At 64.4% G+C, this 55,026-nt stretch carries 58 protein-coding genes (2 of these 58 running past the window's edge); 47 read left to right on the top strand and 11 right to left on the bottom strand.

Going from position 1 to position 55,026, the window contains the following annotated elements:
* Positions 1–510 carry the 5' end (the start) of a glutamate--tRNA ligase gene (gene gltX, locus GL300_RS03405; RefSeq protein WP_155038149.1) on the bottom strand. The gene continues 816 nt to the left of window position 1, outside the view, so only the first 510 of its 1,326 coding nucleotides appear in the window; its start codon is at positions 508–510; its stop codon lies beyond the left edge, outside the window.
* 79 nt (positions 511–589) lie between these two features.
* Here gltX and GL300_RS03400 point away from each other — a divergent pair, with 79 nt between their 5' ends.
* Complete coding sequence (locus GL300_RS03400; protein ID WP_155038148.1) at positions 590–997, top strand: metallopeptidase family protein; 408 nt, start codon at positions 590–592, stop codon at positions 995–997.
* Here GL300_RS03400 and GL300_RS03395 read toward each other — a convergent pair whose 3' ends face one another.
* Entirely contained in the window at positions 998–2,878 is a 1,881-nt protein-coding gene (locus GL300_RS03395) for a bifunctional sugar phosphate isomerase/epimerase/4-hydroxyphenylpyruvate dioxygenase family protein (RefSeq protein ID WP_155038147.1), read from the bottom strand.
* Positions 2,879–3,032: 154 nt separating this feature from the next.
* Here GL300_RS03395 and GL300_RS03390 point away from each other — a divergent pair, with 154 nt between their 5' ends.
* The 4 genes from GL300_RS03390 to GL300_RS03375 all read left to right on the top strand — a co-directional run bounded on the left by GL300_RS03390 (position 3,033) and on the right by GL300_RS03375 (position 6,700).
* Positions 3,033–3,449 (top strand): hypothetical protein, encoded by a 417-nt coding sequence (locus GL300_RS03390; RefSeq protein WP_155038146.1) that lies wholly within the window; start codon positions 3,033–3,035, stop codon positions 3,447–3,449.
* A gap of 64 nt (positions 3,450–3,513) precedes the next feature.
* Entirely contained in the window at positions 3,514–4,509 is a 996-nt protein-coding gene (locus tag GL300_RS03385; protein WP_155038145.1) for a copper chaperone PCu(A)C domain-containing protein, read from the top strand.
* Positions 4,499–5,095 carry an SCO family protein gene (locus GL300_RS03380; RefSeq protein ID WP_155038144.1) on the top strand — a complete coding sequence of 199 codons (597 nt, stop codon included), beginning with the start codon at positions 4,499–4,501 and terminating at the stop codon, positions 5,093–5,095. Before GL300_RS03385 ends, GL300_RS03380 begins: the two co-directional genes overlap by 11 nt.
* A 315-nt stretch (positions 5,096–5,410) precedes the next feature.
* The gene (locus tag GL300_RS03375) at positions 5,411–6,700 is read left to right on the top strand and encodes a PQQ-dependent sugar dehydrogenase (protein ID WP_155038554.1); all 1,290 of its coding nucleotides are present in this window, start codon (positions 5,411–5,413) and stop codon (positions 6,698–6,700) included.
* Here GL300_RS03375 and GL300_RS03370 read toward each other — a convergent pair.
* Entirely contained in the window at positions 6,697–7,170 is a 474-nt protein-coding gene (locus GL300_RS03370) for a pyridoxamine 5'-phosphate oxidase family protein (RefSeq protein WP_246195065.1), read from the bottom strand. The two genes, GL300_RS03375 and GL300_RS03370, sit on opposite strands and share 4 nt — an antisense overlap.
* Before the next feature lie 126 nt (positions 7,171–7,296).
* On the opposite strand from GL300_RS03370, the gene GL300_RS03365 reads away from it, so the two are divergent.
* Positions 7,297–8,040: a DNA alkylation repair protein gene (locus tag GL300_RS03365; protein WP_155038142.1), complete on the top strand. Its 744-nt coding sequence runs from the start codon at positions 7,297–7,299 to the stop codon at positions 8,038–8,040.
* Here GL300_RS03365 and GL300_RS03360 read toward each other — a convergent pair.
* Positions 8,028–8,561 (bottom strand): hypothetical protein, encoded by a 534-nt coding sequence (locus tag GL300_RS03360; RefSeq protein WP_155038141.1) that lies wholly within the window; start codon positions 8,559–8,561, stop codon positions 8,028–8,030. The two genes, GL300_RS03365 and GL300_RS03360, sit on opposite strands and share 13 nt — an antisense overlap.
* A gap of 126 nt (positions 8,562–8,687) precedes the next feature.
* Here GL300_RS03360 and moaA point away from each other — a divergent pair, with 126 nt between their 5' ends.
* Positions 8,688–9,722: a GTP 3',8-cyclase MoaA gene (moaA, locus tag GL300_RS03355; protein WP_170297590.1), complete on the top strand. Its 1,035-nt coding sequence runs from the start codon at positions 8,688–8,690 to the stop codon at positions 9,720–9,722.
* Here moaA and GL300_RS03350 read toward each other — a convergent pair whose 3' ends face one another.
* Positions 9,723–10,157, bottom strand: a complete 435-nt coding sequence (locus tag GL300_RS03350) for a molybdopterin-dependent oxidoreductase (protein ID WP_170297589.1) — start codon at positions 10,155–10,157, stop codon at positions 9,723–9,725.
* A gap of 192 nt (positions 10,158–10,349) precedes the next feature.
* Between GL300_RS03350 and uvrA the strand changes: the two genes are divergently transcribed.
* From uvrA to aroA, 29 genes are all read left to right on the top strand, one after another.
* Positions 10,350–13,214 (top strand): excinuclease ABC subunit UvrA, encoded by a 2,865-nt coding sequence (uvrA, locus tag GL300_RS03345; RefSeq protein ID WP_155038139.1) that lies wholly within the window; start codon positions 10,350–10,352, stop codon positions 13,212–13,214.
* Positions 13,211–13,576: a DUF4260 domain-containing protein gene (locus tag GL300_RS03340; protein WP_155038138.1), complete on the top strand. Its 366-nt coding sequence runs from the start codon at positions 13,211–13,213 to the stop codon at positions 13,574–13,576. Before uvrA ends, GL300_RS03340 begins: the two co-directional genes overlap by 4 nt.
* Positions 13,577–13,771: 195 nt before the next feature.
* Positions 13,772–14,137, top strand: coding sequence for an NADH-quinone oxidoreductase subunit A (locus tag GL300_RS03335; RefSeq protein WP_192335461.1), 366 nt, complete (start codon positions 13,772–13,774; stop codon positions 14,135–14,137).
* Positions 14,137–14,661, top strand: a complete 525-nt coding sequence (locus tag GL300_RS03330; protein ID WP_155038551.1) for a NuoB/complex I 20 kDa subunit family protein — start codon at positions 14,137–14,139, stop codon at positions 14,659–14,661. The genes GL300_RS03335 and GL300_RS03330 overlap by 1 nt, the downstream gene beginning before the upstream one ends.
* Positions 14,662–14,664: 3 nt before the next feature.
* Positions 14,665–15,279, top strand: coding sequence for an NADH-quinone oxidoreductase subunit C (locus tag GL300_RS03325; RefSeq protein ID WP_155038137.1), 615 nt, complete (start codon positions 14,665–14,667; stop codon positions 15,277–15,279).
* Between the two features lie 52 nt (positions 15,280–15,331).
* Positions 15,332–16,570, top strand: coding sequence for an NADH-quinone oxidoreductase subunit D (locus GL300_RS03320; RefSeq protein WP_155038136.1), 1,239 nt, complete (start codon positions 15,332–15,334; stop codon positions 16,568–16,570).
* Positions 16,570–17,274, top strand: coding sequence for an NADH-quinone oxidoreductase subunit NuoE (gene nuoE, locus GL300_RS03315; RefSeq protein ID WP_155038135.1), 705 nt, complete (start codon positions 16,570–16,572; stop codon positions 17,272–17,274). The genes GL300_RS03320 and nuoE overlap by 1 nt, the downstream gene beginning before the upstream one ends.
* 74 nt (positions 17,275–17,348) lie before the next feature.
* The gene (locus tag GL300_RS03310) at positions 17,349–18,044 is read left to right on the top strand and encodes a hypothetical protein (protein WP_155038134.1); all 696 of its coding nucleotides are present in this window, start codon (positions 17,349–17,351) and stop codon (positions 18,042–18,044) included.
* Positions 18,044–18,313 (top strand): DUF5337 domain-containing protein, encoded by a 270-nt coding sequence (locus GL300_RS03305; protein WP_155038133.1) that lies wholly within the window; start codon positions 18,044–18,046, stop codon positions 18,311–18,313. The genes GL300_RS03310 and GL300_RS03305 overlap by 1 nt, the downstream gene beginning before the upstream one ends.
* A 7-nt stretch (positions 18,314–18,320) precedes the next feature.
* Positions 18,321–19,616, top strand: coding sequence for an NADH-quinone oxidoreductase subunit NuoF (gene nuoF, locus GL300_RS03300; RefSeq protein ID WP_155038132.1), 1,296 nt, complete (start codon positions 18,321–18,323; stop codon positions 19,614–19,616).
* Between the two features lie 175 nt (positions 19,617–19,791).
* The gene (locus GL300_RS03295) at positions 19,792–20,196 is read left to right on the top strand and encodes a DUF5333 domain-containing protein (RefSeq protein WP_155038131.1); all 405 of its coding nucleotides are present in this window, start codon (positions 19,792–19,794) and stop codon (positions 20,194–20,196) included.
* An 8-nt stretch (positions 20,197–20,204) separates the two neighbouring features.
* Positions 20,205–20,645, top strand: a complete 441-nt coding sequence (locus GL300_RS03290; RefSeq protein WP_155038130.1) for a hypothetical protein — start codon at positions 20,205–20,207, stop codon at positions 20,643–20,645.
* Positions 20,646–20,647: 2 nt separating this feature from the next.
* Positions 20,648–20,773, top strand: a complete 126-nt coding sequence (locus tag GL300_RS27035; protein ID WP_281353093.1) for a hypothetical protein — start codon at positions 20,648–20,650, stop codon at positions 20,771–20,773.
* A gap of 11 nt (positions 20,774–20,784) precedes the next feature.
* Positions 20,785–22,800 carry an NADH-quinone oxidoreductase subunit NuoG gene (gene nuoG, locus GL300_RS03285; protein WP_155038129.1) on the top strand — a complete coding sequence of 672 codons (2,016 nt, stop codon included), beginning with the start codon at positions 20,785–20,787 and terminating at the stop codon, positions 22,798–22,800.
* A gap of 45 nt (positions 22,801–22,845) precedes the next feature.
* A complete protein-coding gene (locus tag GL300_RS03280; protein WP_225612026.1) occupies positions 22,846–23,583 on the top strand; it encodes a PQQ-dependent sugar dehydrogenase family protein in 738 nt (245 codons plus the stop codon).
* 18 nt (positions 23,584–23,601) lie between these two features.
* On the top strand, positions 23,602–24,639 hold the full coding sequence (nuoH, locus tag GL300_RS03275) for an NADH-quinone oxidoreductase subunit NuoH (protein ID WP_155038127.1): 1,038 nt from the start codon (positions 23,602–23,604) through the stop codon (positions 24,637–24,639).
* 1 nt (position 24,640) lies between these two features.
* A complete protein-coding gene (locus GL300_RS03270; RefSeq protein ID WP_155038126.1) occupies positions 24,641–24,823 on the top strand; it encodes a hypothetical protein in 183 nt (60 codons plus the stop codon).
* Positions 24,823–25,314: an NADH-quinone oxidoreductase subunit NuoI gene (gene nuoI / locus GL300_RS03265; RefSeq protein ID WP_134678826.1), complete on the top strand. Its 492-nt coding sequence runs from the start codon at positions 24,823–24,825 to the stop codon at positions 25,312–25,314. Before GL300_RS03270 ends, nuoI begins: the two co-directional genes overlap by 1 nt.
* Entirely contained in the window at positions 25,311–25,715 is a 405-nt protein-coding gene (locus tag GL300_RS03260) for a carboxymuconolactone decarboxylase family protein (protein WP_155038125.1), read from the top strand. The genes nuoI and GL300_RS03260 overlap by 4 nt, the downstream gene beginning before the upstream one ends.
* Positions 25,712–26,314 (top strand): NADH-quinone oxidoreductase subunit J, encoded by a 603-nt coding sequence (locus tag GL300_RS03255; RefSeq protein ID WP_155038124.1) that lies wholly within the window; start codon positions 25,712–25,714, stop codon positions 26,312–26,314. Before GL300_RS03260 ends, GL300_RS03255 begins: the two co-directional genes overlap by 4 nt.
* A 101-nt stretch (positions 26,315–26,415) precedes the next feature.
* On the top strand, positions 26,416–26,721 hold the full coding sequence (gene nuoK / locus GL300_RS03250; RefSeq protein ID WP_155038123.1) for an NADH-quinone oxidoreductase subunit NuoK: 306 nt from the start codon (positions 26,416–26,418) through the stop codon (positions 26,719–26,721).
* Positions 26,722–26,727: 6 nt separating this feature from the next.
* The gene (nuoL, locus tag GL300_RS03245) at positions 26,728–28,896 is read left to right on the top strand and encodes an NADH-quinone oxidoreductase subunit L (protein ID WP_155038122.1); all 2,169 of its coding nucleotides are present in this window, start codon (positions 26,728–26,730) and stop codon (positions 28,894–28,896) included.
* A gap of 1 nt (position 28,897) precedes the next feature.
* Positions 28,898–30,439, top strand: a complete 1,542-nt coding sequence (locus GL300_RS03240; RefSeq protein WP_155038121.1) for an NADH-quinone oxidoreductase subunit M — start codon at positions 28,898–28,900, stop codon at positions 30,437–30,439.
* 9 nt (positions 30,440–30,448) lie between these two features.
* Positions 30,449–31,954: an NADH-quinone oxidoreductase subunit NuoN gene (gene nuoN, locus GL300_RS03235; protein WP_155038120.1), complete on the top strand. Its 1,506-nt coding sequence runs from the start codon at positions 30,449–30,451 to the stop codon at positions 31,952–31,954.
* Positions 31,947–32,705 carry a biotin--[acetyl-CoA-carboxylase] ligase gene (locus GL300_RS03230; protein WP_211594938.1) on the top strand — a complete coding sequence of 253 codons (759 nt, stop codon included), beginning with the start codon at positions 31,947–31,949 and terminating at the stop codon, positions 32,703–32,705. The genes nuoN and GL300_RS03230 overlap by 8 nt, the downstream gene beginning before the upstream one ends.
* A gap of 3 nt (positions 32,706–32,708) precedes the next feature.
* Positions 32,709–33,488, top strand: a complete 780-nt coding sequence (locus GL300_RS03225; protein ID WP_155038118.1) for a type III pantothenate kinase — start codon at positions 32,709–32,711, stop codon at positions 33,486–33,488.
* Positions 33,481–35,157, top strand: a complete 1,677-nt coding sequence (locus GL300_RS03220; RefSeq protein WP_155038117.1) for a ribonuclease J — start codon at positions 33,481–33,483, stop codon at positions 35,155–35,157. The genes GL300_RS03225 and GL300_RS03220 overlap by 8 nt, the downstream gene beginning before the upstream one ends.
* A 36-nt stretch (positions 35,158–35,193) precedes the next feature.
* Positions 35,194–35,895, top strand: coding sequence for a tRNA (guanine(46)-N(7))-methyltransferase TrmB (gene trmB, locus GL300_RS03215; protein WP_155038116.1), 702 nt, complete (start codon positions 35,194–35,196; stop codon positions 35,893–35,895).
* Positions 35,896–35,982: 87 nt separating this feature from the next.
* On the top strand, positions 35,983–37,314 hold the full coding sequence (aroA, locus tag GL300_RS03210) for a 3-phosphoshikimate 1-carboxyvinyltransferase (RefSeq protein WP_155038115.1): 1,332 nt from the start codon (positions 35,983–35,985) through the stop codon (positions 37,312–37,314).
* A 115-nt stretch (positions 37,315–37,429) separates the two neighbouring features.
* On the opposite strand, the gene GL300_RS03205 is transcribed toward aroA, so the two are convergent.
* Entirely contained in the window at positions 37,430–39,334 is a 1,905-nt protein-coding gene (locus tag GL300_RS03205; RefSeq protein ID WP_155038114.1) for a propionyl-CoA synthetase, read from the bottom strand.
* Between the two features lie 108 nt (positions 39,335–39,442).
* Positions 39,443–41,722: an NADP-dependent malic enzyme gene (locus GL300_RS03200; protein WP_155038113.1), complete on the bottom strand. Its 2,280-nt coding sequence runs from the start codon at positions 41,720–41,722 to the stop codon at positions 39,443–39,445.
* A gap of 148 nt (positions 41,723–41,870) precedes the next feature.
* Between GL300_RS03200 and GL300_RS03195 the strand changes: the two genes are divergently transcribed.
* The 6 genes from GL300_RS03195 (at position 41,871) to GL300_RS03170 (ending at position 47,524) form a co-directional block, all read left to right on the top strand.
* The gene (locus tag GL300_RS03195; RefSeq protein ID WP_192335443.1) at positions 41,871–42,266 is read left to right on the top strand and encodes a cytidine deaminase; all 396 of its coding nucleotides are present in this window, start codon (positions 41,871–41,873) and stop codon (positions 42,264–42,266) included.
* On the top strand, positions 42,263–43,546 hold the full coding sequence (locus GL300_RS03190; RefSeq protein WP_155038112.1) for a thymidine phosphorylase: 1,284 nt from the start codon (positions 42,263–42,265) through the stop codon (positions 43,544–43,546). The genes GL300_RS03195 and GL300_RS03190 overlap by 4 nt, the downstream gene beginning before the upstream one ends.
* Complete coding sequence (locus GL300_RS03185; protein WP_155038111.1) at positions 43,543–44,736, top strand: phosphopentomutase; 1,194 nt, start codon at positions 43,543–43,545, stop codon at positions 44,734–44,736. The genes GL300_RS03190 and GL300_RS03185 overlap by 4 nt, the downstream gene beginning before the upstream one ends.
* Entirely contained in the window at positions 44,733–45,701 is a 969-nt protein-coding gene (locus GL300_RS03180) for an adenosine deaminase (RefSeq protein ID WP_155038110.1), read from the top strand. Before GL300_RS03185 ends, GL300_RS03180 begins: the two co-directional genes overlap by 4 nt.
* Entirely contained in the window at positions 45,698–46,333 is a 636-nt protein-coding gene (gene upp, locus GL300_RS03175; protein ID WP_155038109.1) for a uracil phosphoribosyltransferase, read from the top strand. The genes GL300_RS03180 and upp overlap by 4 nt, the downstream gene beginning before the upstream one ends.
* Positions 46,334–46,405: 72 nt before the next feature.
* On the top strand, positions 46,406–47,524 hold the full coding sequence (locus tag GL300_RS03170; RefSeq protein ID WP_155038108.1) for an SPOR domain-containing protein: 1,119 nt from the start codon (positions 46,406–46,408) through the stop codon (positions 47,522–47,524).
* Between the two features lies 1 nt (position 47,525).
* Here GL300_RS03170 and GL300_RS03165 read toward each other — a convergent pair whose 3' ends face one another.
* The 3 genes from GL300_RS03165 to GL300_RS03155 form a co-directional block, all read right to left on the bottom strand.
* Positions 47,526–48,542 carry a hypothetical protein gene (locus GL300_RS03165; RefSeq protein WP_155038107.1) on the bottom strand — a complete coding sequence of 339 codons (1,017 nt, stop codon included), beginning with the start codon at positions 48,540–48,542 and terminating at the stop codon, positions 47,526–47,528.
* 873 nt (positions 48,543–49,415) lie between these two features.
* Entirely contained in the window at positions 49,416–50,321 is a 906-nt protein-coding gene (gene rpoH, locus GL300_RS03160) for an RNA polymerase sigma factor RpoH (RefSeq protein WP_155038106.1), read from the bottom strand.
* A gap of 46 nt (positions 50,322–50,367) precedes the next feature.
* Positions 50,368–51,426 (bottom strand): RluA family pseudouridine synthase, encoded by a 1,059-nt coding sequence (locus GL300_RS03155; protein WP_155038105.1) that lies wholly within the window; start codon positions 51,424–51,426, stop codon positions 50,368–50,370.
* On the opposite strand from GL300_RS03155, the gene GL300_RS03150 reads away from it, so the two are divergent.
* Positions 51,425–51,745 (top strand): DUF6476 family protein, encoded by a 321-nt coding sequence (locus tag GL300_RS03150; RefSeq protein ID WP_246195064.1) that lies wholly within the window; start codon positions 51,425–51,427, stop codon positions 51,743–51,745. The two genes, GL300_RS03155 and GL300_RS03150, sit on opposite strands and share 2 nt — an antisense overlap.
* Here GL300_RS03150 and GL300_RS03145 read toward each other — a convergent pair.
* The gene (locus GL300_RS03145; protein ID WP_155038104.1) at positions 51,715–51,987 is read right to left on the bottom strand and encodes an accessory factor UbiK family protein; all 273 of its coding nucleotides are present in this window, start codon (positions 51,985–51,987) and stop codon (positions 51,715–51,717) included. The genes GL300_RS03150 and GL300_RS03145 overlap by 31 nt on opposite strands.
* A 122-nt stretch (positions 51,988–52,109) precedes the next feature.
* Between GL300_RS03145 and lgt the strand changes: the two genes are divergently transcribed.
* The 4 genes from lgt to GL300_RS03125 form a co-directional block, all read left to right on the top strand.
* The gene (gene lgt, locus GL300_RS03140; protein ID WP_155038103.1) at positions 52,110–52,997 is read left to right on the top strand and encodes a prolipoprotein diacylglyceryl transferase; all 888 of its coding nucleotides are present in this window, start codon (positions 52,110–52,112) and stop codon (positions 52,995–52,997) included.
* The gene (locus GL300_RS03135) at positions 52,994–54,052 is read left to right on the top strand and encodes a class I SAM-dependent methyltransferase (protein ID WP_155038102.1); all 1,059 of its coding nucleotides are present in this window, start codon (positions 52,994–52,996) and stop codon (positions 54,050–54,052) included. Before lgt ends, GL300_RS03135 begins: the two co-directional genes overlap by 4 nt.
* Entirely contained in the window at positions 54,036–54,800 is a 765-nt protein-coding gene (gene pgeF / locus GL300_RS03130; RefSeq protein ID WP_155038101.1) for a peptidoglycan editing factor PgeF, read from the top strand. The genes GL300_RS03135 and pgeF overlap by 17 nt, the downstream gene beginning before the upstream one ends.
* A gap of 112 nt (positions 54,801–54,912) precedes the next feature.
* Positions 54,913–55,026 carry the beginning of a hypothetical protein gene (locus GL300_RS03125; protein ID WP_155038100.1) on the top strand. Its footprint extends 645 nt past the window's final position, so only the first 114 of its 759 coding nucleotides appear in the window; it begins with the start codon at positions 54,913–54,915; its stop codon lies beyond the right edge, outside the window.

Here is a 55,026-nt window from a genome sequence, read left to right as displayed (position 1 = left end):
CGACACGGAAGCCGCGTCGATAGAGATATCGCCCAGAATACCGTCGGGCCATTCGATGCGTTCCTGATCCAGCATGAAGCGCCAGTAGCCGTCACGGCCCTCGGCACGCAGCTTGGCGATCTCATCAGCCGTCAGCTTCAGCCCGGCGCGGTCATAGACCGGCGGCTTGCCCATGTTCAGCTGCTTCTTGCGCTTCAGATCCAGCTCGACCGGGGTCTCGAAGACCTCGTAAAGGCGGCCGGACTGGCGCAGCCCGTCGGCGGCCTCGGCATAGCGGTCAAGGCGGTCGGACTGGCGTTCGATCCGGTCCCAGGTCAGCCCCAGCCATTCCAGATCGCGCTGGATGCCGTCGGCATATTCCTGCTTCGACCGCTCGCGGTCGGTATCGTCAAGCCGCAGGATGAAGGTACCGCCCGACTTGCGCGCGATCAGGTAGTTCATCAGCGCGGTGCGGAGGTTGCCGACATGGATGTGGCCGGTGGGGGAGGGAGCGAAACGTGTGATGGTCATCGAGGGGTCTCCTGTCGGCTTCGCTCTTTCACAAAACCCGGTTTTTGTCCATATCGGGGGGGCAAAGCCGAGGATTGACATGCCCGAATGGAAAGACGCCGTCGCCCCTGATGCGGGGCTGATCGAGGAACTGGCGCGACAGGCCGTCACCAGCCTGCCCGCCGCGTTCGCCGGAGCTGCCGCGCAGGTGGTGCTGCGGGTCGAGGATTTCGCCAGCGAGGATTTTCTGGATGAGCTGGAGATTGACGATCCGCTGGAGCTGACCGGTCTTTATGACGGCGTGCCGATGACTGAAAAAACGAGCAGCGCGCCGCAGCATTTCCCCGATACGGTCTGGCTGTTCCGCCGCGCCATTCTGGACGAATGGGCCAGCCGGGGCGACGTGACGCTGGCGGCGCTGGTCGGCCATGTCGTCGTTCATGAGTTTGCCCATCACTTCGGCTGGTCGGACGAGGACATCGCCAAGATCGACCGCTGGTGGGAATGATCAGCTGCGCGGCATGCCCGCCGGGCGTGCCGTGCGCTTCTGCGCTGCGATGCGGAAAGGCGCGTTCGGGGCGCCATAGCCTTGGTAATTGCCCTGCCGCTGCACGATTTCCAGAAAGAACCCGTCCTTGCGCGGCATCGAATACAGCTGAAAGAACTGCCCGCCCGCGTCTTCGTCATACATGATGTTGGCGGCGCGCAGACGCTTGGTCAGGCTTGGGTCCAGCCCGAAGCGCGCGGCCAGATCGTCGTAGTAATTCGCCCCGATCCGCAGCGCCGGGAAGCCCAGCCCGGCCAAAGCCGCCGCCGAAGCAAAGATGTCGGCGCTGGAAAAGGCGATATGCTGGACGGATGAGCCCAAGCTTTCCTCGATGAAGCGACCGGCAAGGGTGCGACGCGCCTCGGCCCCGTTCAGCGTCACCCGCATCCGGCCGGAACGGATCGCTTGGCTGCGGACCAGCCCGTCGGGGTCGATCACATCCACCATCGGCGATTTCTCGGCCTGAAAGATCTCGGTGTAGAACAGGGATGAGCTGAGCATCTCATCATAGGGCATGGTCTGGGCGATGTGGTCGATGCCCGTTAGGCCCGCGCCGGGCAGGGGCTGGGGGTCGGTCTGGAAATCGACCTGCCAGATCCGCGACAGGTCGGCGCCGCCGTCAAGGAAACGGATCACGCTGCCGCTGACGCCGCGAATGGCGGGGATGGTCAATTCGCCGGGACCGGCGGCCTCGGTATGGGGTTGCGCCAGCAGGGCAAGGGCGCGGGCATGGCTGGCCGTGGCGTCCGGCACCTTCAGCCCGATTTCCGAAACCGTGGTGCCATGGGCGACGAAGCTGGTGCGAGCGAATCCCCGCGCGTCGGTATTGACCAGCAGGTTGACGCCGCCCTGCCGCCACAGCGTCACAGGTTTCGACACATGCCGACCGGCCGGGGTAAAGCCGGTCGCGGTCAGAAGCGTGGTCAGTTCGGACGCATCATCGTCGCTGGTGGCGAATTCGATGAACTCGACCTGCTCGACCGGTGCGGGCGGCGGAAAATCGGGCAGGTCCACGACCAAGGCAGGCTCGGCCCGACGTGCGCGGTCCTGCAGCGCGATCAGACTGCGACGCCCGTCCAGCGCCACCAGACGGGGCAGGCCCGCGCGGAACTGGTCGTTGAAGATCTCAAGGCTCAGCCAGCCGTCATAGCCGGTGGCCAGCACCGCGCGCATGAAGCCGGTGACGTCCAGATCGCCCTCGCCCGGCATGTTGCGGAAATGGCGCGACCAGTACAGCAGGTCCATCTCGATCGCCGGGGCATCGGCCATCTGGACGAAGAAGATCCTGTCGGCGGGGATCGAGCGGATCGAAGCGGGATCGATGCGGCGGCCCAGCGTGTGGAAGCTGTCGAGGATCAGCCCGATATTCGGATGATCGGCGCGGCGGACCACCTCCCATGCATCGCGGTGATCGTTGACGAAGCGGCCCCAGCACAGCGCCTCATAGCCGACGCGGACGCCGAATTGCTGGGCCAGATCGCCGAGTTCGTGGAAATCACTGGCCATGCGGTCGATGCCGCCCATCGCAGCCGGGTGCAGCGATGAGCAGAACAGCACCAGATCGGTGCCCAGTTGGTTCATCAGCTCGAACTTGCGGGCGGCGCGGGCGAAGGCACGGGAACGGTGCGGTTCGGGCAGGCCCTCGAAATCGCGGAAGGGCTGGAACAGGGTGATTTCCAGCCCGTGGTCGCGGACCATGCGGCCGACCTCAAGGGGACTGAAATCCGAAGCGATGAAATCCTGCTCGAATATCTCGATCCCGTCGAAACCGGCGGATTGGATGGCGGCCAGTTTCTGGGTCAGGTTCCCTGAAAGCGAGACGGTGGCGATCGAGGTCTTCATGCTGGCTCCTGTCCCCTATCCCCGGCACATGGATTTGATGCCGGAAATCCGTGAAAAAACAAGCGTCCGCTGCGATGGGACAGGCTGGGACAAGATGCGGGCTTTCGCGACGCGCGTTTTTCTGGCAGCACATGGGCGCAATCGGATGAGGGCGATGGCAGGCAGAACCGGAACATTCAGGGAAAGCGGTGCGTGGGGCGAAACCCTGCGTTTTCTTGCGCTTGCCCTGCTGATTCCCTTCCTGTGCAATGCGCTGGTCATGCCGGGGACCATGCCCGCGCTGAACGGGCAGGGGCAGGTCACGGTCATCCTGTGCGGCGAGGATGCGCCGGTGCAGATGGCGCTGGCCGATGATGGCAGCCTTGCGCCGCTTCCCGCTGGCGATGACGAGCGGGGCGCGAAACCCTGTATCTGGAGCCTGCACGCCCAATCCCTGCTGGTCCCGGACGGGACGGCGGTTCCGGCTGACCGGACCCCTGATCGGCAGGATTTCCTGCGGTCCATCGCTGCGGCCCCGGTTCTGGCCGAGGCGGTTCCACCACAGGCGCGGGGGCCACCGGTCATCCTGTGAACGATCCTGATCGCGGGGCGGATGGATGCCCTGCCTGACCGACTGTTTGACCGGATGACCTAGAATGAACAAACGCATTTCTTTTGCCGCGCTGGGCGCTTCGATGCTGCTTTCCGCTGGCCCCGTCCTTGCCCATGCCTCGTTGGAACAGACCGAGGCTGCGGCTGGCTCGACCTACAAAGCGGTGATCCGCATCGGCCATGGCTGCGACGGCAAGCCGACCAAGACGCTGCGCGTCCAGATCCCCGAAGGCTTCTACAATGCCAAGCCCATGCCGAAGGCCGGCTGGCAGCTGAAGGTCGTGACCGGCGATTACGCCCGTCCCTTCGACAATCACGGCACGGCCATGACCAAGGGCGCGCGCGAAATCATCTGGACCGGTGGCGAATTGCCCGACGAATTCTACGATGAATTCGTCCTGCGCGGCTCGGTCGGGCCGGATCTGGCGCCGGGCAGCACGATCTATTTCCCGACCATTCAGGAATGCCAGAACGCCAAGGAAGCGTGGATCGACGTGACCGGGGCCGAGGATGTCGCCTATCCCGCCCCCGCGCTGAAGATCACCGAGAAGAAGGCGGGCGGCCATGGCCATCACGCCGCCGCAGCCCCGGCCCATGCCGGTCACGCCGAGGCAGGCCATGCCGAAGCGGCAGGCGATGCGGTGATCGGCGATCTGACCATCACGCAGGGCTATAGCCGCGCGACGCCTCCGGGCGCGCCGGTGGGCGGCGGCTTTCTGACCGTCGCCAATGGCGGGGCCGAGGCCGACCGGCTGGTCGCGGCGACAAGCCCGGCGGCCAAGAAGGTCGAGATCCATGAAATGGCGATGGAGGGCGACGTGATGAAAATGCGTCAGCTGCCCGAAGGCGTGGAAATCCCCGCCGGCACCAGCGTCGAGCTGAAACCGGGCGGGCTGCACCTGATGCTGATGGGTCTGGAACATCCGCTGGTCGAGGGCGACAGCCTGCCGCTGACCCTGACCTTTGAAAAGGCAGGCAAGGTCGATCTGTCGCTGAAGGTCGGGCCGATAAATGCCAAGGGGGATGCCCATGCCCACTGATCCCTTGCGCAAGATCCGCTGGCTGCTTTGGGCGTTGGTCGGCATCGCCGCGCTGGCGGCGGCGTGGTTCACGGTGATCTCGCCCCGGCTGACGACGCTGTCGGAGGCCGGGACCGACAATCTGGGTCGCGGCGACTACAAGCTGGTCGCCACCGACGGGACGGAATTCACGCAGGACAGCCTGAAGGGGCAGCCCTCGGCGGTGTTCTTTGGCTTTACCCATTGTCCCGATGTCTGCCCGACCACGCTGGGCGAGGTCGGCGGCTGGCAAGAGGCGGTGGGCGGCAAGCTGCGCGTGTTCTTTGTCACCGTCGATCCCGAACGCGACACCGCCGAGAAGCTCAAGGAATATGTCTCTTGGGTGGATGGCGTGACCGGCGTGACGGGCTCGCCCGAGGAGATCGCCAAGGCCACGCGTGCTTTCCGCGTCTATGCGCGCAAGGTTCCGGCCGAGGACGGCTACACCATGGACCATTCCGCGATGACGCTGCTGTTCGACGCCGAGGGCCGTTATTCCGGCCTGATCGGCTATCAAGAGGACCCCGCCCGGACCAAGGCGAGCCTGCAGAAGCTGCTGGGAAGCTGAAAATGGAAATGCCGGGCCTGAGCGCCCGGCATTTCCATTTGCCTGCATGCGTGGCTGTGGGTGGGCTGATGCCTGCCTGTCGCTGCGGATGTAGGGGATCTGGGATGCTGGCTGGCGATGTGCTGGCTTGCTTTCCTGAAGTCTATGTAGGGGCTATCTGCGGGAGTGTCAAGAAACTCAATTAAATCAAATACTTGAGTGTTTTGATTGGGTTTTTGCTGCCCGGCAAGCCACTGGAATTGCTGCGGCTTTTTCGCAGCCTCTTGACCGCGTGACCGCAGGGGTTAGCCTTGCGCGAGATTTTCGGAGGGCATGATGGATCTGATGGGCAAGGCGACCGAGCTGGTCGGCGCGGCAATGGTGGCACTGCGTCGCAAGGATTCGCCGGAAAAGCAGGCCGTGGGTACCAGCCCCGCGATTCCCAAGGCGCGCGAACAGGGCATCATGACCCTGAAGATGCCGACTGCCGCAGGCTGGGCCGCAGGGCAAAAGCCGGTCGCGGCAGCGGGATTGCAGGTCAATGCCTTTGCCAGCGGCTTGCAGCATCCGCGCTGGATCGAGGTCCTGCCCAATGGCGACGTGCTGGTGGCCGAGGCGCTGCAATCGGACCGCAAGCCGCGCTCGCTGATGGATCATGCGATGATCGCCACCATGCGCCGCGCGAAAGCCGTGGGCATCAGCGCCAACCGCGTCAGCCTGTGGCGCGACAAGGATGGCGATGGCGTCGCCGAACATCGCGAGGTTTTCGTCGAAAAGCAGAACCAGCCCTTTGGCATGGCGCTGGTCGGCGACACTTTCTATCTGGGAAATACCGACGGGATTGTGGCTTTCGGCTATGATCACGCCACCGGCAAGCTGGTCGGCAATGGCAAGAAACTGGTCGATTTCAAGCCCGGCGGGCACTGGACGCGCAGCCTGATCGCCTCGAGCGATGGCAAGCGGATCTATGCGGGCGTCGGCTCGCAAAGCAATATCGGCGATGAGGGGCTGGAGGCCGAAGAGGGCCGCGCCGCGATCTGGGAACTGGATATTGAAACCGGCAAGGCCCGGGTCTTTGCCGGGGGGCTGCGCAACCCCGTCGGCCTTGCATGGGAGCCGGTCACCAATGCGCTGTGGACCGTGGTCAATGAACGCGACGGTCTGGGCGATGAGACGCCGCCGGATTACCTGACCTCGGTCAAGGATGGCGGCTTCTATGGCTGGCCCTATTGCTATTGGGGGCAGACGGTCGATGACCGCGTGCCGCAGAATGCCGGGCTGGTCGCCAGCGCGGTGCAGCCGGATTACGCGCTGGGTGGGCATACCGCCTCGCTGGGGTTGTGCTGGATGCCTGAGGGCACGCTGCCCGGTTTCGGCGCGGGGATGGTGATTGGCCAGCACGGGTCGTGGAACCGCTCGATCCTTAGCGGTTACCGGCTGATCTTTGTGCCCTTCGCGAATGGCAAGCCTTCGGGGCCGCCGCGCGACATCCTGTCGGGCTTCCTGTCGCCGGATGAAAAGCAGTCCTATGGCCGGCCGGTCGGCGTGGCGGTCGGTCCGGATGGCAAATCGCTGCTGATGGCCGACGATGTGGGCGATGTGATCTGGCGGGTCAGCGCGGCCTAAAACCTCAGCAGGAAATGGTTGGCAATGTCGGGCTTGGTCCCGGTCAGGTTGGCCTTGGCGATCTGGTAGAGAAAGCCGAGGCCGCCGGTGCTGTTCCAGATCTCGGCCTCGGTGATGCTGAATTTCAGCAGCCGCAGGTCGGGATCCTCTTGCCCGCCCTCGAACCAGGCCGAGGCGGTGCTGTTCCAGATCTCGTCCAGCTTTTCGCGGTCGTCGGACAGTTCCAGCTGCCCTTCGATCCGCGCCCATAGCCCCTCGGAATCCTCGCCGACGATGTGGATGGCGGGCTTGGGGCCGTCTGCCAGCTCTGCGACCAGCTCGGTGCCTTGCGCGGTGATGAACCACAGGGCAAGGCCATGGGCATCGGTGTAATGCGACATCGGCACCAGCTTCAGCCGGTCCCTTGTGCCAAGCATGCCGGCATTGACCTCATCCATGCGACGCCAGAACAGCTGCTGTTCCTGTGACATCATCATCCCCTTCTGCCGCTGGGGAAACGTCCGGGGCAGGGCGGGGTTCCTGCGGGGGCGTTTGACAAACTGCCCTCGCGCGGGTTCAAGCGGCGAAAGGCCGCGTGGTCGGCGAAGGAGTGTGTGATGGTTGAGATTCCGCAAGTGGCAGAGCTGCGAGCCTTGGGCGATGAGGCGAAGGCGGTCGAGGCGGCTGCCTATCACAAGGCGAAACGGGTATATCTGGGCGTAAGCGTCCCCGAGATCGATGAGCTGGCCAAGGGCTGGCGTGCCGATCTGGATGTCGAAGGCCGCCTGGAACTGGCGCAGGCGCTGTGGGCAACCGATATCCACGAAGCTCGGGTGGCGGCGGCGAAACTGCTGACGCAGGCGCGGATCCGGCCCGATGACGGGGCGTGGCGGCTGATCGCCTCATGGGTGCCGGATTTCAACGGCTGGGCGATTGCCGATCAGGTGATGAAGGCGGGTGAGAAACGGCTGGTCGCCGATCCCTCACGTCTGGATGAGGTCGAGACATGGTTGGTGCATCCCAGCTTCTGGGTGCGTCGCGCGGCCTTGGTCGGCACGCTGCCTTGGACCCATCTGCGCAACCCCAAGCCCGATGAACTGGCGCAGCGCGAGCGGATACTAGGTTGGCTGGAGCGTCTGGCCGATGACCGCGATGGTTTCGTCCAGAAGGCCATCGGCTGGTGGCTGCGCGACCTGTCCAAGCACGAACCGCAGCGGGTGCGCGACTGGCTGGAAGCGCATGGTGCGCGGCTGAAGCCTTTTGCCCGACGCGAGGCCCTGCGCCGGATCGGATACTTGCCCGGGATGGACGATCAGCCGGGGACCGAAGATCTGCCCCCGGTTGACGATCAGCCCTCGTAAACCTCAATCGTGGGCAGGTCGGTCAGGCTGACCCCCAGCATCTGCAGTGCTGGCAGCGACACCTGGCTGCCTGCGCTGGCCGGGCCACCCAGCGGGATCAGCCGGACATTGGCGGATTTGCCGGTGGCCGGGTTGACGATGCGACCATTCCCCTCGGATTTCACCAGCGGCGTCTTGATCCAGAAGCCCGATTGCGACGGATCACCCAGCGAGGCGATGGTGACGCCCAGCTTGCGCCCCGCGGTCGTGGGGGCTGCGGCCTGCGCCTTTTCGGCACCGGTGGTGGTATCAAGCTGTGCCGCCGATTGCGCGCCAGCGACGCCGATGGACGAGGTGCCCACGGTCTTGCCCGAGCTGCGCGGCGCGGTCGCGCCCGCAATCGCGGCAGATTCGGTGGTAACCCCCACGTCATCGGCGGCAGTGCCCTTGGCGGGCGGCTTGGCGCTGTCGCCGGCCTGAGTGCAGGCGGCAAGGGCAAGGATGGTCACAAGGCCGCAAAGGCGCAGGAATGGCTTGGTCATGGTCATGTCCCCGTCATTCTTTTCAATTGAATGTCGCGGAAAGGCTAACCCCGGCCTCGGCGTACTGTCCACCCGAACCCTCGATTTAGGTTGCGACAATCTTAACCAGTCGGCACGCTTGTGCCGATGCCGCGCCGCTCTTATCTTGAGCGTATGGACGCGCAGGCCCCTCTGATCGACCCGTTTGCCCGACCGATCACCTACCTTCGGGTGTCGGTGACGGATCGTTGCGATTTTCGCTGCACCTATTGCATGGCCGAGCACATGCAGTTCCTGCCCAAAAAGGATCTGCTGACGCTTGAGGAACTGGACCGGCTGTGTTCGGTCTTTGTCGGCATGGGCGTGCGCAAGCTGCGTGTGACCGGGGGCGAGCCCTTGGTCCGGCGCAATATCATGGAATTCTTCCGCGCGATGTCGCGGCATCTGGGGCAGGGGCTGGATGAGCTGACCCTGACCACGAATGGCAGCCAGCTGGCGCGTTTCGCGGATGAGCTGGCCTCATGCGGCGTGCGGCGGGTCAATGTGTCATTGGACACCCTGGACCCGGAGCGTTTCGGCAAGATCACCCGTTGGGGCCGGTTGCCGCAGGTGCTGGAGGGGATCGAGGCCGCCAAAGCCGCCGGTATCCGCGTCAAGATCAACACCGTCGCGCTGAAGGGCTTCAACGAGGATGAGCTATTCCCGCTGCTGGACTGGTGCGCGAAAAACGACCACGATCTGACCTTCATCGAGGTCATGCCGATGGGCGACATGTCCGAGCAGGAGCGTCTGGGCCAATACTGGCCAATCTCGGACCTGAGCAGCCGCTTGGAAGATCGCTTCACCCTGACGCCGCTGTCGGAACGCACCGGCGGTCCCGCGCGCTATGTGCGGATCAATGAGACCGGGCAGAAGGTCGGCTTCATCACGCCGCTGACCCATAACTTCTGCGAAAGCTGCAATCGGGTGCGGATGACCTGCACCGGTGAGCTGTTCATGTGTCTGGGGCAGGAAGACCGCGCCGATCTGCGCGCGCCGCTACGGGCCAGTGAAAGCGACACCGCCCTGCGCGACGCCATCCGCGAGGCGATCCGCCACAAGCCCAAGGGCCATGATTTCGACTATTCGCGCCAACATGTCGCCGGTCAGATGACCCGCTACATGAGCCATACCGGCGGCTGATCAGCGATAGTCCAGCGTGACGATATCCTTGATGTGACGCGCGCCGCGCAGATCGCCGGGCACGACCATGCGCAAGCCATCGGGGATCGGCGCGCCATTCATCTCATAGGCCAGCAGCACCGGGCGATTGCCGAATTCGGGCGCGATTTCCCCGATGGAGAAGGCGACCTGATGCCCGTCCCCCGCCGTGACCAGCAGCGTATGGCGCAGGGCGGCCTTGTGATCCTCGGTCACGACGCCCTGCGCGACCAGCAGATCCCACAGCAGCACGCCCTTATACAGACCCGATTCGATGCCCTTGGAGCTGCGATAGACGGTGGTGGTTTCCGTCACCGGCAATTGCGCCAGGCTGGACGCGTCCAGCGTCACCGGCGGGTGGTCCGGCGCGTTCAGCCGGGCGCTTTCCCCGGCCACGGCGCTGCCCGTCCAAAGCATGGCAAGGACGAGCAGGCCGGGGAGGGAAGCGATTCGATGTGTTTTTATGTGCATATCGGAATGCTGGCAGATGCCGACGGCTCGAGCAAACGGAATCTGGGCGGGTCAAGAATGTTCGCGAGATGTTCTTTCAAGGTTGCCATTTTCCATCCGATGCCTATCTGATGCGTTTGGCGGAATCAGGACGTGACGATGGAACAGAAGTTCATCGAGGTTCGCGGCGCGCGCGAGCACAATCTGAAGAACGTGGACATGGATATTCCGCGCGACAAGCTGGTGGTGATCACCGGCCTGTCTGGCAGTGGGAAATCCAGTCTCGCCTTCGACACGATCTATGCCGAGGGACAGCGGCGCTATGTCGAAAGCCTGTCGGCCTATGCGCGGCAGTTCCTCGACATGATGGGCAAGCCGGATGTGGACCATATCAGCGGTCTTTCCCCGGCGATTTCCATCGAGCAGAAGACCACCTCCAAGAACCCGCGCTCGACCGTCGGCACGGTGACCGAGATTTACGACTATATGCGGCTGCTGTTCGCCCGCGCGGGCACGCCCTATAGCCCCGCTACCGGCCTGCCGATCGAGGCGCAGCAGGTGCAGGACATGGTCGACCGGGTGATGGAGATGCCCGAGGGCACCCGCGCCTATCTGCTGGCCCCCATCGTCCGCGACCGCAAGGGCGAGTACAAGAAAGAGTTCCTTGAGCTGCGGAAGCAGGGCTTCCAGCGCGTCAAGGTGAATGGCGAATTCCACGATCTGGACGAGCCGCCGACCCTCGACAAGAAATTCCGCCACAATATCGACGTTGTCGTCGACCGCATCGTCGTGCGCGAGGGGATGGAGACGCGGCTGGCCGACAGTTTCCGCACCGCGCTGGATCTGGCCGATGGCATCGCGCTGCTGGAAACCGCGCCCGCCGAGGGCGAGGGCGATCCGGAACGCATCACCTTCAGCGAAAACTTCGCCTGTCCTGTCAGCGGCTTCACCATCCCGGAAATCGAGCCGCGGCTGTTTTCCTTCAACGCGCCTTACGGGGCCTGCCCGGTCTGCGACGGGTTGGGGATGGAATTGTTCTTTGACGACCGGCTGATTGTGCCGGATCAGGCGCTGTCGGTGGCGCAGGGCGCGTTGGTGCCTTGGGCCAAGTCGAAATCGGCCTATCTGACCCAGACCATCAATGCGCTGGCCAAGTTCTATGGCTTCGACAAGAAGACCGCGTGGAAGGACCTGCCGCATTCGGTGCAGGAAATGTTCCTGCGCGGCTCGGGCGCGGATGAGATCCCCTTCCGCTTCGACGATGCCGGTCGTGTCTATGAGGTCACCCGCCAGTTCGAGGGCATCATCCCGAACATGGAGCGGCGCCTGCGCGAAAGCGACAGCGCCTGGGTGCGCGAGGAATTCGAGAAATACCAGAACAACCGCCCCTGCGGCGCCTGTGAAGGGTTCCGCCTGAAGCCCGAGGCGCTGGCGGTGAAAATCGCCGGCAGCCATATCGGCAATGTCACCCAGCTTTCGATCCGCGAGGCGCTGGCCTGGGTGACCGATGCGCCGAACCATCTGACCAAGCAGAAGAACGAGATCGCTCATGCGATCCTGAAGGAAATCCGCGAGCGTCTGGGGTTTTTGGTCAATGTCGGTCTGGATTACCTGACGCTGTCTCGCGCGGCGGGCACGCTCTCGGGGGGTGAAAGCCAGCGGATCCGGTTGGCAAGCCAGATCGGCTCGGGGTTGACCGGGGTGCTTTACGTGCTGGACGAGCCCTCGATCGGGCTGCATCAGCGCGACAATGACCGGTTGCTGGCGACGCTGAAGGGGCTGCGCGATCAGGGCAATTCGGTGCTTGTGGTCGAGCATGATGAGGACGCGATCCGCCATGCCGATTACGTCTTCGACATGGGGCCGGGCGCGGGGGTGCATGGCGGTCAGGTGGTGTCCAAGGGCACGCCTGCGGAAATCGCCTCGGACCCGAGCAGCCTGACCGGGCAATACCTGTCCGGTCTGCGCGAGATCCACATCCCCGATGAGCGCCGCAAGGGCAATGGCAAGGCGGTCAAGGTCGTCGGCGCAACCGGCAACAACCTGAAAAACGTCACTGCCGAATTCCCCTTGGGCAAGTTCGTTTGCGTTACCGGGGTGTCCGGCGGCGGCAAGTCCACTCTGACCATCGAGACGCTGTTCAAGACCGCCAGCCTGCGCCTGAACGGCGCGCGCCAGACCCCCGCGCCTTGCGAGACGATCAAGGGGCTGGAACTGCTGGACAAGGTCATCGACATAGACCAGCGCCCGATCGGTCGGACGCCGCGCAGCAACCCCGCGACTTATACCGGCGCCTATACCCATATCCGCGACTGGTATGCGGGCCTGCCCGAGTCGAAAGCGCGCGGCTACAAGCCGGGCCGGTTCAGCTTCAACGTCAAGGGCGGCCGCTGCGAGGCCTGTCAGGGCGACGGTGTCATCAAGATCGAGATGCACTTCCTGCCCGACGTCTACGTCACCTGCGAGACCTGCAAGGGCAAGCGCTACAACCGCGAGACGCTGGAGGTTCAGTTCAAGGGCAAGTCCATCGCCGACGTGCTGGACATGACCGTCGAGGACGCGCAGGAGTTCTTCAAGGCCGTGCCGACCATCCGCGAAAAGATGGACGCGCTGGTCGAGGTGGGTCTGGGCTACGTCAAGGTTGGCCAGCAGGCTACGACGCTGTCGGGCGGCGAGGCGCAGCGGGTGAAGCTGTCCAAGGAACTCAGCCGTCGCGCTACCGGCAAGACGCTGTATATTCTTGATGAACCGACCACTGGCCTGCATTTCGAGGATGTGCGGAAACTGCTGGAAGTGCTGCACAGCCTTGTCGATCAGGGCAACACGGTGGTGGTGATCGAGCATAACCTTGATGTCATCAAGACCGCCGACTGGATCATCGACATCGGCCCCGAGGGCGGGGATGGCGGCGGGCGCATCGTCGCCACCGGCACGCCCGAACAAGTGGCCGAGAACCCCGAAAGCCATACCGGCCGCTATCTGGGTCCGATGCTGGAAGCCGCGCGGCAGCGCGCCGCCGAATGAACGCAAAGCTTTGGCAGCAGGCCGAGGGGGCGGGCATGGCGCTTGGCGGCGTCATGGTCGCGGGCTTTTCCTCGGTTGGCTGGCCGTGGTGGGTCTGGTTGCTGGCGCTGGCCGCGCCGGATCTGGGCATGCTGGGCTATCTGGCCGGGCGCCGGGTCGGGGCTGCAGTCTATAACGCCGCGCATCTTTATGCCGTACCCTTCCTGCTGATGATGCTGGGCGTGGCTGCGGGTCATGTCGGCCTGATTGCCGCGGGTGGGTTGTGGCTGGCGCATATCGGGGCTGACCGGGCGCTGGGATATGGGCTGAAACTGCCGTCCGGGTTCCGTGACACCCATCTGGGACGCATCGGTTCCGACTGAATTGCTTGGTTTTTGACGTGACCTCGCCTTGCCACGCGGCAAATCGTTGGCGGCGGCAGGTCCATGTGGTTACAATCCCGAACATTGCAGCCGCCACCGTTGACCCTGCCCGCAGGCAGAGCTAAAGGGGCGCTTAGCCAAACCCATCGCGGGCCGCCAACCGGGTTCCTGCGAGCGAAAGGGAGCCCAAATCCAGTGGAATACCTGCTGCAAGAATATCTGCCGATCCTGGTTTTTCTGGGAATGGCCTCCGCGCTGGCGATCGTGCTGATTCTGGCCGCCGCCATCGTTGCCATCCGTAACCCGGACCCGGAAAAGGTCAGCGCCTATGAATGCGGCTTCAACGCCTTCGACGATGCGCGGATGAAGTTCGACGTCCGGTTTTATCTGGTGTCGATCCTGTTCATCATTTTCGACCTTGAAGTCGCCTTCCTGTTCCCCTGGGCTGTTGCCTTTGCGGGTCTGACCGAAGTGGCCTTCTGGTCGATGATGGTCTTCTTGGGCGTCCTGACGGTTGGCTTTGCCTATGAATGGAAGAAAGGGGCGCTGGAATGGGCGTGATGACCGGTGCCAATACGGCCGGCGCAGATCGTGAATTCGCCACGGCCGAACTGAATCGCGAGCTGCAGGACAAGGGTTTCCTGCTGACCACGACCGAAGACATCATCAACTGGGCGCGCAACGGCTCGCTGCACTGGATGACCTTTGGTCTGGCCTGCTGCGCGGTCGAGATGATGCATACCTCGATGCCGCGCTACGACCTTGAGCGCTTCGGGACCGCGCCGCGCGCTTCCCCGCGCCAGTCGGACCTGATGATCGTCGCGGGCACGCTGACCAACAAGATGGCCCCGGCCTTGCGCAAGGTCTATGACCAGATGCCCGAGCCGCGCTACGTCATCTCGATGGGCAGCTGCGCCAATGGCGGCGGCTATTACCACTATTCCTATTCCGTGGTGCGTGGCTGCGACCGCATCGTGCCGGTGGACATCTATGTCCCGGGCTGCCCTCCGACTGCCGAGGCGCTGCTTTACGGCATCCTGCAACTTCAGCGCCGCATCCGGCGCACCGGCACTCTGGTGAGGTAAGCCATGTCTGACGAGGCCCTGCTGGAACTGGCCGAGCATATTTCGCTGCGCCGTCCGAACGACGTCGTTTCGACCGAGGTGGCCTATGGCGAGCTGACGGTAAACGTCACGCCGTCCGGGCTGATCGGTCTGATCGAGTTCCTGCGCAACGACGCGAACTGCCGTTTCTCGACGCTTATCGACATTACGGCGGTCGACAACCCGGCGCGTCCGGTGCGCTTCGATCTGGTCTATCACCTGCTGTCGATGTACCAGAACCACCGCATCCGCGTGAAAGCGCAGGTGCGCGAAGACGAGATCGCCCCCAGCCTGACCGGGGTCTTCCCCGGTGCTGATTGGTATGAGCGCGAGGTCTTCGACATGTTCGGGATCCTGTTCTCGGGGCACCCGGACCTGCGCCGCATCATCACCGATTACGGCTTCCGCGGCCATCCGCTGCGCAAGGACTTCCCGACCACGGGTTATGTCGAGGTGCGCTGGAACGACGAAGAGAAGCGCGTGGTCTATGAACCCGTGAGTCTCGTTCAGGAATATCGCCAGTTCGACTTCCTGTCCCCGTGGGAGGGCGCGAAATACGTGCTTCCGGGTGACGAGAAGGCGCCCGAGGCGAAGAAGTGACCGCAGCGGCGCAGCTCAACTGCGCGCCACGCATCGCATGTAAGGGATGACCATGGACGGCGACATCCACAAGAACAACTATGACGACGGATCGATCGACGCCCTGACCGGCGAACAGAGCATCCGCAACTTCAACATCAACTTCGGTCCGCAGCACCCTGCGGCCCACGGCGTGCTGCGCATGGTTCTGGAACTCGACGGCGAGATCGTCGAGCGTGCCGACCCGCATATCGGCCTGCTGCATCGCGGCACCGAGAAGCTGATGGAAAGCCGCACCTATCTGCAGAACCTGCCTTATCTGGACCGCCTCGATTACGTGGCCCCGATGAACCAGGAACATGCCTGGTGTCTGGCCATCGAGAAACTGACCGGCACGGTCATTCCGCGCCGCGCCAGCCTGATCCGGGTGCTTTTCTCGGAAATCGGGCGGATTCTGAACCACCTGATGGGCCTGACCACCGGCGCATTGGATATCGGCGCGCTGACCCCGCCGCTTTGGGGCTTTGAAGCTCGCGAAGAACTGATGATCTTCTATGAGCGCGCCAGCGGTGCCCGTCTGCACGCAGCGTATTTCCGTCCCGGCGGCGTCCATCAGGACCTGACCCCGGACCTGCTCGATGACATCGAGGAATGGTGCGAGCGCTTCCCGCGTCTGGTCGATGACCTTGACACGCTGCTGACCGAGAACCGGATCTTCAAGCAGCGTCTGGTCGATATCGGCATCGTGACCGAGGAAGACGCGCTGAAATGGGGCTATACCGGCGTCATGGTGCGCGGCTCGGGCATGGCATGGGATCTGCGTCGCAGCCAGCCCTATGAATGCTACGACGAGTTCGATTTCCAGATCCCGGTCGGCAAGACCGGCGACTGCTATGACCGCTTTCTGTGCCGCATGGCCGAGATGCGCGAATCGACCAAGATCATGAAGCAGGCGATCCAGAAGCTGCGCGCGGAACCCGCGGGCGACGTTCTGGCGCGCGGCAAGCTGACGCCGCCGAAGCGCTCGGACATGAAGCGCGACATGGAAAGCCTGATCCACCACTTCAAGCTTTACACCGAGGGCTTCAAGGTTCCGGCAGGCGAGGTCTATGCCGCCGTCGAGGCGCCCAAGGGCGAATTCGGCGTCTACATGGTCTCGGACGGCACCAACAAGCCGTGGCGTGCCAAGCTGCGGGCTCCGGGCTTTGCCCACCTCCAGTCCATCGACTGGATGTCCAAGGGTCACATGCTGGCCGATATACCGGCGATCATCGCCACTCTTGATATCGTTTTCGGAGAGGTTGACCGCTGATGCTGCGCCGTCTTTCCCCTGTTCAGCCGGACTCGTTCGAGTTCAGCCCCGCCAACCTTGAATGGGCGAATGCCCAGATCACCAAATATCCGGAAGGTCGCCAGCAATCGGCGATCATCCCGGTCCTGTGGCGTGCGCAGGAACAGGAAGGCTGGTTGTCCCGCCCGGCGATCGAATATTGCGCGACCCTGCTGGGGATGCCCTATATCCGCGCGCTGGAAGTGGCGACCTTCTACTTCATGTTCCAGCTGTACCCGGTCGGCACCGTCGCCCATATCCAGATCTGCGGGACCACGACCTGCATGATCTGCGGCGCCGAGGACCTGATCCGCGTCTGCAAGGAAAAGATCGCCCCGACCTCGCACACGCTGTCGGCCGATGGCCGCTTCAGCTGGGAAGAGGTTGAATGCCTTGGTGCCTGTACCAACGCGCCCATGGCCCAGATCGGCAAGGACTTCTACGAAGACCTGACCGTCGAGAAACTGGCCGCGCTGATCGACAGCTTCGCCGCTGGCGAAGTGCCGCAGCCCGGTCCGCAGAACGGCCGCTTCTCGGTCGAGCCGCTGGGCGGGCCGACGGTCCTGAAGGATCTGTCGGGCGAGGCGCATAACGGCAGCGTCGCCATCGCAGTGGGTCTGGGCGACACGATCAAGCGCATCGACGGCACCGAGGTTCCGGTCACAACGCCTTGGCTGGCAAAGTGACCACTTCGGAAAAGGGTGTTATCAACGACTGACGGATAGGGCGCGCGCCTCGGACAGACAGGAGACTGGCGACGATGGAACGTAAGGTTTGCAACAGGAATTGCTGGATCTTGGGTGCGATTGCCGGGGTCGTTGTCTTGTTGTTCACCTCGGGCATCGGGGATCGGGGCTTCTTTACCGGACTTTTCCTTGGGTTGCTGACCTTTGGCATGTTCGGCGCGACTCTGGTCTGGTTGCTTTGCGCCGACCGCCCCGAACTGTCGCAGTCCGATGACATCGTGTCGGCGCAGGATTGGCGGCGCGAGGCGCTGGACAGCGAGCCCGAGACGATGCTGGTTCCCGCCAGCCTGTCCGAGCCGGTGACCGGGGCCAGCCAGATGCCGATCATGGCAGGGGCGATGCCCGTGGCCAAGCCTGCAGCCGCGACCGCGCCGGCGGTCGAGGCTGCTCCGGTGGTGGCGAAGCCCGCGCCGACGCCAAAGCCCGCGCCCGTCAAGGCGGCTGCGGCCAAGGCCGAGGAATCCGCAGACGATCTGCGGCGGATCAAGGGGGTCGGGCCGAAGCTGTCGGACTGGCTGCGCGAAAACGGCGTGACGCGCTTTGCGCAGATCGCGGCCTGGGATGCGGCGACTGTTGCCGATTTCGCCCACCGGTTGGGCCGGATGGGTGGCCGGATCGAGACGGATGACTGGGTGGGCCAGGCCCGTTTGCTGGCCGAAGGACATCAGACCGAGCATTCCCGCGCGGTCGACCGCGGCGAGGCCACTTGATGCCCCGCCCGGCAAAGGATAGCTCGTCGCGCGCGGCAGGGGCCGGTGCGACGGTCGTGGATTCGGGCCAGATGCGGCTGGTGGCGGTGGTGATCACCGTGACCATGCTGGGCTGGCTGGGTCTGCAATGGATGGGGGGCCAGATGGGCTGGCCCGCGAAATACGCCTTTCTCGCCGATCTGGTGGCGATGGGGGCCTTGATCTGGTCGCTTCTGGTGACCTGGCGGATCTGGCGGCGGCGCAATGCGCCCTCGCAGGGACAAGGATGAATTTGGGATGCTGAACGATCAGGACCGGATCTTTACGAACATCTACGGCATGGGCGATCGCAGCCTGGCCGGGGCGCGTAAGCGCGGCCACTGGGACGGCACTGCCGGAATCATCCAGCGCGGTCGCGACTCGATCATCAACGAAATGAAGGCTTCGGGACTGCGTGGCCGTGGCGGCGCAGGCTTCCCGACCGGCATGAAATGGTCCTTCATGCCCAAGGAATCGGATGGCCGTCCGTCCTATCTGGTCATCAATGCCGACGAATCCGAGCCCGCGACCTGCAAGGACCGCGAGATCATGCGCCATGATCCGCATACCCTGATCGAGGGTGCGCTGATCGCCAGCTTCGCCATGGGCGCACATGCCGCCTATATCTATATCCGTGGCGAGTTCATCCGCGAGCGCGAGGCCCTGCAGTTGGCCATCGACGAATGCTATGACGCGGGTCTGCTGGGCAAGAACGCCTGCGGCTCGGGCTGGGATTTCGACCTGTACCTGCATCACGGCGCCGGCGCCTATATCTGCGGTGAGGAAACCGCGCTGATCGAATCGCTCGAAGGCAAGAAGGGCATGCCCCGGATGAAGCCTCCGTTCCCGGCGGGTGCGGGGCTTTACGGCTGCCCGACCACGGTGAACAACGTCGAATCGATCGCGGTGGTCCCGACCATCCTGCGTCGCGGCGGCGAGTGGTTCGCGGGCTTCGGCCGTCCGAACAATGCGGGCGTCAAGCTGTTCGGCATGACCGGCCACGTCAACACGCCCTGCGTCGTCGAAGAAGCCATGTCGATCCCGATGCGCGAGCTGATCGAGAAGCATGGCGGCGGCGTGCGCGGCGGCTGGAAGAACCTGAAAGCCGTGATCCCCGGCGGCGCGTCCTGCCCGGTGCTGACCGCCGAGCAATGCGAAAACGCCATCATGGACTATGACGGCATGCGCGAACTGCGCTCGAGCTTCGGCACCGCCTGCATGATCGTGATGGATCAGGACACCGACATCATCAAGGCGATCTGGCGTCTGTCGAAGTTCTTCAAGCACGAGAGCTGCGGCCAATGCACGCCCTGCCGCGAAGGCACCGGCTGGATGATGCGCGTCATGGAACGTCTGGTCCGCGGCGAGGCCGAGGTCGAGGAAATCGACATGCTGTTCGACGTGACCAAGCAGGTTGAAGGCCACACCATCTGCGCCCTTGGCGACGCAGCCGCCTGGCCGATCCAGGGCCTGATCCGCAATTTCCGCGAGGAGATCGAGGATCGCATCAAGGCGAAACGCACCGGGCGCATGGGCGCCATGGCTGCGGAGTAATCAGGGCATGGTCGCCATCCCCCAACATGATCCGGCACGGCGGTCCCCCTCGGGGGACCCTGCGCGTTTGCGCGCCGAGGTTATCGGGGGGATCACGACCGGCTCGCGCCTTGGTGTGCGGAATGGGCAAGGCCCCGATGTTATGACGAAGCGCCATGACAAGGAGGCATTTGCCATGAAACCCATTGCCGCCGCACTGATCGCGGCCACGCTTCTTGCTGCCGGTCCCGCCGCCGCGCTGGAACCGCTGGCGCAGGAAAAGCACATCAACGACCGTCTGGTCTCGGCCCGGATCGCCGACCGCATCCGCCGTGAATGCCCGACCATCGACGCGCGCATCCTTTACGCCTATGGCGAGGCCCGCAAGCTGAAGCGCTATGCCGAGCAGAAGGGCTATTCCGGCAAGCAGATCGACGCCTTTCTGGACGACAAGGCCGAGAAGAAACGCATCTATGCCACCGCCGAGGATTACCTGACCCGCCATGGTGCGAAAAAGGGTGACGCGCAAAGCTTCTGCGCGATCGGCAAGCAGGCGATCGCCGACAAGAACCTGATCGGCAGCTTCCTGGTGGCGAAATGAAAAAGTGGATGAACCGCATCGGGCTGGCCCTCATGGCCGCGTCCGCCGCCGCCATGATTGCGGCGGATGCCTTTGCCGGTGAGCCCTCGGATCCGTTCGCGCCGACGGCGCAGAAATTCTACCTTGAATTCGACATGCTCGCGCCGACCGACATCAATTGCGATGCCGATGGGCCGGGCGTGCGCACATGGGTCACGCGCAATATCGCCGGCAAGCCGATCCTGCGCGTCACCGGCAATGCGCGGGACGCCCATATCGAGTGCTGGCGCTCGGATGGCAGCCGCTACACCACGACCGCCAATCGCGAGCTGTTCTACAATACCGGCGAAGCGATCCATGGCACCGTCACCTTCAATCGCGGCAGCGACGCGATGACCGTCGTCCTGCGGCGCGGCGAACGTGAGCGGATCGCCAAGGTCGTTCACCGTTCTTTCGTCAGGGTGAAGTGATAATGACCCTGCGCGCAGACATGACTGCTGAAATGAAAACCGGGCCAGCCTTCGGCCAGCATTTGAATCGTGCGGAAACCGCCGGAGCTTGTTCCGGCAAGGCGACGCTTCGCCACCGCGACGGATAAGGAAAGACAAGATGGCAGATCTTCGCAAGCTCAAGATCGACGACAAGATTATCGAGGTCGATCCGAACATGACCCTGATCCAGGCCTGCGAATTGGCCGGGGTCGAGGTGCCGCGCTTCTGCTATCACGAGCGGCTGTCCATCGCCGGCAACTGCCGCATGTGCCTTGTCGAGGTTGTCGGCGGCCCGCCGAAGCCTGCCGCCTCCTGCGCGATGCAGGTCAAGGATCTGCGTCCCGGCCCGGATGGCGCGCCCTCCGAAGTCCGCACCAACTCGCCGATGGTCAAGAAGGCCCGCGAAGGCGTGATGGAATTCCTGCTGATCAACCACCCGCTGGATTGCCCGATCTGCGACCAGGGCGGCGAATGCGACCTGCAGGATCAGGCCATGGCCTATGGCGTCGATTTTAGCCGCTTCCGCGAGCCGAAGCGTGCGTCTGAGGACCTGAACCTTGGGCCGCTGGTCGAAACCCATATGACCCGCTGCATCAGCTGCACCCGCTGCGTGCGCTTCACCACCGAGGTCGCGGGCATCACCCAGATGGGCCAGACCGGTCGCGGCGAAGACAGCGAGATCACCAGCTACCTGAATGAGACGCTGGTCTCGAACATGCAGGGCAACATCATCGACCTGTGCCCGGTTGGCGCGCTGGTTTCCAAGCCCTATGCCTTCACCGCCCGTCCGTGGGAACTGACCAAGACCGAGTCGATCGACGTGATGGACGCGCTTGGCGCCAGCATCCGTGTCGACACCAAGGGTCGCGAAGTCATGCGCATCCTGCCGCGCAACCATGACGGCGTGAACGAGGAATGGATCAGCGACAAGACCCGTTTCGTCTGGGACGGTCTGCGCCGCCAGCGTCTGGACAAGCCCTATATCCGTGAAAACGGCCGCCTGCGCGCCGCCACCTGGCCCGAGGCGCTGGAAACTGCCGCCCGCGCGATGAAGGGCAAAAAGGTTACCGGCCTGATCGGTGATCTGGTCCCGGTCGAGGCCGCCTTCAGCCTGAAGCAACTGGTCGAGGGTCTGGGCGGCAAGGTCGAAAGCCGTACCGATAGCGCGCGTCTGCCCGCAGGCAACCGCTCGGCCTATGTCGGTAATGCCAGCATCGCGGATATAGACAGCGCCAAGCGCATCCTGCTGATCGGCACCAACCCGCGCGAGGAAGCGCCGGTCCTGAACTCGCGCCTGCGCCGGGCTTGGGCGAATGGTGCACAGGTCGCGCTGATCGGCGAGGCCGTGGACCTGACCTTCGACTACGCCCATCTGGGCACCGACCGCGCCGCTTTGGCCGATCTGCTGACACAGGATCTGGCCAGCGACGGCACGCCGGGTCTGGTCATCGTGGGGCAGGGCGCGCTGAGCGAAGCCGATGGCGAGGCCGTTCTGGCCCATGCCATGCGCATCTGCGAACTGGGCGGTTGCAAGCTGCTGGTCCTGCATACCGCCGCTGGCCGCGTCGGCGCGCTGGATGTGGGTGCCGTGACCGAAGGTGGCCTGACCGCCGCCATCGAGGGCGCCGAGGTCATCTACAATCTGGGCGCGGATGAGGTCGACATCGCCGCCGGTCCCTTCGTGATCTATCAGGGCAGCCACGGTGATCGCGGTGCGCATCGCGCCGACCTGATCCTGCCGGGTGCCTGCTACACCGAGGAAAGCGGGCTGTTCGTCAATACCGAAGGCCGTCCGCAACTGGCCATGCGCGCAAACTTCGCGCCGGGCGAGGGCAAGGAAAACTGGGCGATCCTGCGCGCGCTGTCGGCCGAACTGGGCAAGACCCAGCCTTGGGACAGCCTTGCCGGGTTGCGCCGTGCGCTGGTTCAGGCTGTGCCGCATCTGGCGCAGATCGATCAGGTCCCGGCCAATGAATGGCAGGCGCTGGAGCTGCGCGACATGGGCCGCGCGACCTTCCGCCTTGCGGTGAAAGACTTCTACCTGACCAACCCGATCGCGCGCAGCTCGCCGCTGATGGGGGAACTTTCGGCAATGGCGGCGGCGCGCAAGGCGCCTGCAATGGCAGCGGAGTAAACACGCATGGGGAGCCGCTTTGCAGCGCTTTTCGGGATCGGACTGATGGCGTCGCTGTTGGCGGGCTGCGACTCGGACAGCACTGACGCCTCGCGGCCCCCCGCCAAGCCGGAAGAGCTGAACGTGACGGTCGTGCAAAGCGATGCCGGCGCACCCGGCAAGAAGGTGATCTCGCGCGGGCGGGTCTCGACCAAATCGGGCGAGATCCTGATTCTGGAACCCGACGGCTCGGTCAGCGAGATGACGCTGGACAGCCCCGAGGGGAAGGACGCCTTCGCGCTGACCGAAGCGGATCTGTTGATGCTGAACGAGAACATGCAGCTTGACCTGTCGGGCGTGCCCAATATGGGCCCGGTCCGTGCACGCGGGCTGACGGCGCAGGAAAAGGCACTGGCCGACTTCCGTGCCCGCACACAGCCGCTGAAGCTCAATCTTCCGGCAAGTTTCACGGCCGAGCCCAAGGACTTCCAGGGCGCGACCGTCAAAGCATGGCCCAGCAAGCGCAAGAGCGGGGATAGCCTGATCGAAGTGACGGCAAATCTTCGCAGTGGGGTGGACGCCGACACGGCGTTCGCCTATGCCACATGCGCGCTGGCCAATTGGGCGGATGCGAACGGAACGCCGTACGCTCGCCACATTCGGACATTGCGCGACAAACGCAATGGCAAGATCGTCGTCGGCTCGGTTTTTACCCTGTCAGGGAAAAAACCTATGGGGCTGACGGTGATGACAACGAAAGACACCTTGCAGGAATGCAAGTCGCGCGGCATTCCCGCGGCGTGATGAGAGGGACGAAAGATCATGGCTGAGTTTTGGGCCTCATCCTACGGTTTCGCGCTGATCTTGCTTTTGCAGGGTCTGGCAGTCATTGCCTTTGTCATGGGCTCGCTGATCTTCATGGTCTATGGCGACCGTAAGATCTGGGCCGCCGTGCAGATGCGCCGTGGTCCGAACGTGGTCGGTCCCTGGGGCCTGCTGCAGACCTTTGCCGACGCGCTGAAATACATCGTCAAGGAAATCGTGATCCCGGCCGGGGCGGACAAGTTCGTCTTCTTCCTGGCCCCGTTCCTGTCGATGATGCTGGCGCTGTTCGCCTTTGTCGTGATCCCCTTCGACGAGGGCTGGGTCATGGCCAATATCAACGTGGGCATCCTGTTCGTGTTCGCCGCGTCCTCGCTTGAGGTTTACGGCTCGATCATGGGCGGCTGGGCTTCGAACTCGAAATACCCGTTCCTTGCGTCGCTGCGTTCGGCCGCACAGATGATTTCCTACGAAGTCTCGATGGGCCTGATCATCATCGGCATCATCATCTCGACCGGGTCGATGAACCTGACCGAGATCGTGCATGCGCAGAAGGGCGACTGGGGTCTGCTGAACTGGTACTTCCTGCCGCACCTGCCGATGGTCGTGCTGTTCTTTGTCTCGGCGCTGGCCGAAACGAACCGCCCGCCCTTCGACTTGGCGGAAGCTGAATCGGAACTGGTCGCGGGCCACATGGTCGAATATTCGTCCACGCCCTACCTGCTGTTCATGGCCGGTGAATATATCGCCATCTACCTGATGTGCGCGCTGCTTTCGCTGCTGTTCTTCGGCGGCTGGCTGTCGCCGGTCCCGTTCATCGCCGACGGCTGGTGGTGGATGGTCATCAAGATGTGGTTCTGGTTCTACATGTTCGCGATGGTGAAGGCGATCGTGCCGCGCTACCGCTACGACCAGCTGATGCGTATCGGCTGGAAGGTGTTCCTGCCGCTGTCGCTGGGTTGGGTTGTGCTGATCGCGATCCTTGCCCGTTACGAAGTCTTCGGCGGCTTCTGGGCCCGCTGGGCGATCGGAGGATAACATGTCTTCCAACAAGCTAGCCGAGGCATTCGCCACAGCCAGTGAGACCGACAAGATCGAACTGGCCCATTTCCTCGCCAATAATCTTGACACGGCGGAGCATGCGAAGGACGGCGCGCGGGTGCGCGAGTATGTCGCCGCATTCGACCGCTTCGCGGCACCCAGAAAAGGGGAGCATTTCTGATGGCCTTCGATTTCGCGCGGGCGACCAAATATTTCCTGATGTGGGATTTCATCAAGGGTTTCGGCCTGGGCATGCGCTATTTCGTGTCGCCCAAGCCGACGCTGAACTACCCGCATGAAAAGGGCCCGATTTCGCCGCGTTTCCGCGGTGAACACGCCCTGCGCCGCTACCCGAACGGGGAAGAACGCTGCATCGCCTGCAAGCTGTGCGAAGCGGTCTGCCCGGCTCAGGCCATCACCATCGATGCCGAACCGCGCGAGGACGGCTCGCGCCGCACCACGCGCTACGACATCGACATGACGAAATGCATCTATTGCGGCTTCTGTCAGGAAGCCTGCCCGGTCGATGCCATCGTCGAAGGCCCGAACTTCGAATACGCGACCGAAACCCGCGAAGAGCTTTTCTATGACAAGGAAAAGCTGCTGGCCAATGGCGAGCGCTGGGAATCGGAAATCGCGCGCAACCTGCAACTGGATGCGCCCTACAGATGACCGACGCGTTCACCAAGCTTTTCGCGCAGATGATGGCATCTAGCCAGGAAATGGCGCGGGCGTGGAATCCCGCGCTCGAACATTTCGACATGCGCGCGATGGAAAAGCTGGTGCCCGTCATGCCGGCGGACATGCTTGAGCTGTGGTTCGGCAAGACTTTCAACCGTGAGGGGCTGGACGCCAAGACGCGTCTGCTTCTGACAATCGGCGCGATTACCGTTCAGGGCGCGCTGGCCGAGCCGCAACTGCGTCTGACCATCCGTCAGGCGCTTGCGACCGGCGCCACCAAACGCGAGATCGCCGAGACGATCTTTCAGATGAGCATGTTCGGCGGGCTGCCTGCGATGCAGAAGGCGCTCGAGATCGCCCAGAGCGTCTATGCCGAGGAGGACGAGGAATGATGACCTTCGCTTTCTACCTGTTTGCGATCAGTGCCTGCGTCGCAGGCTTCATGGTCGTGATCAGCCGCAACCCGGTTCACTCGGTGCTGTGGCTTATCCTTGCCTTCCTTTCCGCGTCGGGCCTGTTCGTCCTGCAAGGGGCGGAATTCGTCGCCATGCTGCTGATCGTCGTCTATGTCGGCGCGGTGGCGGTGCTGTTCCTGTTCGTGGTGATGATGCTTGACGTCGATTTCGCCGCGCTCAGGGGGGAACTGGCGCGCTATCTGCCGCTGGCCTTGCTGATCGGTATCGTGCTGCTGGCGCAGCTGGGCATCGCCTTCTCGGGCTGGACCCCGGCCGAGATCGCCGAAAGCCAGCGTGTCGCCCCCATCGTCGAGGGCGTGCAGAACACCAAAGGTCTGGGCATGCTGATCTATGATCGCTACCTGCTGAACTTCCAGATCGCAGGCCTGATCCTGCTGGTCGCGATGATCGGGGCGATCCTGCTGACCATGCGCCACCGCCGCGACATCAAGCGCCAGAACGTGCTGGAGCAGATGTGGCGCGACCCGGCCAAGACCATGGAAATGAAAGACGTGAAGCCGGGGCAGGGGCTGTAAGCCCGCACCTCGCGCGAACCTTAGCCAATCGGGACCGCCACAGGGCGGTCCATCCAGCGAACGGATTTTTCAACGGGCGAAGGCCCGGAGGGACCACGAAGATGATCGGATTGACACATTATCTTGTCGTAGGGGCGATACTTTTCGTCACCGGCATTTTCGGGATCTTCGTGAACCGAAAGAACGTCATCGTCATCCTGATGTCGATCGAACTGATGCTGCTGGCGGTGAATATCAACTTCGTCGCCTTCTCGACCCATATGGGCGATCTGGTGGGGCAGGTCTTCACCATGTTCATCCTGACGGTCGCTGCCGCCGAGGCCGCCATCGGCCTTGCAATCCTCGTGGTCTTCTTCCGCAACCGCGGCACGATCGCGGTGGAAGACGTCAACGTGATGAAGGGTTAAGACGGCATGGAAAAGATCGTCCTCTTCGCGCCCCTGCTGGCCTCGATTATCGCGGGCTTCGGCTGGCGGCTGATCGGCGAGAAAGCCGCGCAATATCTTACCACAGGGGTTCTGTTCCTGTGCTGCCTGCTGAGCTGGGTGCTGTTCCTGGGCTTCGACGGCGTGCCGCGCCACATCCCGGTCATGGACTGGGTTGTGTCGGGTGATTTCGTCACCGAATGGTCGATCCGTCTGGACCGGCTGACCGCGATCATGCTGATCGTGGTGACCACGGTTTCGGCGCTGGTCCACATGTATTCGCTGGGCTACATGGCCCATGACGACAACTGGGACCACCACCACGAGCATTACAAGGCGCGCTTCTTTGCGTACCTGTCGTTCTTCACCTTCGCCATGCTGATGCTGGTGACGGCGGATAACCTGCTGCAGATGTTCTTCGGCTGGGAGGGCGTCGGTGTCGCCTCGTACCTGCTGATCGGCTTCTACTACAAAAAGGAAAGCGCGAACGCCGCTGCGATGAAGGCGTTCATCGTCAACCGCGTCGGTGACTTCGGCTTCCTGCTGGGCATCTTTGGCCTGTACTGGCTGACCGGCTCGATCCATTTCGACGCCATCTTCCAGCAAGTGCCGGAAATCGCCCAGACCAACATGCATTTCCTGTGGCGCGAGTGGAACGCAGCGAACCTGCTGGGCTTCCTTCTGTTCGTCGGCGCGATGGGCAAGTCGGCGCAGCTTCTGCTGCACACCTGGCTGCCGGACGCGATGGAAGGCCCGACCCCGGTTTCGGCGCTGATCCACGCCGCAACCATGGTGACCGCGGGCGTGTTCCTGGTCTGCCGGATGTCGCCGCTGTATGAATTCGCCCCGGATGCGAAGAACTTCATCGTGATCGTCGGTGCGACCACCGCCTTCTTCGCAGCGACGGTTGGTCTGGTGCAGAACGACATCAAGCGCGTCATCGCCTATTCGACCTGTTCGCAGCTGGGCTACATGTTCGTGGCCGCGGGCGTCGGCGTCTATTCGGCCGCCATGTTCCACCTGCTGACCCACGCCTTCTTCAAGGCGATGCTGTTCCTTGGTGCCGGCTCGGTCATCCACGCGATGCATCACGAACAGGACATGCGGAACTACGGCAACCTGCGCAAAAAGATCCCGTTGACCTTCTGGGCGATGATGATCGGCACCTTCGCGATCACCGGCGTCGGCATTCCGCTGACCCATATCGGCTTCGCAGGCTTCCTGTCGAAAGACGCGATCATCGAAAGCGCCTGGGCTGGCAACAGCTACGCCTTCTGGATGCTGGTCATCGCGGCCTGCTTCACCAGCTTCTATTCGTGGCGCCTGATTTTCCTGACCTTCTTCGGCAAGGAACGCGGCGATCACCATGCGCATGAACATGCCCATGAAAGCCCGGCCATCATGACCATTCCGCTGGGCGTTCTGGCCATCGGCGCGGTCTTTGCCGGTATGGTCTGGTTCGGTCCGTTCTTTGGCGACCACCACAAGGTCACCAGCTTCTTCCACATCCCCGGCGCGCATGAGACGACCGAGGGTGAGGCGGCCCCGGCCGAGCACGGCACGGCCCCGGTCGAGCATGTCGCGACCGAGACCGCTACGGCTGAACACGCAGCACCTGCTGCCCCGGCTGCTACCGCGACCGAACATGCCGCCCCGGCTGCCGAGGGTGAGCATGCCGCAACCACCGCCCATGAAGTCGCAGCCCCGGTCGGTGGCGCGATCTACATGGCGCCCGACAACCACATCATGGACGAGGCGCACCACGCCCCGGCCTGGGTGAAGGTCTCGCCCTTCATCGCGATGCTTCTGGGTCTGTTCACGGCGTGGATCTTCTATATCCGCAGCCCGGAGATTCCGGCCAAACTGGCAAAGGCCCAGCCCGCGCTTTACCAGTTCCTGCTGAACAAGTGGTACTTCGACGAAATCTACAACTTCATCTTCGTCCGCCCGGCGCTGTGCCTTGGCCGTCTCCTTTGGAAAAAGGGCGACGGGGCCACGATCGACGGGGCGATCAACGGGGTTGCCATGGGGATCATCCCGCGCCTGACGCGCGCGGCGGTCCGGGTGCAATCGGGCTATCTGTTCCACTACGCCTTCGCCATGGTCGTCGGCATCGTGGGCTTGCTGATCTGGGTGATGATGCGGGGCGCGCACTGATATGACGAACCTTCTTTCCATCATCACCTTCCTGCCCATCGTTGCGGCAGGGATCATGGCTCTGTTCCTGCGCGGTCAGGACGAGGCCGCCGCGCGCAATGCCAAATGGCTTGCGCTGCTGGCGACGACGGCCACCTTCCTGATCTCGCTTTTCGTTCTGTTCGGGTTTGATCCGGCCAATACCGGCTTCCAGTTCGTCGAGGACAAGGCCTGGATCATGGGCCTGCGCTACAAGATGGGCGTGGACGGGATCTCGGTCCTGTTCGTCCTGCTGACCACCTTCATGATGCCTCTGACCATCCTTTCGTGCTGGACGGTCGACACGAAGGTCAAGGAATACATGATCGCCTTCCTCGTGCTGGAAGGTCTGATGATCGGCGTGTTCACCGCGCTGGATCTGGTCCTGTTCTACCTGTTCTTCGAGGCCGGCCTGATCCCGATGTTCCTGATCATCGGCATCTGGGGTGGCAAGGACCGCATCTATGCGTCCTTCAAGTTCTTCCTTTATACCTTCCTCGGCTCGGTGCTGATGTTGGTCGCGATGATCGCCATGTATCGCATGGCGGGCACCACCGACATTCCGACGCTGCTGACCTTCGACTTCCCGCATGAAACCTTCCGCCTGCTGGGCGTGACGGTGATCGGCGGCATGCAGATGCTGCTGTTCCTGGCCTTCTTTGCCAGCTTCGCGGTCAAGATGCCGATGTGGCCGGTCCATACCTGGCTGCCCGACGCGCACGTTCAGGCACCGACCGCCGGTTCGGTCCTGCTGGCCGCGGTTCTGCTGAAGATGGGTGGCTACGGCTTCCTGCGCTTCAGCCTGCCGATGTTCCCGGTCGCCTCCGACATCATGCAGCCGGTGGTGTTCTGGATGTCGGCGATCGCCGTCGTCTACACCTCGCTGGTCGCACTGGCGCAGTCGGACATGAAGAAGGTCATCGCCTATTCCTCTGTCGCCCACATGGGCTACGTGACCATGGGGATCTTTGCGGCGAACCAGGTCGGTGTCGATGGCGCGATCTTCCAGATGCTGTCCCACGGCTTCATCTCGGGCGCGCTGTTCCTTTGCGTCGGCGTCATCTATGACCGCATGCACACCCGCGAGATCGACGCCTATGGCGGGCTGGTCAACCGGATGCCGGCCTATGCCGCCGTGTTCATGTTCTTCACCATGGCGAACGTGGGCCTGCCCGGCACCTCGGGCTTTGTCGGCGAATTCCTGACGCTGCTGGGGACGTTCCGCGCGAATACCTGGGTGGCGCTGGTCGCGGCCTCGGGCGTGATCTTCTCTGCGGCCTATGCGCTGTGGCTGTATCGCCGCGTGACGCTGGGCCAGCTGCTGAAGGAAAGCCTGAAGTCGATCACCGACATGACCCCGCGCGAGCGCTGGATCTTTGTGCCGCTGATCGCGATGACGCTGATCCTGGGTGTGTATCCGCGCCTTGTGACCGATGTGACCGGCCCGGCTGTCGCCGCGCTGCTCAATGACTACAACCAAAGCCAGCCGGTGGTGGAAACCGCCGCGGCTGCGACAAGCCACTAGGGGGCGGACATGACCTCGCTCGATTTCACGACCATTCTGCCCGAGGCGCTGCTGGCAGCCTATGCGCTGGCCGCCCTCATGGTCGGAGCCTATCTCGGCAAGGACAAGCTGGCCCGGACGCTGCTCTGGACCACGGTCGCGGCCTTCCTGATCGTCGCCGCCATGGTGGGTCTGGGTGGCCGTCCCGATGCGCAGGCCTTCTACGGCATGTTCACCGATGACGGCTTCTCGCGCTTTGCCAAGGTGGTGATGCTGGTTTCGGCCGCCGCCGTCCTTGCGATGAGCGTCGATTACCTCGAACGCCGCCGCATGCTGCGCTTCGAATTCCCGATCGTGGTGACGCTGTCGGTCATCGGCATGATGCTGATGGTCTCGGCGGGCGACCTGCTGACCCTGTATATGGGCCTTGAGCTGCAATCGCTGGCGCTTTACGTGATCGCCGCGATGCGCAAGGACTCGGTGCGTTCGTCGGAAGCCGGTCTGAAATACTTCGTTCTGGGCTCGCTGTCCTCCGGCCTGCTGCTTTACGGCGCCTCGCTGGTCTATGGCTTCTCGGGCACGACCAATTTCAGCGGCATCATCAACGCGGTGCAATCCGGCCACCTGTCGCTGGGCGTGCTGTTCGGTCTGGTGTTCATGCTGGTCGGCCTGTCCTTCAAGGTGTCGGCGGTTCCGTTCCACATGTGGACCCCGGACGTCTATGAAGGCTCGCCCACGCCGGTCACCGCCTTCTTCGCCACCGCCCCCAAGGTTGCGGCGATGGGTCTGATCGCGCGTCTGGTCTTTGACGCCTTCGGTCAGGTCATCGGCGACTGGAGCCAGATCGTCGCGGCGCTGGCTGTGCTGTCGATGTTCCTGGGTTCGATCGCCGGTATCGGCCAGACCAATGTCAAACGCCTGATGGCCTATTCCTCGATCGCCCATATGGGCTTTGCGCTGGTTGGCCTTGCCTCGGGTTCGACGCTGGGCGTGCAGGCGATGCTGATCTACATGACCATCTATGCGGTGATGAATGTCGGCACCTTCGCCTTCATCCTGTCGCTGGAGCGTGACGGCACGCCGGTCACCGATCTGGCCTCGCTGAACCGTTTCGCCTGGACCGACCCGGCCAAGGGTCTGGCCATGCTGGTGCTGATGTTCAGCCTTGCCGGTGTGCCGCCGACCTTGGGCTTCTTTGCCAAGTTCGGCGTGCTGAATGCGGCGGTTGATGCGGGCATGGGCTGGCTGGCGGTGCTGGGCGTGATCGCCTCGGTCATCGGCGCCTTCTATTACCTGCGTATCGTCTACTACATGTATTTCGGTTCCGAGACCGACGGTGTGACCAGCCGCATGAGCGCCGTCCAGTACCTGGCGCTGATGATCCCGGCTGCAGCCATGCTGTTCGGCGCGATCAACATGCTGGGTGTCGATGTCGCTGCAGGCCGCGCCGCCGAGGCTCTGGTCGGCCACACCGCCGAGATTGCCCCGACTACCGCCCCCGAAACGCTGCCGGCCGAGCCCGAACGCGTTGAGTGATACCTGGCCCGAGGGCGTGGGCCGGCATGTGCTGGCCCGCACCGACAGCACGAATAGCGAGGCGCTGCGCCTTGCACCGTCGCTGAGCGGTCCGGCCTGGATCATGGCACATCAGCAGGCGGCCGCACGCGGTCGCCGCGGACGAGAATGGGTGATGCCGGCGGGTAACTTCGCCGGCACGCTTTTCTTGCGGCCCAAGGGCGGTCCCGCTGCCGCCGCGCAGATTTCCTTTGTCGCCGCCTTGGCCCTGCATGACGCGCTTGGCGATGCCTGCGGTCCTTCGGCGCGGCTTTCGATCAAATGGCCCAATGACGTGCTGCTGAATGGCGGCAAGGTCGCGGGCATCCTGCTGGAAAGCGCGGGCTCGGGGAATGACCTGACCGGGCTTGCCGTCGGCATCGGCGTGAACCTTGCCGCCGCTCCGGATCGGGGCGCGGTCGAGCCGCATGCCGTCACCCCGGTTTCCGTGCTGGGCGAGACCGGCTTTGCCGTCAGCGCCGAAGAATTCCTTGATCTGCTTGCCCCGCATTTCGCGCGATGGTTGGCGCAGATGGACACTTACGGCTTCGCGCCGATCCGCAACGCTTGGCTGTCCCGCGCCGCCCGTCTGGGCGAGACGATCATCGCCCGCACCGGCGCGACCCAGACGCAGGGCGTCTTTGAGGGCATCGACCAGACCGGCGCGCTGGTCCTGAACACTCCGTCCGGCCGGCAGATCCTGCCCGCGGCGGATGTCTATTTCGGAGTCTGAGCAATGCTGCTCTGCATCGATACCGGGAACACGAACACCGTCTTCTCGGTCTGGGATGGTGAGCGTTTCCGCGCCCTGTGGCGGATCGCGACCGACCACCGCCGTACGGCGGATGAATATTTCGTCTGGCTGTCGACGCTGATGACGTTGCAGAAGCTGGATCTGAACATCACCGACTGCATCATCAGCGCCACCGCGCCGCGCGTTGTCTTCAACCTGCGTGTGCTGTGTAACCGCTATTTCGACACGCGCCCGCTGGTCGTGGGCAAGCCCGACTGCCTGCTGCCGGTCGCGCCGCGCGTCGATCAGGGCACGACCGTCGGTCCCGACCGGCTGGTGAACACGGTCGGCGCATTCGACCGCCACGGGCCGGACCTGATCGTGGTCGATTTTGGAACTGCCACCACATTCGATGTGGTCGATACGGACGGCGCCTATGTCGGCGGCGTGATTTCTCCGGGCGTGAACCTCTCGCTCGAAGCTTTGCATATGGGTGCGGCCAGTCTTCCGCATGTCGACGTGACGATGCCCATGAAGGTCATCGGCACCAATACCGTTGCCTGCATTCAGTCAGGCATTTTCTGGGGCTATATCGGCCTTGTGCAGGGGATCGTCGAAAAGATCCGGCAGGAACGCGGGAGGGCGATGAAGGTCATCGCCACCGGCGGACTTGCGCCGTTGTTCGATCAGGGTTTTGATCTGTTCGACGCGATCGAGGATGACCTGACCATGCACGGCCTACGCCTGATCCACGATTATAACAAGGAGATGGCCCATGGCTGAACGCCTGATCTATCTGCCGCTGGGCGGCGCGGGCGAAATCGGCATGAACGCCTATGTCTATGGCTACGGCGAACCGGGCAAGGAACGCCTGATCGTCGTCGACCTGGGCGTGACCTTCGGCGACATGGACACCGCACCCGGCATCGACCTGATCATGGCCGATGTCGCCTGGCTTGAGGAGAACCGCCACCGTATCGAGGCGATCTTCATCACCCACGCGCATGAGGACCATGTCGGCGCGCTTGGCCTGCTGTGGGGCAAGGTCCAGAAGCCGATCCATTGCCGCCGCTTCACCGGTGCCATCGCGCGCCTGAAGATGGAGGAGATGGGCCAGCCCATCGACCAGATCCACATCCACGCCCCGCGCCCCGAGGTCATCACCGCCGGGCCGTTCCAGGTGCAATTCGTGCCGGTCAGCCACTCGATCCCGGAAAGCTCGGCGCTGGTCATCGACACGCCCGCTGGCCGCATCGTCCATACCGGCGACTTCAAGCTGGACGGCACCCCCGTGGTGGGTGAGCGCTTCGACCCGATCCTGTGGCGCGAGATCGCGCGCGAGGGTGATGGGGTCAAGGTTCTGACCTGCGATTCCACCAACATCTTCTCGACCCATCCCGGCCGGTCCGAGGCCGTGCTGGCCAACCCGATCCTCGACTGGGTGATGGCCCAGCCGCAGTTGGTCGTGGCCACCACCTTTGCCAGCAACGTCGCCCGTCTGATGACCCTGGCCGAGGCCGCCATCGCCTCGGGGCGCAAGATCTGCCTGCTGGGCCGCGCCATGCGCCGTATGGTCACGGTGGCGATCGAAACCGGCATTCTGGACCGCTTCCCGCCGGTGGTCAGCCCCGAGGAAGCCGCCGAGATGCCGCGTGACAAGGTCATGCTGATCGTCACCGGCAGTCAGGGCGAACGCCGCGCCGCCAGCGCGCAACTGTCGCGGGGCCGTTATCTGGGCATCCAGCTGAAGGAAGGGGACAGCTTCCTGTTCTCGTCCCGCACCATCCCCGGCAACGAACGCGGCGTGATCCGCATCCAGAACCAGCTGAGCGAGCTGGGCGTTGATCTTTATGACGCCGATGACGGGCTGTATCACGTCTCGGGCCATGCCAACCGCCCCGATATCGAGGCCGTGCATGACCTGATCAAGCCGCAGATGGTCATCCCGATGCATGGCGAGCACATGCATCTGCGTGAGCATATGAAGCTGGCGGAATCGCGCGGCATCGCCTCGATGGTGGTGACGAACGGGATGATGGTGGATCTGGCCGGGAAAGCCCCCCGCGTGGTCGACCAGATCGATACCGGACGGCTGTATCTGGACGGCACGGTGCTGATCGGTGCGATGGACGGCGTGGTCCGCGACCGTATCCGCATGGCGCTGAACGGCAAGGTCATGGTCTCGGTCATCGTGGACGAGGATGACAGCCCGCTGCCCGACGCTTGGGTTGAACTGTCCGGCCTGCCCGAAACCGGCCGCGCGGGCGTTCCGCTGGCCGGGAATATCGAAAGCGAGCTGGCCGAGTTCCTCGAACGCGCCGATGACCGCACGGTGATGGATGACGACCGGCTTGAGGAAGCCATCCGCAAGATCACCCGTCAGGTCTCGATGGAAGAGATCGGCAAGAAGCCCGAAGTTCAGGTGATCATTTCGCGACTCGCTGCGGAATGACTTGACGTCGCGCCGCGCCCTTCATATGGGCGCGGCATGACCGAATTCGATCCGAATCCCCCGCGCCGCAATTTCTATGGCCGTCGTCACGGCAAGACCCTGCGGCAAAGCCAGAAGGGCTACCTGTCCGAGGACCTCGGGACATTGCGTCCGCGTGGCATCACCGTGCAGGACAATCCCGACCGCGCGCCGGTTTCGCCGGCCTCGATCTTTGGCGATGACCGCCCGGTCTGGCTGGAAGTAGGCTTCGGCGGCGGCGAGCACATGGTCCACATGGCCGCCCGCTACCCGGAAATCGGCATCATCGGCTGCGAGCCCTTCATCAATGGCGTCGCCATGTTGCTGGGCAAGATCCGCGCCGCGGGCGTGGAAAATGTCAGCGTCCATCCCGGCGATGCGCGCGATCTGATGGATGTGTTCCCGGAAAACTCGGTCGACAAGGCCTTCCTGAACTATCCGGACCCTTGGCCGAAGGCGCGCCACCACCGGCGCCGCTTCGTGACGCCGGAGCACCTGATCCCGCTTGCCCGCGTGATGAAACCCGGTGCCGAGTTCCGCGTGGCCAGCGACATTCCCGACTACATCCGCCAGACGCGCGAGGAAGTGCCGCCCGCGGGCTTCGACCTGATCCATGACAGCGCCGAGCCTTGGGACGACTGGCTGTCGACGCGCTACGAACAAAAGGCGCTGCGCGAGGGTCGCGTGCCGCATTACGTGACCTTCCGCCGCCAAGGCTGAAGGGCAGGGGCGGAATCTGTCGGGGGCTGATTGCAAGCGGCCCCCGTGACCGCTATCACCTTGCGCGACAAGCCAAGGGGGCCCTCCATGTCACATTCCGCCGAACCGCTTCCGATGACCTCCCGCCGCTCGGGTCCGCTGAAGGGCGAGGCCAAGGTTCCCGGCGACAAGTCGATCAGCCACCGCGCGCTGATCCTTGGCGCGCTGTCGGTGGGCGAAACCCATATCACCGGCCTTCTGGAAGGGCAGGACGTTCTGGACACCGCCAAGGCCATGCAGGCATTCGGTGCGCAGGTCGAGCGTCTGGGTGAGGGCGAGTGGAAGGTCAATGGCGTCGGCGTCGGCGGCTTCTCCGAGCCCGAAGGCGTGATCGATTGCGGCAATTCCGGCACCGGCGTGCGCCTGATCATGGGCGCGATGGCGACAAGCCCGATCACCGCGACCTTTACCGGTGACGCCAGCCTGTCGCGCCGCCCGATGGGCCGCGTCACCGACCCGCTGGAGCTGTTCGGCTGTGAAGTGACCGCGCGCGAAGGCAAGCGCCTGCCCGTGACCATCAAGGGCGCGGCCGAATCCGTCCCGGTGCGCTACAAAACCCCGGTAGCAAGTGCCCAGATCAAATCCGCCGTGCTGCTGGCCGGGCTGAATGCGCCGGGCCAGACGGTGGTCATCGAATCCGAACCGACCCGTGACCATACCGAGCGCATGCTGGCCGGTTTCGGCGCGACCATCACCACCGAGGTAACGGATGAGGGGCGTGTGATCACCCTGACCGGCCGCCCCGAGCTGAAACCCCAACCCGTTGCCGTGCCGCGCGACCCTTCCAGCGCGGCCTTTCCGGTCGCGGCGGCGCTGATCGTGCCCGGATCGGAAATCCGCGTTCCGGGCGTCAGCCGCAACCCGACCCGCGACGGGCTTTACGTCACGCTGCTGGAAATGGGCGCGGACATCACCTTTGAAAACCCGCGCGAAGAGGGCGGCGAGCCGGTCGCCGACCTGCTGGTTCGCCACGGGCCGCTGAAAGGCGTGACCGTTCCGCCCGAGCGCGCCGCCAGCATGATCGACGAATTCCCGATCCTGTCGGTCATCGCCTGCTTCGCGACCGGCACGACCGTGATGCAGGGCGTCCATGAGCTGCGCGTCAAGGAAAGCGACCGGATCGAGGCCATGGCCACCGGCCTGCGCGCAAACGGTGCCTCGGTCGAGGAAACTCAGGACACCATGACCGTTCATGGCTCCGGCGGGCTACGTGGCGGCGCCAACGCCGTCACCCATCTGGATCACCGCATTGCCATGTCCTTCCTTGTCGCGGGCCTTGCCTCGGAGCAGCCGGTCAGTGTTGACGATGGCAGCCCGATCGCGACCTCGTTCCCCGACTTCCTGCCGCTGATGAAGGCGCTTGGCGCGGATATCGCGTAAGGTCGAAAGCCCGCGACTGTCGAACTGCCAGGAATGGGTATTTAGGAAACGGTGAAATCCCTTGGGGTCTCACCGTTTTCAAATCGCCAGACCCTAAGCTGCGCAGGGAGCGTCCCTAGCCGGTCTTGGCAATGGCGGGATAGCCGATTGTGGCCAGCGTCGCGCGGATCTCGTCGAGGATGGCGGGGTCGTCGATTGTTGCCGGAGGTTTGAAATCCAGCCCGTCGGCCATCCTGGTCATCGTCGCCCGCAGGATCTTGCCCGAGCGGGTCTTGGGCAGGCGCTTGACCACGCAGGCCGAACGAAATGCCGCGACCGGGCCGATACGCTCGCGGACCAGTTTCACCACCTCGGAAACCAGTTGCTCATCGGGGATATTCACACCTGACTTGAGGCAGAGCAGCCCCAGCGGGATCTGACCGCGTAGTGGGTCTGCCGCACCAATCACTGCGCATTCGGCGACGGCGGGGTGGCTGGCAAGGACTTCCTCGATCGCGCCGGTGGACAGGCGGTGCCCGGCGACATTGATCACGTCATCGGTGCGGGCCATGACGTAAAGGTAGCCGTCCCGGTCGAGATAGCCCGCATCTCCGGTTTCATAATAGCCGGGGAAGTGGTCGAGATAGCTTTTGCGGAAGCGCTCGTCGGCGTTCCACAGCGTCGGCAGGGTGCCGGGTGGCAATGGCAGGCGGATGGCGATGGCGCCCAGCGTCTCGGGTGGAACGGGGTTGCCGCCCTCATCCAGCACGCTGATGTCATAGCCGGGCATCGGGACCGAGGGGCTGCCGGGTTTGATCGGCAGCGGCTCGATCCCCAGCGGGTTTGCGGCGATCGGCCAGCCGGTTTCGGTCTGCCACCAATGATCGATCACCGGCACGCCCAGATGTTCCTGCGCCCACATGACCGTATCCGGGTCGGCGCGTTCGCCGGCCAGGAACAGGGCCTGCAGATCGTGCAGCTTGTAGCGCTTGATCCATTTCCCTTCCGGGTCCTCGCGGCGGATGGCGCGCAGCGCGGTGGGGGCGGTGAAGAAGCTTTTGATGCGGTGGTTCTGGATCGTACGCCAGTAGACGCCGGGATGGGGCGTGCCGACGGGCTTGCCTTCAAAGACGACAGTGGTGGCCCCGGCCAGAAGCGGGCCATAGCAGATATAGCTGTGGCCGACGACCCAGCCGACATCCGAGGCGGCCCAGAAACGGTCTCCGGCCTCGATATTGTAGACGTTCTTCATCGACCATTGTAGCGCGACCAGATGGCCCGCCGTGTGGCGCACGACGCCTTTGGGCTGGCCGGTCGTGCCCGAAGTGTAAAGGATATAGGCGGGGTGGTTGCCCTCGACCGGGACACATTCGGCGGGGCGGACGCCGTATTGGAAGCCGTGCCAGTTGAAATCGCGGCCCTCGACCAGCTTGGCAACCTCTTGTTCGCGCTGGAAGATGACGCAGAATTCGGGCTTGTGGCTGGCAAGGTCGATGGCCGCGTCCAGCAGCGGCTTGTAATGGACGACGCGCTCGGGTTCCAACCCGCAGGAGGCCGCGATCATCGCCTTGGGCGTGCAGTCGTCGATGCGGACCGCCAGTTCATGCGCGGCAAAGCCGCCGAAAACCACCGAATGGATCGCCCCCAGCCGCGCACAGGCCAGCATGGCGACCACCGCTTCGGGGATCATCGGCATGTAGATGATGACGCGGTCGCCCTTTTCGACGCCGCGCATGCGCAGCGCCCCGGCCAGCGAGGCCACGCGGTCCTGCAACTGGCGAAAGGTGATGCCCTTGGTCGAAAGCGTGACCGGACTGTCATGCATGATCGCGACCTGATCGCCGCGACCGGCCAGAACATGGCGGTCCACTGCGTTCCAGCAGGCGTTCACCATCCCATCCGAGAACCATTCATAGAACGGGGCATTTTCGTCGAAGAGCGCCTTTGAGGGCTTTTTGACCCAGTCGATCGCCTCGGCAGCCTGCATCCAGAACCCTTCCGGGTCGGCCTGCCAACCGGCATAGATGTCCTGATACCCCATTCCTGCTCTCCTCCCAAAGACGGGAAGAGAGTTGCGCGTCAGGATCGGTCGGGCAAGGTTCTTGATGGGTTTGGCGGATCGCTTTGCTGCGGCGATCCGCCGCAGGGCTTAGCCGTAATGGCCGACCGGGGTGCCAGCCAGAACGCTCATGTTCAGCAGGCCACGGGTGGTGACCGATTGGGTGACGATATGGGCCTTGTTGCCCATGCCCATCAGGATCGGGCCGACCTCAAGACCGTCCGCCTTCATCTTGAGCGCGTTGCGCACCCCCGAAGCCGCGTCGGTATTGGCAAAGACCAGCACGTTGGCCGCGCCTTCAAGCCGCGAATGCGGCATCAGCCGTTCGCGCACCGAAGGGTCAAGCGCCGCATCCATGTGCATTTCACCCTCAACCACGAAATCCAGCCCCTTGGCGTCAAGGATCGCCATGGCCTCGCGCATGCGCTTGCCGGTTTCGGTGTCCAGATTGCCGAATTGCGAATGACAGCAAAGCGCGATCTTGGGCGTCAGGCCGAAGCGGCGGACATGGCGGGCTGCGCCAAGGGTGATTTCGGCGAGTTGCTGGGGATCGGGGGTGTGGTGAACCTGCGTATCGGCAATGAACAGCGGCCCATCCTCAAGGATCATCAGCGACAGCGCGCCATGCGGGCGCAGCCCGTCGCGTGCCAGCACCTGATTGATGTAGTTCAGGTGCCAGTGATACTGCCCGAAAGTGCCGCAGATCAGGCTGTCGGCCTCGCCACGATGGACCATGACCGCGCCGATGGCGGTGGTGTTGGTGCGCATGATGGCGCGGGCGACCTCGGGGGTCACACCGCGGCGGGCCATCAATTCGTGGTAAGTGCCCCAGTAATCGCGGTAGCGCGGGTCGTTTTCGGGGTTCACGATCTCGAAATCGCGGCCGGGGCGGATCGGCAGGCCAGCACGTTCGGCGCGCATCTCGATGACTTCCGGGCGACCGATCAGGATCGGCGCGTCGGTGGTTTCCTCAATCATGGCATTGGCGGCGCGCAGCACGCGTTCGTCCTCGCCTTCGGCAAAGACGATGCGGCGGTTCACGGTGGCCGCGGCCTCAAAGACCGGGCGCATGATCATGGCCGAGCGGAAGACCGAGCCGTCCAGCTTGCGCTTATAGGCGTTCACGTCATCCAGCGGGCGGGTGGCGACGCCGGTTTCCATCGCGGCCTTGGCGACGGCGGTGGACACCACGCCGATCAGGCGCGGGTCGAAGGGCTTGGGGATCAGGTAATCGGGGCCGAAGCTGAGCGTTTCGCCGCGATAAGCCATGGCGGCCTCGGCCGAGGTCGTCGCACGGGCCAGCGCCGCGATGCCCTCGATGCAGGCCAGCTGCATTTCGTCATTGATCGTGGTTGCACCGACATCCAGCGCACCGCGGAAGATGAAGGGGAAGCACAGGACGTTGTTGACCTGGTTCGGGTAATCGCTGCGACCGGTGGCGATGATCGCGTCGGGGGCGACGCTCCGCACATCCTCGGGCAGGATTTCCGGGGTGGGGTTCGCCAGGGCAAAGACGATCGGGCGCTTGGACATCTTGGCGACCATCTCGGGCGTCAGCACGCCGGGGCCGGACAGGCCAAGGAACAGGTCCGCGTCGCCGATCACGTCATCCAGCGTGCGCAGATCGCTTTTCTGAGCGTATTCGGCCTTTTGCGGGGTCATCTGCTCGGTCCGGCCTTCGTAGACGAGGCCGGCGATGTCGCAGAGCCAGACGTTCTCGCGCCGGACGCCCAGTTTCAGCAGCATGTTCAGGCAGGCGATGCCCGCCGCGCCGCCGCCGGTCGAGACGACCTTGATATCCTCGAAGGACTTGCCCGCGATGCGCAGGGCATTGGTCGCAGCCGCGCCGACGACGATGGCGGTGCCGTGCTGGTCGTCATGGAAGACCGGGATATTCATCCGCTCGCGGCAGATCTTTTCCACGATGAAGCAATCGGGGGCCTTGATGTCTTCAAGGTTGATCGCGCCAAAGCTGGGCTCCATCGCGCAGACGATCTCGGCCAGCTTTTCCGGGTCGGGCTGGTCCAGTTCGATGTCGAAACAATCGATATTGGCGAATTTCTTGAAGAGGACGGCCTTGCCTTCCATCACCGGCTTCGAGGCCAGCGCCCCGATATTGCCAAGGCCCAGAACGGCGGTGCCGTTCGAAACCACGGCGACCAGATTGCCGCGTGCGGTATAGCGCGCCGCGGTCGAGGGATCGGCCTTGATTTCCAGGCAGGCTTCGGCGACGCCCGGCGAATAGGCCCGGCTGAGGTCGCGTCCATTGGCAAGCGGTTTGGTGGCGCGCACCTCAAGTTTTCCCGGGCGGGGAAACTCGTGGTAATCCAGCGCGGCCTGCCGTGCATTGTCCTGCCTGCGTTCTTCCATGATGCGACCTCCTCTCAAGATGGTTCAGCGTTAAACTAATTTTGACGCGACGAACAGGGGGCGCGTCCGAATGGCTTGGACTTGCAACACCCCGAGGCCGGGCGCAATGATGAAGGGGCGAATGACGGCTATGTGAAAAGGTGCGGAAGTGACGCTTCTGGATGCGGCGCGCGACGTGCGCGAACGGGCCTATGCGCCCTATTCGAAATTCAAGGTGGGCGCGGCCATTCGCGGGACCTCGGGGCAGGTCTATCGTGGCTGCAATGTTGAAAACGTGGCCTATCCCGAAGGCACCTGTGCCGAGGCCGGGGCCATCGCCCTGATGGTCGCCAGTGGCGAGACCGAGCTGATCGAGGTCGCGGTGATTGCCGACAGCCCCAGCCCGGTGCCGCCCTGCGGCGGCTGCCGCCAGAAGCTGGCCGAGTTCGGCAAGCCCGACACACCGGTGCTGCTGGCGACCACCTCGGGGGTGACGCTTTCGACCACCATCGGCGAACTTCTGCCGGGGCGCTTCGACATCAGCCACATGTCGGGCATCGAATGAGCCAAAGCGATCCGCGTCCGGTGATTGCGGGGGTCCGCGACGGGCGCGGGCTGGACGACCACGGCGCGGCGCTGATCGCACGCGGGCTGGCCGATGGTTCGGTCAGCGATGCGCAGGCCGGGGCATTCGCCATGGCCGCGCTGCTGGCCGGTCTGGGCGAGGGGGGGCGGGTCGCGCTGACCCGCGCCATGCGCGATTCTGGGCGGGTGCTGCGCTGGGATCTGCCCGGCCCGGTGGTCGACAAGCATTCGACCGGGGGCATCGGCGACACGGTCAGCCTGATCCTTGCGCCGATCGTCGCCGCCTGCGGGGCTTACGTTCCGATGATCTCCGGGCGGGGTCTGGGCCATACCGGGGGGACGCTGGACAAGCTGGAGGCCATTCCCGATTTCCGCACGCAACTGTCCGAGGATGAATTTCGCCGGACCGTCGCTGCGACCGGTTGCGCCATTGTCGCGGCGGGCCGCGATCTGGCCCCCGCCGATGCGCGGCTTTACGCGATCCGGGATGAGACGGCGACAGTTGGGTCCATCGACCTGATCACCGCCTCGATCCTGTCCAAGAAGCTGGCGGCGGGGCTGGACGGGCTGGTGCTGGACGTAAAGCAGGGCTCGGGCGCGTTCCTGCGCAGTCCCGAGGCCGCGCTGGAACTGGCCCGCGCGCTGGTCGAGACCGCGAATGGCGCAGGCTGCCGGACGATGGCCTATATCACCGACATGGATCAGCCCCTGGCCCGCGCCGCCGGCAATGCGCTGGAACTGCGCGAGGCGATTGCCGTCCTGAAAGGCGCGAGGGGCGCGCTGGTGGAACTGTCGCTGGACCTGTCCGTTGCCTGCCTTGCGATGGCCGACCTTGAGGGGGCGGGGCAGGCCTTGGCCTCGGGTCACGCGGCGGAACGCTTTGCCCGCATGGTCGTGGCGCAGGGCGGGCCCACAGACCTGCTGGAGCGCCCCGAGGCCCATCTGCCCGACGCCCCGGTGATCCTGCCGATTCCTGCGCGGGGCCGCGTTGCCGCCATCGACACGCAGGCCTTGGGCCATGTCGTTGTGGCCCTTGGCGGTGGGCGGTTGCATGCGGGCGATCGCATCGATCCCCGCGTTGGTCTTGCGGATCTGTTGCGTATCGGCGAAGAGGCGGGCCCTGACCGCCCCTTGGGCTTTGTCCATGCCGCGACAATGTCCGCGGCCGAGGCGGCCATCGCCAGCGTGCAGTCCGCCTATCTGATGGGGGACGGCCCCGCACCCGGCCCATTGATCCGCTGCGAGGTTTCGCCCGAATGACCACCCCGACCCAGACCCGCGCCTTTCTGATCGTGATGGATTCCGTCGGCATCGGTGGCGCGCCGGATGCCGCGCGCTTTTTCAACGGCCATGTCCCCGATATCGGCGCGAATACCTTGGCCCATATCGCGCAGGCCCGCCCGCTGCACATGCCGCATCTGGACGCTCTGGGGTTGGGGGCGGCGGTGCGATTGGCCAGCGGGCAGGATGCCCCCGGCCTTGGGGCTGAGCCGCAGGGCCTGTGGGGCGCCGCAAGCGAGGTTTCCCCCGGTAAGGACACGCCTTCGGGTCATTGGGAATTGTCGGGCGTGCCGGTGCCATGGGACTGGCATTATTTCCCCGACACCCGCCCCAGCTTTCCCGCCGATCTGACCGCGCGGATCGCGCAGGCGGCGGGGACGGACGGCATTCTGGGTGATGAACATGCCTCGGGAACCGAGATCATTGCCCGCCTGGGCGAAGAACATCTGCGGACCGGCTGGCCGATCTGCTACACCTCGGCCGACAGCGTCTTGCAGATCGCGGCACATGAGGAGGCATTCGGTCTGGAGCGGCTCTACCAGCTGTGTCAGGACGTGGCGGCGATGGTGCATCCGATGCGGGTGGGCCGGGTCATCGCCCGGCCGTTCCTTGGTGCGGATGGGCAGTTCAGCCGCACCCCCAACCGCCGCGATTACGCTATCTCTGCGCCCGGTCAGACCATTCTGGATGCGGCGCAAGCGGCGGGCCGCGTGACCCATGCCATCGGCAAGATCGGCGACATCTTCTCGCATCGCGGAATCAGCCACCTGCATAAGGGCAAGTCCGACGCCGATCTGGCTAAGCATCTGATCCGTCTGGCGGATGAGGCTCAGCCGGGCAGCCTGACATTTGCCAATTTCGTCGAATTCGACAGCCTTTACGGCCATCGCCGCGACATTCAGGGCTATGCCAATGCGCTGGAATGGTTCGACACCGTCGCCGGGCAGTTCATCGACCGGCTGCGTCCCGGCGACCTTGCGATCTTCACCGCCGATCACGGCAACGATCCCAGTTGGATCGGCACCGACCACACGCGCGAACGTGTCCCGGTGCTGGGTTGGGGCATGGGCCCGCGCGCCATCGGACAGGTGGATTTCGTCGATATCGCGGCCTCGGTCGCGGATCATCTTGGCCTTGCTGCCGTCGGACCCGGAAAGTCGTTCCTATGAAGTCGCTGAAAAAGGTCGAACTGCACCTGCATCTGGAAGGCGCGGCCCCGCCTGCCTTCATTCGCGGTCTGGCGCGCGAACATCACACCGATCTGAGCGGCATGTTCGACGATCAGGGCCGCTACCATTATCGCGGCTTCAATGACTTCCTGCGCGTCTACGAGGCCGCGACCAGCGTCGTGCGCGGCCCTGCCGATTACGCCCGTCTGCTGTCCGCCGTGCTGAACGAATGCGGAGAACAGGGCGCGATCTATGTCGAGCTGTTCGTCTCGCCCGAATTCTGCGGCGACGCGGACCTTTCCGCATGGCGCGACCATCTGGGTGCGATGGAGGAGGTGGCGAAGGCCTATGCGCTTTCGGGCGTCGAAAGCCGTGCCATCCTGACCTGCATCCGCCATTACGGGCCCGACCGCGCGAAAAAGACCGCGATCTGCGCCGCGGAGACCGCTGGCGGCTGGGTCGCAGGCCTTGGTTTGGCCGGGGCTGAGGATCTGGGCGAGCCCAAGGATTTTGCCTGGTCCTTCGACTGCGCGCGCGAGGCAGGTCTGGGCCTGACCGCCCATGCCGGGGAATGGCGCGGGCCGGAATCGGTGCGTGGCGTCCTGGATCTGGGCGTGACCCGGATCGGCCACGGCATCCGCGCCATCGAAGATCCGGCGCTGGTCCGCGATCTGGCCGAGCGTGAAATCACGCTGGAGGTCTGCCCCGGCTCGAATGTCGCATTGGGTGTCGTGCGCGACTGGGCTAGTCACCCGATCGCGCGGCTGGCCGATGCCGGAGTGCGCGTCACCGTCTCGACCGACGATCCGCCGTTTTTCCACACCACGCTTTCGCGTGAATACGACATGCTCGCAGACCGGTTCGGCTGGGCGGAAACAGAATTCCGCCAGATGAACCTTTGGGCCGCCGAGGCCGCCTTCTGCGACAATGAAACCAGGGACCGCCTGAAACAGGAGCTTTCATGACCCAACAGCATCTGACCGTCGTCGACCATCCGCTTGTCCAGCACAAGCTGACGCTCATGCGCGACAAGACCACCTCGACCGCCAGCTTCCGCCGCCTTCTGCGCGAGATCAGCCTGCTTCTGGCCTATGAGGTCACGCGCGAACTGGAGATGACCAGCGTCACCATCGAGACGCCCTTGCAGGAAATGCAGGCCCCGCTGCTTGAGGGGAAAAAGCTGGCGCTGATCTCGATCCTGCGGGCCGGGAACGGGCTGATGGACGGAATTCTTGAATTGATCCCGGCGGCGCGCGTGGGCTTCATCGGCCTTTACCGCGACCCCGAGACGCTGCAGCCGGTCGAATATTACTGCAAGGTTCCCAAGCAGTTGGACGCGCGCATGACCATCGTTGTCGATCCGATGCTGGCCACCGGAAATTCCTCGGTCGCGGCCATCGACATGCTGAAGAAGGAAGGGGCCAAGAACATCCGCTTCCTGTGCCTGCTGGCCTCGCCCGAGGGTGTGGCGCGCATGAAGGAAGCCCATCCCGATGTGCCGATCGTCACCGCCTCGCTGGATGAGCGGCTGGACGATCACGGCTATATCGTGCCAGGTCTGGGCGATGCCGGCGACCGCATGTTCGGCACGAAATGAGGCCGCGTTAACCGCATCTTCAGCCCTGCCGTCGTATCCCCTTTGCGCAAGGGCTGATCGGGGGCAGGGTGAATGCGGTTTTCATGGTTCTGGTTCTTGGCGGGGCTGTTCCTGCCTTTGGCGGCGCTGGCCCTTGCCCCGGCCGAGTTGCCGCCCCCCGATTTCCCCGGACGGCAATATATCGACAGCAAGGGCTGCGTCTTTCAGCGGGTCAATGACGGCTGGTCGGCGCGGCTGGCGCGTGACGGCAGCCCAACCTGTGGCTACCCGCCCTCGCTCTCGATCCGGGGGGCGGACGGGCGGCCCAAATTGCAGGCGCTGGACCCCGATGCGGGTAAGACCCGCGCCCAGATCCTGAACGAGAAACTGGCGCGCACGGTCCTGACCAATCTGCAACCCGGCGAGTTGGTTGGTGATCCGCAATCGCCCGAGGTCTTGCCAGATATGGGCCCTGAACACGCCTCGACCGCGCCGCTGGACGATCTGAAGGCGGCCTTGCGCGCAGCCCCCGCCATCCGTGCCGAAATGAGCCGAGAGATTCATCCGAACCTGCGGCTGTGCCGGTTGCTGGGCCATGACAGCCGGGCGGGCGGCAAGGACACGCGCGATCCGACACAAGGCTTCTGCGCGGGCTTGCGTACACCAGACCTGTCGCGGCTGGCCTTCGCCCGACCCTTGGGGCGTGCGAAATCTGCCCCTGCAGTGTCCAGCAAGCCGACGGCTTCGACTGCCAAACCCAAGGCTGAAGCCAAGGCACCCCCCAAGCAGGTTCCAAAGGTGAAGTCTGTCCCGGCGGTCGCAAAGGCAATCGCTGAAAATAAGAAATCCACCCAAGCTCAGAGTCCGGCCAAGGTTCAACCGGTCAAGCAGCCCATCGCGGCGCAGGCAAAACCAGCAGCGGCAAAGGAGCCTCCCAAGGAACCTGAAAAAGCACCGGCAAAGCCGCAGGCCCCAGCCGTGCCCAAGGGCGCGCGCCACGTCCAGATCACCAGTTTCAAGACCAGCGCCGAGGCTGCGGAACTGGCCCGCCGTGTCGCGATGCTGGGCTATCCCGTCCTGCGCGCGCGTTTGGCCGAGCGCGGGGCGGATACGCAGATCCTGCTGGCCGGGCCATTTGCAAGCCCTGACGCGCTGTCACAAGCGCTGGCAAAACTGCGCAAGGCAGGCTTTGCGCAAGCCGTGCCGCGTTAGGCTACTGGTCGCAGATCTGGCGCAGCGCCGCCCAGTCGCGCTCGCCCAACACCGGTTTGGGCGTGGCCGTGCGGAACGGGTCGGCCTCGATCAGGCCCAGCACGGCCTCTCCGGTTGGGTCCAGCGCGCGGGCATAGGGCTCGCTTGAGACGCCGGCACGGGCAAAGAACCCCAGGAGCGGCTCGTCCTCGGGGCGGGGCGGTGGCCCTGCCAGAAGCTTTTCGGCATAGCCAGAAAGCGCCGCGGGCGGCAGGGAGCCATTGGTCAGCAATTGCACGGTGCCGCGCGGACCGACTTGACGCAACGCCTCCAGCATCGGGTCGCTTTCAGCCGCGCGGGCCTGTGCGGCCAGAAGGTGACCGGCCAGAATCTCGGGCGTCGCGCCTTCGCCGATCAGATCGGTGCCGATCACGGTAATCGGACCCGGCAGCCGTCGCGCGCCCTGCTGGGCAGTGGGCAGGACGACGATATCGGCCTCGGGGCCAAGCAGGCGGGCCGCCAGCTTGTGGCGCACCATGTCGCCTGCCGGACGGGAACACGCGGTTCCGGCGGTCTTTTCAAGATCGGCCAAAACCAGCCGCCCGATCTCGGCGCGCTGGGCTGGGGGCGCGATATCGGCGGCATGTCGCAGCAGCGCGGATGGCCCCCAGGCCGCCCCGGCCCCCGCCGCGATCAGCAGACCCAGCAGCACCATCCAGCCGCGCAGCCTGCCGCGATGAGGCCGGTTCGCCTCGATCACGTCATGCACCTTTTCGATGGCGGCGATCATCAGCTCATCGTCGACCTCGACCATTTCGGCATCGTCGGGGCCGGGGGCATATTGCGCCGGAATCTTGCCCGGATTAAGCCGCATGACCGCAGGCAGGGACCAATGCGACAGGGGAATTTCGGTGCGAAGGTCCGTCAGCACGATGGTCGCGTCGCCGAACGAGACGATCACGTCGCGCAACTCGGCTTCGGCCGACCCGCGCCAGCGTCCTGCGGCTTCAAGCCGTTGATATTTGTCTAGCGCCGTCATGCCTGCGTCACGGAACTCCGCTGCATGATGCCGAGCATAGGCAAGCCGTTGCGGCGGTCAACATGGGCTATCGGGGGCAGGCTTGCGATCAGCATCAAAGCCACGCGGCGATTGCGTGTCTGATGTCCCGGCAGGGGGCGGGTGCGATCGGGTTCTGATGGGCGAGAGGCTTTGGCGATGCCTGAAAGCACCGGGCGGGCGAGGGTAGCAGTGCTGCCCCTGACAAGAAGGGTTTGTCTGCACCACACGTTGATCAGATCGGGTGAACCGGTCGGATGTGGCTTGCGGAAATCCCCGCCAGTTAGATCGCTCAACACGGGAGGGTGTCGGGGCGAGGTACGAGAAATGACGGCCCTTCCTCTGACCCTAATGACACTGCCAATCTTACGGATCGATTGCTGGCTGGATCGAGATAAAGGCCGCGCTTCCCTATTCGCCGCGACCCACCGATTCGGCGACGATGCCAGCCATGGGTGCTCCGAACTGTGTTCGACCGTCGGCAGGGGAACGTTCGAGAGCGTCAAGCAGCGCGAAGAGTCCCGCCCTACGGCTCCGATGCAACGACGCCCCACGTCATTCGATGATTCTGAACGAAACTCGAGGGGGTGGATCGAAACAAAGCCAGATGCCAGTTCCCGGCTGTTCGCGGCATCACAGGGTCTGCGATCCGCGATTTGGCGTGGGGCGGGGTGTCCCCCTATGGCCAGCGCAGGTTCGCCGAACCGCTCATCCCTCATGCAATGTCCGGCTGTCGGGGATGCGTCGCCGGTCTTGCCGATAATATCGCGGGACGGGTGACGGCCCCGCCCGGTTCGGGCAGGGCAGGGCTTGGACGGCGCGGCAGGGCAGGGCAACTCCTGAGTCTCGATGGGATCAGGCGTTCCCCGGCACTGGGATGCCGCGTTCGCGGGCCAGATCGCGGATGCGGTTCTGCAGCTTCTCGAAGGCGCGGACCTCGATCTGGCGGATGCGCTCACGCGAGACGTCGTAGCGGGTCGACAGGTCCTCGAGCGTCATCGGGTTGTCGCGCAGGCGGCGCTCCATCAGGATGTCTTTCTCGCGGTCGTTCAGCACATCCATGGCCGAGATCAGCAGCTCGCGCCGCGCCGAAAGCTCATCAGCTTCGGCAAAGGCCTCGGCCTGATTGGCCGTGTCGTCCTCCAGCCAGTCCTGCCATTGCGCGGTGGATTCGCCATCGCCCGCCCCGACCGTCGCGTTCAGCGAGGCATCGCCCCCCGACAGGCGGCGGTTCATGTCGATGACTTCCTGTTCCGACACGTTCAGGTCGGTCGCGATCTTGGTGACGTTTTCGGGGCGCAGGTCGCCTTCTTCCAGCGCGCCCAGTTTGGACTTGGCCTTGCGCAGGTTGAAGAACAGTTTTTTCTGGGCGCTGGTCGTGCCCATTTTGACCAGCGACCAGGACCGCAGGATATATTCCTGGATCGAGGCGCGAATCCACCACATCGCATAGGTGGCAAGGCGGAAGCCCTTTTCCGGGTCGAAGCGCTTGACCGCCTGCATCAGGCCGACATTGGCCTCGGAAATCACTTCGGCTTGCGGCAGGCCATAGCCGCGATAGCCCATGGCGATCTTGGCGGCCAGACGCAGGTGGCTGGTCACCAGCCGTTTCGCGGCCTGAGGGTCCTCATGATCCACCCAGGCCTTGGCCAGCATGTATTCCTCCTCCGGCTCCAGCAGGGGAAACTTGCGGATTTCCTGCAGGTAGCGGTTCAGGCCCTGTTCGGGGCTGGGAGCTGGAAGGTTCTCGTAATTGGCCATTTGAAATTCCCTTGTCCCGCACGCGGGCGGGTCTGTGTGAACGCTATCATGACGCGCCGGGTTCCCTCGGGGAAGAGCCTTGCGCAGTCCCGTCTCGCAGCATGTCCAGCAGCGCGGCCATGTCTGGCGGCAATGGGCTGGAGAAGGCCAGCGTCTCGCCGGTGACCGGGTGGACGAAGCCCAGTTCGGCGGCATGCAGGGCCTGGCGCGGGAATGCGGTCAATGCCGCCACCGCATCCGCCCCCAGCGCCTTGGTCGAGGGCTTGCGCGCCCCACCATAGACCGGGTCCCCGACTAGCCCCAGCCCGGCATGGGCCATATGCACGCGGATTTGATGGGTGCGGCCGGTCTCAAGCCGACACTCGACCAGCATGACCGAGGGCGGCGTGCCAAAGGCTTCCAGCAGCCGCGCCCGTGTCACCGCATGGCGGCCACGGTCGAAACTGACGGCCTGACGCTGGCGGTCGCTGGGATGGCGGCCCAGCATGGTGGTGATGCGCAGGACACCTCCGGGCTCAAAGACCAGCCCCTTCAACCCGCGCAGCCGGGCGTCGGCCGGGTCGATCATGCCATGCGCGATGGCAAGGTAACGGCGATGCGCCGAGTGATCGGCGAATTGCGCGGCCAGCCCCTGATGCGCGCGGTCGGTCTTGGCCACGACCAGCAGACCCGAGGTCTCCTTGTCGATGCGATGGACGATGCCGGGACGCGCCGCGCCGCCGATGCCCGACAGGCTGTCGGCGCAATGCGCCAGCAGCGCGTTGACCAGCGTGCCATTCGGCGCGCCGGGGGCGGGGTGGACGACCATGCCCGCGGGCTTGTCGACCACGATCAGGTCGTCATCCTCATAGGCGATGGTCAGGGGAATCGCCTCGGGTTGGGCTTCCAGCGGTTCGGGCTCGCCGACGGTGACGCGGTATTCGCCCGGCTCGGATTTCGCCTTGCCGTCGGTGACGGGCCCCAGCGGGCCGTTGACCGCCCCTTCGGCAATCAGTTTCGACAGACGAGAGCGCGACAACGCGGCCTCCTCTGGCGCGAGGCTGGCAAGGGCTTTATCTAGCCGGTCGGAAAGTCCCTCGGGGACGTGGATGAGGATATCGGGCATGGCACGGGATGATAGGGCGGAACCGGGGGCCGAGGAAATGCTGCCGATGCTGCGCTGGCTGCGAATCCTTGTGACCTCATTGGCCGCAGTGATGGGAATCGGGGTTCTGGCGATCGTGGGTCTGCTGTGGCTGCGCCTGTCCGAGGCACCGCTGCCTGAACTGCCAGACCAGATCGCACTGCCCGAGGGGGCGAAACCCGCCGCCGTCACCTTTGCCCACGACTGGATCGTGGTGGTGACGGACGCGGGAGAGGTCCTGCTTTACGACAAGCAGGGCCAGCTGAAGGATCAGGCGTCGGCGCCCGTGGCCGCACCCTGAACGCCCTTGCCCTCCAGCGCGTCCAGACGGGCTTGCAGGGCGGCATTCTCGGCGCGGGCCTTGATCGCCATTTCGCGCACGGCCTCGAATTCCTCGCGGGTGACGAAATCGCGATCGGCCAGCCAGCGGTCGATCCAGCTATTGAAGGCGGTCTGGGCCTCATCCTTGGCACCGTGGGCCACGCCCATGGCATTGGTCATCAATTTCGAGAGATCGTCGAAGAAACGGTTATTGGCGGTCATGGCGGGCCTTTCGTAATCCGGTTGCGCCCTATATGGCCCCGGCAGGGCCGCGGTTCAATCGGGCGGCGCATGTTGACACCCCCACCCGCGCGGCTAGCCTGCGCCCGGATGCCGAGGAGCCCATGATCCCCTTTCCCGACATTACGCCCGAGATTTTTACCATCCACCTGTTCGGCATGGCCTTTTCGCTGCGCTGGTATGCACTGGCCTATCTGGTCGGGCTGATCCTTGGCTGGCGCATTCTGGTCTGGCTGATGCGGCGTCCCGCGCTATGGGGCGACCGTGCGCCGATGCGTCCCGAACAGGCCGAGGAATTGCTGACCTGGGTGGTGCTGGGCGTCGTCCTTGGCGGGCGGCTGGGATTCATCCTGTTCTATGAGCCGGGCTATTACCTGTCCAATCCGGGCCAGATCCTGCAATTGTGGAATGGCGGCATGTCCTTCCATGGCGGCTTTCTTGGCGTCGTATTGGCCGCCTGGCTCTATTGCCGCAAGCACGCCATTGTCCCGCTGCGGCTGGCCGATGCGCTGGCGCTGGCCACCCCGATCGGTCTGGGGCTGGGGCGGATCGCGAATTTCATCAATGCCGAGCTGTGGGGCCGTCCGACCGATTTGCCCTGGGGCGTGATCTTTCCGGGCGAGGCCGCGCAGGCCTGCTTCGGCGTGACCGGGCTATGCGCCCGCCATCCCAGCCAGCTTTATGAGGCGGCACTTGAGGGCGTGGTGCTGGCGCTGGTGCTGTTCGCGCTGGTCCGTCGCGGCGCGCTGCGGCGTCCGGGGCTGGTGCTGGGCGTCTTTGTCATGGGCTACGGGCTGTCGCGCTTTGTGGTCGAGTTCTTCCGTCAGGCCGATGCACAGTTCATCACGCCCGACAATCCTCTGGGCCATGTCATCGGCGGGCCGGTCTGGGGCCTCAGCATGGGACAGGTGCTGTCGCTGCCGATGATCCTGATCGGCTTGGCGTTCTTCCTGCGCGCGCGGATGCGACCGGCGGTCGCACAAGTCGCATGACGCCTCTGGGCCGCCTGATCGCGGCGCAGATCCGGCTGTCGGGGCCGATGCCTCTGGATGAATACATGCAGCTTTGCCTGCTGCATCCTGAACATGGCTATTACGCGACCCGCGATCCCTTTGGCGCGCAGGGCGACTTCACCACCGCGCCCGAAATCAGCCAGATGTTCGGCGAGATGATCGGGCTGGCCTTGGCGCAGGCTTGGCTGGACCAAGGCGCACCCACGCCCTTTACGCTGGCCGAGATCGGGCCGGGCCGGGGCACGCTGATGGCCGATATCCTGCGCACCATCCGTGTTGTGCCGGGTATGCTGGATGCGGCGCAGGTCACGCTGATCGAGGCATCCGCCCATCTGCGTCGGGTCCAGCGCGAGAAGTTGGGCGACATCGCCCATCTGGACAGCGCCGCGCAACTGCCGCGGCAGCCGCTGTTTCTGGTCGCGAACGAGTTTTTCGACGCCTTGCCGATCAACCAGTTCCAGCGCGTGTCGGATGGCTGGGCCAAGCGGATGGTGACGCTGGACGATCAGGGGCGGTTGGCCTTGGCACTGGGTCCGGCGGTGCCGGGACCGGATGCGCCCTTGGGTCAGATCCGCGAGACCTGCCCAGCGGCCATTCCGGCGGCGCAGGAAGTGGCGCGGCGGATTGCCGAACATGGCGGCTGCGCGATCGTGATCGACTATGGAAACTGGGCCGGGCATGGCGACACTTTTCAGGCCTTGCGCGCTCATAAGCCCGAGGATCCCTTGGAAAATCCGGGCGAGGCCGACCTGACCGCCCATGTCGATTTCCAACCTTTGGCGATGGCCGCGATCGCGGCGGGGGCGCAGGCCTCGCGCATGGTCACACAGGGCGAATGGCTGGCGCGGCTGGGGATTGCCGCCCGCGCCGAGCGGCTGACGCAAGCGGGGGATGCCGGCGCAGGGGCCGCGCTTCATCGCTTGACCGCGCCCGAGGAAATGGGTCACCTGTTCAAAGTTCTGGCGTTCTGGGCGTCCCGCGCCCCGGTGCCGCCCGGTTTCGAACCCTTGGAGCCTTATGCACACGACGCTTGAGATCCTGACTCATCCGCTGCTCGAACCCGTGCGGCATGGCTTTTTCACCCGCAAGGGCGGCGCGTCCTCGGGGCTGTTCTCGGGGCTGAACTGCGGCTACGGCTCCAGCGATCAGGGCGAGATCGTCACGATCAACCGCGGTCGCGTCGCCGAGGCGATGGGCGTGCCCCTGAACCGGCTGACCACGGTGCATCAGGTCCATTCGCCGGATGTTGCTGTGCTGCGCAATGGCGATCAACCGGCTGATTTTGCCAAGATCCGTGCGGATGGGATCGTCACCGATCAGCCGGGTACGGCCTTGGCGGTGCTGACCGCCGATTGCCAGCCGATCCTGCTGGCGGATGCGCAGGCCGGCGTCATCGGCGCGGTTCATGCCGGATGGCGCGGCGCGCTTTCGGGCGTGATCGAGGCGACGGTGGGCGCGATGGCCGATCTGGGCGCGACCCGCATCCGCGCCGTCATCGGCCCCTGCATCAGTCAGGCCAATTACGAAGTCGGGCAGGAATTCATGGATGAGGTTCTGGCCGAAGACCATGATCATCATCGTTTCTTCGTCGAGGGGCCGAATGGCCGCCCGATGTTCGACCTGCCGGGATTCGGGCTGATGCGGCTGCGCGAGGCCGGGGTCGAGGCCGAATGGACCCGCCATTGCACCTATGCCGATCCGGGGCGCTTTTATTCCTATCGGCGCAGCACCCATCAGCACGAGGCCGATTACGGGCGACTGATCTCGGTCATTGCGCTGTGACGCAATGGCGGCCTGCGCTGGTCGCGCAGTGCGGCCAGCATCGGTTTGATTTTGCTGACATTTGCCCTGTGACATGCATGCGCAGGGCGTACGCCGCCTGTACGCGGGGCGTATGACGCGGATGGCGCTGTGGCTGGTCCGGGCGCTGCTGGTCATGGCCGTGCCGCTGGCGCTGTGGCGGCTGGCCTATCCTTTGACGGACTGGGCCGCGCTGGCGCTGATCCCC

The sequence above is a fragment of the Paracoccus litorisediminis genome, assembly GCF_009711205.1.
Taxonomy (GTDB): Bacteria; Pseudomonadota; Alphaproteobacteria; order Rhodobacterales; family Rhodobacteraceae; genus Paracoccus; species Paracoccus litorisediminis.
This window is presented reverse-complemented; position numbering and strand designations above follow the sequence as displayed.

What these genes read in the sequence shown, in the direction of transcription:
- GL300_RS03400 (WP_155038148.1), top strand. Translation starts at nt 590, where the DNA reads ATGCCCGAATGGAAAGACGCCGTCGCCCCTGATGCGGGGCTGATCGAG.
- GL300_RS03395 (WP_155038147.1), bottom strand. Translation starts at nt 2,878, where the DNA reads ATGAAGACCTCGATCGCCACCGTCTCGCTTTCAGGGAACCTGACCCAG.
- GL300_RS03390 (WP_155038146.1), top strand. Translation starts at nt 3,033, where the DNA reads ATGGCAGGCAGAACCGGAACATTCAGGGAAAGCGGTGCGTGGGGCGAA.
- GL300_RS03385 (WP_155038145.1), top strand. Translation starts at nt 3,514, where the DNA reads ATGAACAAACGCATTTCTTTTGCCGCGCTGGGCGCTTCGATGCTGCTT.
- GL300_RS03380 (WP_155038144.1), top strand. Translation starts at nt 4,499, where the DNA reads ATGCCCACTGATCCCTTGCGCAAGATCCGCTGGCTGCTTTGGGCGTTG.
- GL300_RS03375 (WP_155038554.1), top strand. Translation starts at nt 5,411, where the DNA reads ATGGATCTGATGGGCAAGGCGACCGAGCTGGTCGGCGCGGCAATGGTG.
- GL300_RS03370 (WP_246195065.1), bottom strand. Translation starts at nt 7,170, where the DNA reads ATGTCACAGGAACAGCAGCTGTTCTGGCGTCGCATGGATGAGGTCAAT.
- GL300_RS03365 (WP_155038142.1), top strand. Translation starts at nt 7,297, where the DNA reads ATGGTTGAGATTCCGCAAGTGGCAGAGCTGCGAGCCTTGGGCGATGAG.
- GL300_RS03360 (WP_155038141.1), bottom strand. Translation starts at nt 8,561, where the DNA reads ATGACCAAGCCATTCCTGCGCCTTTGCGGCCTTGTGACCATCCTTGCC.
- moaA (WP_170297590.1), top strand. Translation starts at nt 8,688, where the DNA reads ATGCCGCGCCGCTCTTATCTTGAGCGTATGGACGCGCAGGCCCCTCTG.
- GL300_RS03350 (WP_170297589.1), bottom strand. Translation starts at nt 10,157, where the DNA reads ATGCTTTGGACGGGCAGCGCCGTGGCCGGGGAAAGCGCCCGGCTGAAC.
- uvrA (WP_155038139.1), top strand. Translation starts at nt 10,350, where the DNA reads ATGGAACAGAAGTTCATCGAGGTTCGCGGCGCGCGCGAGCACAATCTG.
- GL300_RS03340 (WP_155038138.1), top strand. Translation starts at nt 13,211, where the DNA reads ATGAACGCAAAGCTTTGGCAGCAGGCCGAGGGGGCGGGCATGGCGCTT.
- GL300_RS03330 (WP_155038551.1), top strand. Translation starts at nt 14,137, where the DNA reads ATGACCGGTGCCAATACGGCCGGCGCAGATCGTGAATTCGCCACGGCC.
- GL300_RS03325 (WP_155038137.1), top strand. Translation starts at nt 14,665, where the DNA reads ATGTCTGACGAGGCCCTGCTGGAACTGGCCGAGCATATTTCGCTGCGC.
- GL300_RS03320 (WP_155038136.1), top strand. Translation starts at nt 15,332, where the DNA reads ATGGACGGCGACATCCACAAGAACAACTATGACGACGGATCGATCGAC.
- nuoE (WP_155038135.1), top strand. Translation starts at nt 16,570, where the DNA reads ATGCTGCGCCGTCTTTCCCCTGTTCAGCCGGACTCGTTCGAGTTCAGC.
- GL300_RS03310 (WP_155038134.1), top strand. Translation starts at nt 17,349, where the DNA reads ATGGAACGTAAGGTTTGCAACAGGAATTGCTGGATCTTGGGTGCGATT.
- GL300_RS03305 (WP_155038133.1), top strand. Translation starts at nt 18,044, where the DNA reads ATGCCCCGCCCGGCAAAGGATAGCTCGTCGCGCGCGGCAGGGGCCGGT.
- nuoF (WP_155038132.1), top strand. Translation starts at nt 18,321, where the DNA reads ATGCTGAACGATCAGGACCGGATCTTTACGAACATCTACGGCATGGGC.
- GL300_RS03295 (WP_155038131.1), top strand. Translation starts at nt 19,792, where the DNA reads ATGAAACCCATTGCCGCCGCACTGATCGCGGCCACGCTTCTTGCTGCC.
- GL300_RS03290 (WP_155038130.1), top strand. Translation starts at nt 20,205, where the DNA reads ATGAACCGCATCGGGCTGGCCCTCATGGCCGCGTCCGCCGCCGCCATG.
- GL300_RS27035 (WP_281353093.1), top strand. Translation starts at nt 20,648, where the DNA reads ATGACCCTGCGCGCAGACATGACTGCTGAAATGAAAACCGGGCCAGCC.
- nuoG (WP_155038129.1), top strand. Translation starts at nt 20,785, where the DNA reads ATGGCAGATCTTCGCAAGCTCAAGATCGACGACAAGATTATCGAGGTC.
- GL300_RS03280 (WP_225612026.1), top strand. Translation starts at nt 22,846, where the DNA reads ATGGCGTCGCTGTTGGCGGGCTGCGACTCGGACAGCACTGACGCCTCG.
- nuoH (WP_155038127.1), top strand. Translation starts at nt 23,602, where the DNA reads ATGGCTGAGTTTTGGGCCTCATCCTACGGTTTCGCGCTGATCTTGCTT.
- GL300_RS03270 (WP_155038126.1), top strand. Translation starts at nt 24,641, where the DNA reads ATGTCTTCCAACAAGCTAGCCGAGGCATTCGCCACAGCCAGTGAGACC.
- nuoI (WP_134678826.1), top strand. Translation starts at nt 24,823, where the DNA reads ATGGCCTTCGATTTCGCGCGGGCGACCAAATATTTCCTGATGTGGGAT.
- GL300_RS03260 (WP_155038125.1), top strand. Translation starts at nt 25,311, where the DNA reads ATGACCGACGCGTTCACCAAGCTTTTCGCGCAGATGATGGCATCTAGC.
- GL300_RS03255 (WP_155038124.1), top strand. Translation starts at nt 25,712, where the DNA reads ATGATGACCTTCGCTTTCTACCTGTTTGCGATCAGTGCCTGCGTCGCA.
- nuoK (WP_155038123.1), top strand. Translation starts at nt 26,416, where the DNA reads ATGATCGGATTGACACATTATCTTGTCGTAGGGGCGATACTTTTCGTC.
- nuoL (WP_155038122.1), top strand. Translation starts at nt 26,728, where the DNA reads ATGGAAAAGATCGTCCTCTTCGCGCCCCTGCTGGCCTCGATTATCGCG.
- GL300_RS03240 (WP_155038121.1), top strand. Translation starts at nt 28,898, where the DNA reads ATGACGAACCTTCTTTCCATCATCACCTTCCTGCCCATCGTTGCGGCA.
- nuoN (WP_155038120.1), top strand. Translation starts at nt 30,449, where the DNA reads ATGACCTCGCTCGATTTCACGACCATTCTGCCCGAGGCGCTGCTGGCA.
- GL300_RS03225 (WP_155038118.1), top strand. Translation starts at nt 32,709, where the DNA reads ATGCTGCTCTGCATCGATACCGGGAACACGAACACCGTCTTCTCGGTC.
- GL300_RS03220 (WP_155038117.1), top strand. Translation starts at nt 33,481, where the DNA reads ATGGCTGAACGCCTGATCTATCTGCCGCTGGGCGGCGCGGGCGAAATC.
- trmB (WP_155038116.1), top strand. Translation starts at nt 35,194, where the DNA reads ATGACCGAATTCGATCCGAATCCCCCGCGCCGCAATTTCTATGGCCGT.
- aroA (WP_155038115.1), top strand. Translation starts at nt 35,983, where the DNA reads ATGTCACATTCCGCCGAACCGCTTCCGATGACCTCCCGCCGCTCGGGT.
- GL300_RS03205 (WP_155038114.1), bottom strand. Translation starts at nt 39,334, where the DNA reads ATGGGGTATCAGGACATCTATGCCGGTTGGCAGGCCGACCCGGAAGGG.
- GL300_RS03200 (WP_155038113.1), bottom strand. Translation starts at nt 41,722, where the DNA reads ATGGAAGAACGCAGGCAGGACAATGCACGGCAGGCCGCGCTGGATTAC.
- GL300_RS03190 (WP_155038112.1), top strand. Translation starts at nt 42,263, where the DNA reads ATGAGCCAAAGCGATCCGCGTCCGGTGATTGCGGGGGTCCGCGACGGG.
- GL300_RS03185 (WP_155038111.1), top strand. Translation starts at nt 43,543, where the DNA reads ATGACCACCCCGACCCAGACCCGCGCCTTTCTGATCGTGATGGATTCC.
- GL300_RS03180 (WP_155038110.1), top strand. Translation starts at nt 44,733, where the DNA reads ATGAAGTCGCTGAAAAAGGTCGAACTGCACCTGCATCTGGAAGGCGCG.
- upp (WP_155038109.1), top strand. Translation starts at nt 45,698, where the DNA reads ATGACCCAACAGCATCTGACCGTCGTCGACCATCCGCTTGTCCAGCAC.
- GL300_RS03170 (WP_155038108.1), top strand. Translation starts at nt 46,406, where the DNA reads ATGCGGTTTTCATGGTTCTGGTTCTTGGCGGGGCTGTTCCTGCCTTTG.
- GL300_RS03165 (WP_155038107.1), bottom strand. Translation starts at nt 48,542, where the DNA reads ATGACGGCGCTAGACAAATATCAACGGCTTGAAGCCGCAGGACGCTGG.
- rpoH (WP_155038106.1), bottom strand. Translation starts at nt 50,321, where the DNA reads ATGGCCAATTACGAGAACCTTCCAGCTCCCAGCCCCGAACAGGGCCTG.
- GL300_RS03150 (WP_246195064.1), top strand. Translation starts at nt 51,425, where the DNA reads ATGGCACGGGATGATAGGGCGGAACCGGGGGCCGAGGAAATGCTGCCG.
- GL300_RS03155 (WP_155038105.1), bottom strand. Translation starts at nt 51,426, where the DNA reads ATGCCCGATATCCTCATCCACGTCCCCGAGGGACTTTCCGACCGGCTA.
- GL300_RS03145 (WP_155038104.1), bottom strand. Translation starts at nt 51,987, where the DNA reads ATGACCGCCAATAACCGTTTCTTCGACGATCTCTCGAAATTGATGACC.
- lgt (WP_155038103.1), top strand. Translation starts at nt 52,110, where the DNA reads ATGATCCCCTTTCCCGACATTACGCCCGAGATTTTTACCATCCACCTG.
- GL300_RS03135 (WP_155038102.1), top strand. Translation starts at nt 52,994, where the DNA reads ATGACGCCTCTGGGCCGCCTGATCGCGGCGCAGATCCGGCTGTCGGGG.
- pgeF (WP_155038101.1), top strand. Translation starts at nt 54,036, where the DNA reads ATGCACACGACGCTTGAGATCCTGACTCATCCGCTGCTCGAACCCGTG.